Here is a 57,671-nt window from a genome sequence, read left to right as displayed (position 1 = left end):
GAGGAGTCCATTCTTTCCGGCGAAGGCCACAGCCGCGGCGATATCCGCCTGCCCGGTGCCCAGGCCGAACTGGTGGCGGCCCTGGCCGAGACGGGCAAGCCCCTGGCCATGGTATTGATGGCGGGCCGTCCACTGCAGTTGGATGACACCCTGGAACAGGCCGATGCAGTGATGATGGCCTGGCACCCGGGCACCATGGCCGGGCCGGCACTGGCCGATGTGCTCTATGGCGAAACCTCGCCCTCCGGCCGTCTGCCACTCACCTGGCCGGTGGGTGCAGGTCAGATTCCCATCTACTACAACCACCTGGCAACAGGGCGTCCGGCCACCGATGATAACTATACCCGCATCGAGAAGATTGAACGCGAGGTGTTCCAGCACCAGCCGGGTAACTCCTCCAACCTGCTGGACTACGGGCACAAGCCCCTGTTCCCGTTCGGCTACGGATTAACCTACAGTGAGTTTGAATATTCCGACCTGCAAGTGTCCAGCACCACTCTGGATGCCAATGGCCAGCTCAGTATTTCCGCCACCATCACCAACAGCGGCAGGACGACCGCCACCGAAACCGCTCAGCTGTACGTGCGCGATCTGGTGGGCAGCGTGTCGCGCCCGGTACGTGAACTGAAAGGGTTCGAGCGGGTCACCCTCGCCCCGGGGGAATCACGACGGGTCCAGTTCCATCTGACTGCCGAGGATCTGGCCTTTCACAACGCCCAGATGGAGCAAGTCATCGAGCCCGGCGAATTCCGCTTGTGGGTAGCGCCCGATGCCCAGTCGGGTCTGGAAAGTGGTTTCACCCTGCGCTGACGCTACCCCCCTAAACAGGCTACGTCTCACAGGTTGCTCCCTCCGTCCCACCGGTCGTCCCACCGATTGCCGGCGTGCTGCGTAAACTGGGACGGATGGGGATCTCCAGTGGCGTCCAACTTTAGGTATTTTCCTAAAGTAGGACGCTTTTACGCCACCCACACGTCACTATTAAGACTGCCCCATTGCGGGTGCATCGATTACAAGAACAACCACTTACTCACAGACTCGGGCGGATACCAGCTACCCGATCACCGAAAATAAAAAATGCAGGAAGTAACCTATGCAAGCGATTGAGAACTCCGTCGATGGTATTCAGGGCACCGCCCAGAGCCATCAAGACGCCCCTCCCCTCCCCTTTATCGTGCTGATCTGTGGTGTCGCCACAATCGGTGGTTTTCTGTTCGGTTTCGACAGTGGCGTAATCAACGGCACCGTCACCGGACTGCAGCAGGCATTCAACTCCAATACCGCGGGTACCGGTTTCAATGTGGCCTCCATGTTGCTGGGCTGTGCGGTGGGTGCCTTTTTTGCCGGGCGCCTGGCCGACCGCTGGGGGCGCAAAACCCTACTGCTGATTTCCGCCGTATTTTTTATTTTAAGCGCATGGGGTTCTGGTATCGCCACCAGTTCGCAGGAGTTCGTGATTTATCGAATCATTGGGGGGCTGGCCGTGGGTGCCGCCAGCGTTATGTCGCCGGCCTATATCAGTGAGATCGCCCCGGCGGCGATTCGTGGGCGCCTTATCACGATCAACCAGATCGCCATTATTTCCGGCCTGTTCGCGGCATTTATCAGCAATTATTGGCTGGCCAATACCGCCGGCTCAGCCGTGAACGAATGGTGGATGGGCTTTACCGCCTGGCGCTGGATGTTCTGGATCGAAATTGCCCCCGCGACCCTTTTCTTCCTGGCCCTGCTGCTGATTCCGGAAAGCCCGCGCTACTTGGTGCTATCGAAGCAGACGGCCCGTGCCCGCGAAGTCCTGAGCAAACTGTACGGCGAAGCCGCAGTGAGCGAAAAACTGGACAGCATTCACCAGTCCGTTGCTACTGATCACCGCCCGCGTATGTCAGACCTGCTGGAAAGTGCCGGTCAACGGGCCGGTAAGGTGCGCAAGATCGTGTGGGTGGGTATCGGCCTGGCGGTTTTCCAGCAATTGGTGGGGATCAACGTCGTCTTCTATTACGGCGCTGTACTTTGGCAGGCGGTCGGTTTCTCCGAGTCCGACGCGCTGCTGATCAACATCATCTCCGGGGGTGTGAGTATCGCGGCCTGCTTGATCACCATGACATTGATCGACAAGATCGGCCGCAAACCGCTGCTACTGATGGGCTCCATCGGCATGGCGGTCACTCTTGGGCTGGTGGCCTTTGCTTTCGCAAATTCTTCCCTGGTAGACGGCAAATTGCAGCTTTCCCAGAGCATGGGCCTGCTGGCACTGATCGCGGCCAATGCCTACGTGTTCTTCTTCAACGGTTCCTGGGGCCCGGCCATGTGGACCATGCTCGGTGAAATGTTCCCCAACCAGATCCGCGGTTCCGGCCTGGCGGTTTCCGGTCTGGCGCAGTGGGTGGCCAACTTTGCCATCACCATGACCTTCCCGATCATGCTGACCGGCATCGGCCTGGCAGGTGCCTACGGCATCTACACCCTGTTCGCCCTGCTTTCGGTGGCTTTCGTACTGTACATGGTGCACGAGACCAAGGGCTTGGAACTGGAACAGATGCGCGGCTAATCCGCATCCCAAAAAACCCGCTGCACGGGTATTCGGGCAGCGGGTCTCTGATTACGCAATCGACAGCTTTATCTCCCTCCATCCAACACTGGATGACACCTTGGCTGAATCGGCACGGAAGCCACCTTATCACTGCACGGATGCAGTTTTTTCCGGCAGGCTCTGCCCGCGGAGCGCGTTCTTGCGGTATTCCGTCGGTGTCATACCCACCAGTTTCTTGAAGAAAGCATTGAATGTGGCCTTAGTGTTGAAGCCACTGTCCAGCAGGATATCCATGACCGTGAGATCCGCGCAGTCCGGGTCACCCAGCTTGTTTTTAGCCTCTTCAATCCGATACTGATTAACGAACTCAAAGAAATTCCGCTCAAAATGGCGGTTGATGGTGCTGGATACGCTGCGTTTGGGCACGTCCAGCTTGCTGGCCAACTGCTCCAGGGTAAGCGAGGGTTCCAGGTAAGGCTTTTCTGACTCCATAAATCCGGCGATACGATCCGCCAACGCGGTGTCCACCACCGGCTTGACCTCTTCCGCTATCTCCCCCGCATCGTTGTCTGGAACAAGCGCCTCGCCCCCGTCCTGCTTGCGATCGATCCCCTCGAACATGGACGCATAGCTGAGGCTGAAGAAGATCATCGCGCTGATCAGGATAAATACCGTGTAATTGCTGGCCAGCCCCATGATCCGGAAATCCACCGGCACGTCGGTTTGTGCAGCCAGAGTCAGGGCAACATTGACCAGCACCGCCCAACCACGCAGCAGCACAAAGCCCCACACCAGAATCAGCAGCCATTTGAAATCGATGCGCTCCACATTGGAGTAGGTATCGCGCATCTGGCGCCGACAGTTGCGAATTTCGATTAGACAGAAGACCCCGAACAGCAGGCGCAATGACTCCCGGCCAAAGCCGATAATCAGGTTCACCAGGGTTTCCCCGTAGGGGGTATACCCCTCCAGCATGGCAATTTTGGTGGCGCTATCGAAGCGGAAATAGGTGAAATACTCGTACAGGGCGTAACCGAGAAATGGCAGCAGATACACCAGATCCGAACGGGCCGGACGGTAGTTCTTATAGATCAGCGAGCGGGTGTACCACAGCAGTACCGGCCCCTCCAGCCAGTAGGCGAAGCCGAACACATAAAACAGATTCGGCGAGGTATCGATCGCCCATTGGCGCACACCGGCCCCATAGCTGATCAGCGTATCCATCGGGATCATGGCCTGGGTGACCAGAAATGCGGCCAACAACAGGAAGCTGAATTTTTGCTCACTGCGTACCGCCGTTAGCAGCAATGCGAATAGCAGGCACTGGTAACTCGTCATCATCAGGACGATGTCGTGGACGTTAAACAGAAGGATATCCATCGGAGGGGCGCTTCTCTCGGTATTGTTATTGTCTGCTTTTTAAGGCAGAGGCGATTGTCCCATAAGCCCAGGAGGCAACCGCAGTATTTTGAGGGGAGACTACCAGAATGTTTAAATAACAGCCAGAATGGCGCCATAATCAACGTAAGACTTTATGCATACCCGGTATTTGGACGTTCAATTTTGTGCAAATGTCCTAAGTGAGACGACTCGCAGCGCGCTCAGCCGTCAGTATTCTCGGGAGACTGAGAAGTACTCAATCTGACGACCAAGAAATAATCACAAACATAAAAAAGGAGTGCCAGCGATGGTGCGATTCAAGCGAGATCAACTGGCTGTGGCTGTGACCGCAGTTCTGGCTGGGTTCATCAGCAACGGGGTTCTAGCCCAATCCGACGAAGAAGCTACAACGTCACAAGCCCTGGAGGAAGTGGTAGTCACCGTTGAACGCCGCGAGCAGACCTTGCAAAGCGTCGCCGGTGTCGCCCAGTCCTTCGATCAGGACAGCCTCGACCGACTCGGTGTAGGTACCAACTTCCAGAACCTGCAAAACGTGGTTCCCGGCCTCAATATTGCCGATCAGGAAGGCAACATGGAAATCTACATCCGCGGTGTAGGTTCCAGTAACAATACCGAGCTGGGCGATCCGGCCGCCGCCACTCACCTCAACGGCGTGTACATTCCGCGCCCCCGCGGTGTTGGCGCCATGTTCTACGATATTGCCCGGGTCGAAGTGAAGAAAGGCCCCCAGGGCACCCTGCGCGGACGCAACGCCACCGCCGGTACCCTCAACATTGTGGCCAACCGTCCGGACCTAGACGACACCAGTGCGGACCTTGAAGTCTCCGCTGGCAACTTCAACAACTTCGGCGCCCGCGGTTCCGTGAATCTGCCGGTCACCGATACCTTCGCCCTGCGCCTCGCCGGTTACACCGAGCAACACGACCCCTACTTCAGCAACGCCAGCGCCAACAGCGCACTGGATGCCGCCGGCAGTGAAGACGTCCAGTCCTTCCGTCTCTCGGCTCTGTGGGAAGTGGGCGAGGACACCACCCTGTACGTGGTGGCCGACCAGACTCAGGAAGGCGGCACCGGCTACCCCGGCGCCCAGATCAAGCAGGCGCTGCAGTCGGGCTACGATTTCGATGACCTGGACGACCCACGTGCGGTGCTCTATCGCGGCACCGAGGGGGACCTGGATTCCACCCACACCGGCATTATGGCCGTGCTGACCCACGCCTTTGACGGCTTCTCTGTCGAGCTGTCCAGCAGCTACCGGGACCTGGATTTCAAGCAGACCAACGCCTCTAACGACGGCGTTTACTACCCTGGTCACGATGACGTCAACCAGGAGAACTACAGCACCCAGTACTGGGACACCCAGTCCGAGTCTGTGGTCAACGAGCTGCGCTTCTTCTCCAACGGCGACGGCGCACTGTCCTGGACCGCGGGCATCTTCCAGTTCGACGAAGACCAGCAAGCGGGCCTGATGAGCCTCACCGATGTTGCCGGAATCGAAAACTGGTACAACGCCACTGAATGGGTCATGCCCGATGTGGATGGTTCCTCCCTCGCGGTGTACGCCGATGTCTCCTATGACTTCACGGAACAGCTGACCGGTTTTGCCGGTATTCGCCGCACCGAGGAAGAGAAATACCGCTACGGTACCGGTGGCAACTACGGCTTTGGTTTCTGGGCCGGAGAGAACCGCCCCGAATCCATCCGCTGGGGTAGCCCCGGTTTCGTCTATGACGGGCTCGCCCGCGACGAGTATGACCTGAGCAAGATCGATGCACTGAGCTATCTGCTGTCCGGCATCAAAAGCTTCGGCGTCGACGACAACTTCGATGAAATCGCCGTGTGCCTGCAGGACAGCGACAGCTGCGCCTTTGGTTCCGACATGGAAGGTGGCTACTATGGCCCGCAACAGCAGGAAGGCTCCTACGAGGAAGACTATGTCGACTTCCGAATCGGCGGTACCTACCAGCTGACCGAAGACAATATGCTGTTTGCCAGTGTTGCCTCCGGTCACAAGTCCGGCGGCTTCAACGACAGCCTGGTGGACCCCAATGGCGACCTGATCGCAGTCCCCTACGCACCGGAAAAACTGGTGATGTATGAAGTGGGCAGCAAGAACGAACTCACCCTGGGTAATGTGCCCACCCGACTGAATGCTTCCGCGTTCTTCTACGACTACACCGACCAGGTGTTCCAGATGATTGTGGCCACTGCAGACGATGAGGGCGCGAGCTCCCTGCAAAACCGCAATATCGCGGACTCCGAAATCACCGGTCTGGAACTGGAAAGCAAATTCCTGCTGCCGGCCGACCTGATGCTGGATATGACCGCCCTGTGGCTCAATGCGGAAATCAAGGAAGGCACCATGGCGGATACCCGCCAGGGCTGGGGTACCGACCTGCCGATCGTGGATATTTCCGGCAAGCGCTTGCCGCAGGCTTCGGAATTCACCATGACCATGGCTCTGTCTCAACAGCTGGATACCTCCGCCGGTACCTTCGACTGGTCTGTTTCCGCCATGTACCGCAGTGATTACTACCTGAGCATCTGGAACAACACCGACTACGATCTGGTAGACGGTGAAACCGTGATCGGTAGCGATCCAGATTACGCGGACCACGTAGATGGATACGTGAATGTAGATGCCGGTATTGGCTTCACCGATAACTCCGGTAAATACCGCGTTGAACTTTATGGGGCCAATTTGACCGACATAACCGTCTCTAATAAGGGAATCATTGATCACGGCAACAATATTAGATTCACCAACCTGCCGCGCACCTATGGCGCGCGCTTCAAGGTGAATTTCTAAGCGGTTGCTGTACTCCGGGCTCGCTTTTATTGCGCGGCGAGCCCGGTTCATGACTCCCTGCTCTCTCGACGTGTAAGAAACACACGTTTCACATGTAGTGATTGCGGGGGCCTTGATCACCCTTTCTCAAGGCCCCCGCCTTTTTTGAATTAGCGACGTTCCGCACCGGATCCGTTACGGAGTGCCCATGTCTTACCTGAAATCCCTGTCAGCAAGCATCATGCTGGCAACGGCCCTTACTGCCTGCAGCGAGCCTGAAAACAGCTCCGATAACGCCACCCATTCACCGCAGGCAACGGAAAATCAGCCGATACAAACCGAACAGTATTCCCTGGAAAACTGGCCCAAACTGGCGCCGGCTTTCCCCAAAGACGAACAACTCGAAGCCCGTATTGCCGACCTGCTGTCTCAGATGACACTGGAAGAAAAAGTCGGCCAGATGATGCAGGCAGAAATCAAATCCATCACGCCGGAAGAAGTCAAAAAATACCATATCGGCTCCATTCTCAACGGCGGTGGTACCTTCCCGAACAACGACAAATTCGCCACACCCGACGATTGGCGACAGCTGGCCGACGCCTACTTTGCCGCGTCCATGGACACCTCTGACGGCGGCGTTGCGATTCCGATCATCTGGGGCAGTGACGCGGTCCACGGCCATAACAATGTGATCGGTGCGACCCTGTTCCCGCACAACATTGGCTTGGGCGCCGCGCGGGATCCGGAACTAATCCGCCGCATTGGCGAAGCCACCGCCCGCGAAGTGGCGGTAACAGGCGTGGACTGGACCTTCGCCCCAACCATCGCCGTGGTGCGCGACGACCGCTGGGGCCGCACTTTTGAAAGCTACTCCGAAGATCCGGAAATTGTCGCCGCTTACGCCCGGGAGATGATCAAGGGCATCCAGGGCGATAAAACGTCTGAAGAGTTTCTCGATGGCCGCCACCTGGTTTCCGCGGCAAAACATTTTGTCGGTGACGGCGGTACAACCCGCGGCATCGACCGCGGTGACACACAAGTGAGTGAGAAAGAACTGGCCGAGATTCACGCGGCCGGCTACTTCACCGCCCTGGAATCCGGTGTGCAATCGGTGATGGCCTCTTTCAACAGCTGGAATGGCAAGCGCCTGCACGGACATAAATACCTGCTCACCGACGTACTCAAAGAGCGCCTCGGGTTTGACGGCTTTGTGGTGGGCGACTGGAACGGCCACCGCTTCGTGGATGGCTGCTCCATCGACAGTTGTGCCGCGGCGGTCAATGCCGGCCTGGATATGTTCATGATCACTTCCGAGTGGAAGGCCCTGTTGGAAAACACCCTCGCCCAGGTCAAGAGTGGGGAGATTCCCATGAGCCGCATCGACGATGCGGTCAGCCGTATCCTGCGGGTAAAAATCCGCGCGGGGCTGTTTGAGCGGGATCGTCCGCTGGCGGGTAAAAACGGTATTCTCGGCAGTCCGGAGCACCGTGCCATCGCCCGCGAGGCCGTGCGCAAGTCCCTGGTATTGCTCAAAAACAATGATCAACTGCTGCCGGTGGATGCGCGTCAGAAAATTCTGGTGGCCGGTGACGGTGCCGACAACATCTCCAAACAGAGCGGCGGCTGGACTATCTCCTGGCAGGGAACCGGCAACACCGCCGAAGACTTCCCCGGTGCCACCTCCATTTATACCGGTATCAAACAGGCGGTGGACGCCGCCGGTGGCCAGGTTGTCTTGAGAGAAGATGGCGCGCTGGCACCAGAAGACTTTGCCGGCGAGAAGCCCGACGTGGCCATCGTGGTATTTGGCGAAGATCCCTACGCCGAGTGGCACGGGGACCTGGCCAGCATCGAATTCCAGCTGGGCAGTAAACAGGATCAGGAATTGCTGCAGAAAATCAAAGCGCAAAATATTCCGGTCGTCAGTGTTTTCCTGTCCGGCCGTCCCCTGTGGGTCAACAAAGAGCTGAACCTGTCGGATGCCTTCGTGGCGGCCTGGCTGCCGGGCTCGGAAGGCGCCGGGGTTGCCGATGTGCTGCTGACCGATGCCGAGGGCAACAAGCGCTACGACTTCACCGGCCGCCTCTCATTCAGCTGGCCGGAGCTGGTACACCAGACCGTTATCAACCGTGACGACGAAGAATATGCGCCACTGTTCAGCTATGGCTACGGTCTCGACTACGCCAGCGATGTGCAACTGGCCAACAATCTCAACGAAGATGGTGAGTCCTACGTAGATGGTGCACTGGAAGACGCCTGGCTGATGGTCTCGCGCCCACAGGCACCGTGGAAACTGTTTATTGCCGACGGCGAACAGGATCCGGTCTGGGTCAGCGGCAACCTCGCCAGCAGCGCCGATGACAATATCACCGTGGCCTCCATCGATATGCTGTCTCAGGAAGATGCCCGTGCCCTCACCTGGAAAGGACTGCGCGCCGGTAGCGTGGTACTGGAAACCCAGAAGCCCCAGGACCTCAGCCGTTACCTGAATGAAGGTGCCGCACTCACCATGGACATCCGCATCGATGAAGCGCCGGTAGCGCCGGTATTCGCGCAAATTTCCTGCGCCGGTGAAGCATGCAATGGTGCTCTGCCCCTGCAAAGTACACTTCAGGCGCTGCCGCAAGGGGACTGGTCCCAGGTCACCATCGACCTGCAATGCTTTGCCAAGGCCGGGGCGGATTTCTCGAAAGTTTCCCAGGGCCTGTCTCTGCACAGTGAGGGCAAACTGGCCATGGCTGTGGCCAACATCAAGTTTGTCCCCGGCGCGGCAGAACAGGCACAGATTCGCTGCGGGAGCTGAGCGCCATGCTGCAAAAACGCATCGGAAATCTGCCATTCATCGTGGGACTCGCTGCCGCGCTGACAGCCGCAAGCGCCGGCGCGGAGCCCTCCGGTATCCAGCTCAGCAAGGACAAGCTCTCACTGGTACTGGATCCCGCCTACGGCGGCAGGATCACGGAACTTCGGTACGGAGAAAAAGATCTGTTGTCGCTGGCCAGGCCCAGCGGCAACAACTTCGGCTCCACCTTCTGGCTCAGCCCGCAATCCCTGTGGCAGTGGCCACCGGTGCCCGAGCACGATCACCAACCCTATTCCGTCATTACCCAGGGGGATGATTCCGCGAGCCTCGCCAGTGCTCCCGGTGCCGGAGCCAAGGTGTATAAAACCGTATCGGTGGAAAGCGACCAGCATATCGCCGTGCATTACCGGATCGATGCCGAACAGGATTTTCCGGAAGTCGCAGCCTGGGAGATTACCCGCGTTCCCAACCGCGGGCTGGCATTTGCCCCGGTCAACGCCGACACGGTCAAAACCGTGCGTGGAGAAGTGGCCTACACCCTGGACAAAGACACCCTCTGGCTTCCTCTCAACGAAGATGCGCCATTGGTCGAAGGTAAGGTCATCGCCAATGGCAGTGAGGGCTGGCTGGCCTACGTGGTAGATCAACTGCTCTATCTCAAAGTCTACCCTCCTGTGGCCGCCGCAGAGATGGCCACGGGAGAAGGGGATATCGAACTCTATCTGAGCGGTGAATCTCCCTATCTGGAACTGGAGGTGCAGAGTGCAGCACACCAGCTCCGACAGGAAGAAGCCTTGTCCTGGACAGTGAACTGGCTGGTGGTGCCGGTACCGGAAGCGCTCGCGGTACACACCGGTTCACCCGCGCTGCTGGACTTTGTTCGCAATCAGGTCAGAGAGTTCTCCCACAACTGAACGCACCCATGGCGGCCCCAGAAGGGCTGTATCGATTTACTCTCCTCGTCATCTCGACATCCTGAGTAGCTTCTGCCGCGGACATCCGCGGCTTTTTTCTACGCATAAAGTGTGTTGTTGAAACGGCCTCCGAACGCCGCGCTGAAATTCGCCCCGCCTCAAAAACAATCCCTCACAGACCAGACCCGCGAACCAGTCAGTCACAAATAGTCAAGTACTTTGTACCCCGCAAACTGTGCGAAATTGTGACGAAGTGCTAAATTTGGCGACCAATTGCCTTCGGCAACGGACCAAACAATAAGAGGTACCCCGCAATGGTTCAGTTAGTCGTCGATTCCGGCTGTGATTTACCGGACGAATTCCTGCGCAAATACGGTGTTCCCGTCTTGCCACACCGTGTCAGCGTGGGAAAAGACGCGTTTGGCGATCAGCGCAACCCTGCGCAAATGAGCCATTTCTATTCCCGCTCGCTGGTCGACCGCTCCCGAGTCGTCAATTCCGGTCCCACCGGCGAACCGGAAATCGAAGAGGTGATCAGTAAACTGATCCGCCAGGGCCACACGGACATCGTCATCCAGACCATCAACGCTGCCAACAGCCCCACATACGCCAACGCGGTCGCAGTCGCGAAAAGACTGAGCGGCGATGCTGTTGAGATTCATACCGTCGATTCACATACCCTGTTTTCCGGGCAGGGTTTGCTGGCCCTTTACACCCTGTCGCTTATCCAGAAAGGTCTCACTGGTGTCCAGGTAAAATCCCGCACCGAGGAATTCGGCCGCAAGATTGCCGGCTACGCCGCAATCCAGGATGTGTACTACCTCCGTGAACGCGGTCGGCAGAAAAACGAAAAAAGCGTAAGCTGGTTGAAGGCCTTTATGGCGCGCTCACTGGATCTGCACCCGATCATTTCAATGACCTACCAGGGCTCCGCCGTAGCCGATACGGTGAAAACTTTCGATGGCAGTACCCACCGTCTGTTTCAGATCGCCGAAGAAAAGATGGCCGCCAACGCACTGTTGATGCCCGCTGTGGTGGTCAGTATCGCGGGGCCACTGGAACAGTTGGATAATATACCGGGTTTCAAGTCCTTCCTCGAAACCGCAGCAAAACACAGAGTAAAGGTTTATCGCTCGGTGATGAGCCTGTCCGGGGGAATCAACCTGGGGCCTGGCACCGTAGCATTGGCCATTGCCGCCAAGTAAACCGCCGCCCAACGCTTTCTACTGATTTCCTGCCGCTGCGTGGCGTCTATTGCTCGGTAATCGCTGTCGATAACGCCACTCAGTCATCAATTTCCATTCCGTAGTGGTCCATCGCGACACACGAAAACAATTATTGCCCGCTACATCTAGACTGAGAAAAGCTGTTTTACAACTGACCGAGATTGGTGACTAAGATGTACCGCGGTTTCGCCCCATCGCTCGTATTCATTGCGGCCACACTTACATCGCTCGTCAGCAGCGATACCCGCGGCGACGCCGACCTCGCCAAAAAGCTCAGTAACCCGGTTTCCGACCTGATCAGCGTCCCGTTCCAGAACAACTGGGACAACCGCGTCGGCCCGGTGGATGGCGGACGGAAATACACCTTGAATATCCAGCCAGTGATTCCGGTTTCCATCAATGAGGAATGGAACCTGATCAGTCGCACCATCCTTCCAGTGATGAACCAGGAAGATATTTTCCCCGGGAGCGGCGATCAGACCGGCCTCGGCGATACCACCCAAAGCCTGTTTTTCTCGCCAAAGGAGCCCACTGCCGGGGGAGTTACCTGGGGGCTGGGCCCGGTCTTTCTATTGCCCACAGGTACTGAGCCGCTACTGGGTACCGAAAAATGGGGCGCGGGCCCAACCGGTGTCGTCCTCAAGCAGACCGGCCCCTGGACCATTGGAACACTCGCCAATCACATCTGGTCTTTTGCCGGGAACGACAACCGCACCGATGTGAACAACACCTTTGTGCAACCGTTTCTTGCATACAACACCCCTACCTCCTGGACTTTTACATTGCAGACCGAATCCACTTACAACTGGGAAACCGAGCAATGGAATGTACCCGTACATTTTCTGGTGGCCAAAGTATTCAAGGTAGGGAAGCAGACCTATCAGATACAGGCTGGGCCGCGCTACTACGCGGAAAGCCCAACAGGGGGCAGCCACGACTGGGGGTTTCGACTGAACTGGGTGATGCTCTTTCCCAAGTAAACTGAATGAATGTCACGAATCGTCTGACGAAGCGGATTCCCGTTATCGTTTCGTCGCTTCCAAGTCCAGAGGGAACTGGTTATGCAGCACAAATGTGCGTTGATCGCAGCACTCTGCAAGCGATCATTACCACTCATGATCGCATTGACCGCTGTGCCGCCGGCGCACGCAGGCGGGCTTCTTCTATGGGAAATAGGCACCCCTACTCTGGGTACCGCAAGTGCCGGCTGGGCAGCGATGCCAGAAGACGCCGCCACGGCATTCACCAATCCGGCCGGTACTGTTTGGCGCGACACCACAGAAGTGCGCGTGGCGGGCCAGGCGCTCTACGGTGATGTCGGCTTCACCAATGGCGGAGAAACCAATGTGCCCGGCAACGACGGCGGCAACCCGGTGAAATGGTTTCCCGGTGGTGGCGCCCACGCAGCAGGTGTCTTCTCCGACCGTTTAGGCTGGGGCCTGGCCATGACAGGAAACTTCGGGCTAGGGCTGGATTACAACGACGACTGGGCCGGCCGACGTTTTGTTCAGGAATCCGACCTGATTGGAATGAGCCTGATCCCCTCGCTCAGCTGGAAAATTAACGACTGCCTTTCCATTGGCGCAGGCGTTAACATCATGGGCGCGTTTTTTGAATATGTTTCTGCGCCGCGAGCCGGGATTCTTCCCGACGATGCCCACCTCAAATACGAAGATATCGACGTAGGGTATGGCGGAAACATTGGAATTATCTACCGTCCGGTAGAATCTACAACCTTTGGTATCACCTATACCTCGAAAGTGGATCTTACCTTCAAAGACAACCTCCGCTTGAGTGGATTCGGCCCCATCCTTGAACCGGCAGTAGAAAGACTCAATGGCGCTCGTACAACAATCGATATGACAGTACCGGCAACGGTAACCGCGAGCCTGCAGCAAAAACTTAGCCCGGCCACAACGCTGTACGCCAACCTGGGCTGGCAGGACTGGTCCGAGTTTGCCGGAATGGAACTGGCACTGGACAACCCGAATCAGTTGTCGGTATTTGTCGACCAGGGATACAAGGATACCGGTCATTTCGCCCTGGGAGTGAGACATACTGTTTCCCAAGGATTCCTGCAGGGGTGGAACCTGTCCACCGGTTTCGCTTATGACAACTCCATGCAGAACGACTCCAACCTCACCGCCAATCTGGTCACAGGCAAAGCCTATCGGTTTGGCCTGGGGGCCGGGAAAATGCTGTGCCCCGGCGTAACCATGGACATCGGTTACACCATGCTCTGGTCCGGTGATATCGATATTGATCAGACTGGCCGCCCGCCGTTCAGCCCCAGGCTCGAGGGAAGTTACAAAGATACCTCACTGCAGTTTCTTGGCGGGTCCGTGCAATTCGAATTCTGAATAGCGCGTGGAAACGGAAGGAAACATTCAGAGTAACAAGGAAGTAAACATGAAATTTCCGAGATTAAAACCGCCATTTACCCTGCTTATAAGCGTCTGCGTAACTGCACTTGCAGTTCCCTCCGCGATGGCACAAAACGCCGCAACGGAAACCACCCAAAAATCCAACGCGGCAGTACAGTCACAGCTTCCATTCAACAACAAACAGGATTTCAAAGACGTTAAAAAAGGATTTATCGCTCCACTACCAGACAACGGAGTCATCAAAGATGACAAAGGACAGACAGTTTGGGACCTAAGCGCCTACGCATTTGCTCAGGGGAAAGAGGCACCTGATACGGTGAACCCGAGCCTGTGGCGGCAGTTGCAATTGCTCTCAGAAGGTGGACTCTACGAAGTAACACCGAGAATTTATCAGGTTAGGAGTGCGGACCTCTCAAATATCACGTTTATCGAGGGTGACAATGGGATTATCGTTATGGATCCATTGATCTCCGCAGAGACGGCAAAAGCCTCCCTCGACCTGTATCGAGAGCATCGCGGCAACAAGCCTGTGGTTGCTGTGATTTACACCCATAGCCATGTTGACCACTATGGCGGTGTACGCGGCATTGTCGATGAGGCGGATGTAACATCCGGCAAGGTTAAAATCATTGCGCCTGCGGGTTTCCTCGAAGAGGCTGTCAGTGAAAATGTCTTTGCCGGCAATACCATGGGACGCCGAGCGTCTTACATGTACGGCAATCTCTTGCCGAAAGACCCAAAAGGGACACTGGGAACTGGCCTGGGGTTGGGTACTTCTCCGGGCACCGTTACCATCATTCCGCCGACGGATACCGTCACCAAAACAGGACAGCAGATCAAGGTAGACGGGCTTACTTTCGAGTTCCTGATGGCCCCGGGAACCGAAGCCCCGGCGGAAATGCATTTTTATATTCCCGAACTGAAAGCAGTGACAGCGGCGGAGAACGCCACACATACTCTACACAACCTGTACACTCTCCGGGGCGCCAAGGTTCGAAACGCAAAAGCATGGGCCAACTACCTGAATGAATCGTTACAACGCTGGGGAGACAAGGCCGAAGTACTATTCGCGCCACACCACTGGCCGACCTGGGGCAACGAGCATGTGGTTGATCACCTAAAGAAACAGCGTGATCTGTACAAATATCTGAATGACCAGACCCTGCGGATGGCAAACCAGGGCTTCAACATGGTCGAGACCGCAGAGATGATGGAGCTCCCCCCGGAGTTATCCCAATACTGGGCAAACCGCGGCTACTACGGTAGCGTCAGCCACGATACCCGTGCCGTATGGAACTACTACCTGGGGTTTTTCGACGGTAATCCGGCCCGTTTGTACCCGCTCCCTCCCACAGAAGCCGGTAAAAAATTCGTGGAATATATGGGCGGTGCAGACAGCGTTCTGCAAAAAGCCCAAAAGGATTATGATGCTGGCAACTACCGCTGGGTAGCGCAGGTACTGGATAATCTGGTTTCCGCACAGCCGGAGAATCAGAAGGCAAAAAATCTGCTCGCCGACGCGTTGGAGCAGATGGGATACCAGCAGGAGAATGGACCATGGAGAAACTTTTTCCTCAGTGGTGCAAAAGAACTCCGCGAAGGCGTTAAGAAATTGCCAGTACCGGTTACTGCGAGTCCGGATACCATTGCCAATATGCCCATAGAAATGTTTTTCGACTTTCTTGGTATTCGTTTAAATGGGCCAAAAGCCGCTGGTAAGAAAATGGCGTTCAATATTTCACTCCCCGATATCAAGGGCAACTACGCACTGATGCTGGAAAATGGAGTTTTGAACTACGGGCCTCCCGTCGACAAGCCCGATGCCACAGTGACCATCAACCGCAGCTCTCTGGATGATGTAATCATGGGCACTGCAAAAATTGACGATAAAGTCAAAGACGGCTCTGCCAAGCTCGGTGGAGATGGGGCCAAGTTCAAGGAATTCCTGGGTATGCTCGATACGTTTGAATTCTGGTGGAACATATCCACCCCCAATCCACGCCCCAAAAGCTGAGGGCTGGCGAATCACCGATTTTTCTGCGAATCGGGCCCGCAGGTGTGTTACCGGCGGGCCCTTTTTAACCACCTAGATTTGTGATTCTATCGGTAGTCGCGACAGCAGGCGGGCCAGCAACCGTTGCCACCACCGGGTCTCCGGCTCGTGCGTTACCGTCAGATTCTCGCTCTCTGCGGTCCAGCGAATATCCCCCCCCTCATCCAGAGATAATTGCCAAGCTGCATCCGGCCCGGTCCAGGTATCAAATAACTCGTTCAACTGTCGATTGATTTGCCGGTTTTCAATCAGCACGCCAATTTCCGTATTCTGGATAATCGAGCGGCTGTCGAGATTGATCGAGCCGACGAACGAGCGGTCATCATCCAATACGAAGGTTTTGGCATGCAGACTTGCGCGGGACTTGCCTTTGAACCAGTGCAACCGCTGCTTCTGTTCTGCTACCGGGCGTAATTCCCACAGGTTAACACCGGCGCGCAACAGGGGTTTGCGGTAGCGAGAATAGGCGCCGTGCACCACCGCTACATCATTGGTGGCAAGGGCATTGGTCAGAATATCCACCTGTACCTTGGCATTCTGCAGGGCGGAAAATAAATCCACACCGGGTATACCGGGAATCAGATACGCATTGGTGATACGCACTTTCTGCTGACACTGTCTGAGCGTTTTTTCCAGTTTCGAGCCGGGATACTCACTCACCGGGACGCTCGCCCGGTCAATGGCCTTTCGCGGAGGATCGGCAAACAGTGTTCCCTTCCCCCAGAGAAACTCAATGGCACCGGTTTTAAGTTTTTCAGCCAGATCGGATTTTTCCAGCGCGCGGCTGAATTCCGATTCCCGCTCACCCGCGAGATAGTCGCTTACGCGGTCCCTTAACCCATCCAGCGAACAGGTCTGATCATTGGCTAGTGCCAGCTCCGTTACCGGAATCGCGACTTCACTGTTCCAGTAGTCATCAAAAATATCTGAGGCCTCTTTCACCACAGCGCCTACTGCAACGATATCTACATCGAGAAATTCGGTTTCCGCTTTAGAAAAATAGCCATCGGCAATATTACGCCCACCGGTAATGGCAACCTGCCCATCACACACCAACAGCTTGTTGTGCATACGGTGGTTTATGCGCCCAAAATTCAAAAGCTGCTCAAGTCCACGGCGAAAACCACTGCGGCCTTCTACCGGGTTGAACACCCGGATCTGCATATTGGGGTGGCTCTCCAGCGCAAGAATCCAGGGATTGGTGACCCGTGTTCCAAGGTCGTCAACCAACAGTCGAACGCGCACGCCACGGTCAGCGGCCTGCAGCAATAAACCGGTAAGGATTCGCCCCGAGCTATCGTCACTGTATATGTAATATTTCAGATCCAGGGAAACACCGGCTTCTTTGACCAGTGCCGCGCGTGCGACAAATGCCGACAAACCATCGTGTACCAGGTGAAAGCCGGATTGATCCTTGTCGTGAGACGCGATTTCTTCACGCAGGCCACGAGCGAGCTCTGTGCCTCGTGCCGGGTCCAGGGCCGACGAATCCGGCCCGGCGTCATATTTGGTCGTTGAGGAGTCACTCATAGGCGATGACACGGCAGAGTCCGGGGTTCCCGACTAGTCTAGCCGGTTCAAAGCGCCCTCACACCGGGTTCGTAGCAGTGGCCTCCAGTTTCCGGTCCCCGGCACGCAGTGGTGGATAGAAATTGAGAAATTCATCTTCCAGCTCCCCCTTTAGTAATATCTTTCTGTCGCGCTCATAGTCATTGAGCAAACGCCACGGGTAACGGGTGCCCTGACGCGGCAATATTTCATCGGCACGTTCCACATATCCTGACTGCAGTGCAGCCATTACCGATTCTTCCGCCTTACAGCCCTCGCGGTCGATGGGGATGAATACACCCAGTTTACGTTCCTGCAGATGATTTAACAGGCGACAGATATAGCCTGCGGAGATATCGGACTTCAGTGTCCAGGCGGCGTTGGTGTAGCCGAATACCCAGGCCATATTCGGTACGCCTTCCATCAACACCCCTTTGTACGTCAGGCGATTGCGCATATCCACATGTTCGCCATCTACGGTCAACGCCATGCCGCCAAGCAACTGAAGTCTGAGGCCGGTAGCACTCACCACAATATCCGCATCCAGTACCTTGCCAGATTTCAGCTGGATACCACTCGTGGTGAAAGTGTCGACTGTGTCGGTCACAACCGTTGCCCGGCCAGCCTTGATCGCTTCAAACAGGTCGCCATCCGGTACCGCGCATAGCCGCTGGTCCCAGGGTTGATATTCGGGAGTGAAGTGGCGCATATCTGCGTGCCCATTGAGCGCTTTGCGCACCCCTCGCAATATCAGGCGCCGGACGGTTTCAGGCCAGCGTTTTGCCGCTTTGAACATCAGGCGGTGCAAGCGCAGATTCCGCCAGCGGGCGAAAGCAAAAACCGCTCTTTCGGGAAAAAACCTCTTCAACAGGCTCAGCAGTCGATCGCGGCCTGGCATGGACAAAATATAGGTGGGGGAGCGCTGTAGCATGATCACATGCGCGGCCTTTTTCGCCAGCGCAGGTACCAGGGTCACGGCGGTAGCGCCACTACCGATTACCAGTACTTTTTTGCCGGCGTACTCCAGATCTTCTGGCCAATGCTGGGGATGAATCACCTCTCCCTGATAACGATCCACTCCGCTAAACTCCGGCGCGTGGCCCTGCGCATAATCGTAGTAACCGGCGCAGGAAATCAGAACCCGACAATTGTAGGTCACCGGTTTCCCGTGGCAGATGCCGCTCAGGGTCCAGCATTGCTCGCTGCTGCACCAGCTGGCGGAAGTCAGATTGATCCCATAGTGGATATGATCGTTCACCTGAAAGGCCTGCGCGGTTTCCCCCAGGTACTGGCGAATAGATGAGCCATCCGCAAGTACCTGGTCACCGTTCCATGGGCGGAAGCTGAAGCCGAAGGTGAACATGTCGGAGTCCGAGCGGATTCCCGGGTAGCGAAACAGATCCCAGGTGCCGCCGAGGCGGTCGCGACGTTCAAGAATGGCGAACTTGCGATCAGGGCAATGCTGCTTGAGGTGACATGCAGTTCCAATACCGGACAGGCCGGCGCCCACAATGAGGGTATCGTAATACTGTGCTCGCATGGTCGGTCGCTTTTATTAAAATTCGTGCAGCCAGTGTACCGAGATTTAGCCGGGGGAGGACAAGGCTTTTCTCAGTAGTGAATTTACTGTATCAGGGACTGATATTGCTCAGATATTTCCGTATTTCCGGCCTCCCGGTGCAGAGATACCAAGGCGGACAATATTTCCCGGTCACCCGGATAGCGCTGCAGTGCCTGCTCCAGATAAGTGATGGCCCCCGCGCTATCACCATTGGAATTGAGCGCGATTCCGTAGACATACGCATAGCGCGGCGGCGCACCGTCGCTATCGGCGGCAGCCTGCAAAAGAGGCATCGCTTCTGGCAATTTCTGCTGACGTACCAGAGACAGCCCCAGGGCATGCTGCAAGGGCGCTTTCTCGTAGGCGTTTACCAGCGCCTCCCGCAAGACCACCTCACTATCATGCTCGCGATTGGATGAGCGGTAGAGGTCCGCCAGATTGATAACCGCTGGAACATAATGAGGTGCCAGCAACCGCGCCTGCTTCAACAGAGACTCCGCTTCTGCGGTTTTACCTTCCCTCAATCGCACACCTGCCAGGTTGACCAGGGCTTCCGGACGATCTCCATTGAACCGGGCGGTATCTTCATATTCCTGCAACCCTTTCTGAAAACGCTCTGCCACTTCCGCCGGGTAGGCATCCATGGGTGCTCCCACCATCGTATTGGCGGCCAGCGCGCGAATCACACGGTCGTCTTCGTACAATAACGGGATGGCCAGTGCCGGTCTCACCTGCTGCGGAATATTATCGAGGCTTTGCGCGAGGCCAAGATGCAGGAGTGCGTCGTCCCCCTGAGCGATGACTTGCAACATTTGCGCAGAGGCTCGGGATAGATAGCGTGGCAACAGTGACACTGCCGTAGCGCGCACGATATCAGGCTGTGATTCGTCCAGAGCCAGTGCCTGCAGCGGCTGATCGACACCGGGGTATCCCTGCCGGGCCGCAAACAGAATTTCACCAAAATGAGGCTCAGGTTCACCAAATTTTTTCCGCAGAGCTTCCGCTGCCCACTGATTGGATTTTTCAGTGTGACAGCCGATACAGGCATTGGGCGAACCAATCTTGTCCGACAGGTCCGGCCGTGGTACGCGAAAACTGTGATCACGGCGGGCATCCACCTGCATATAAGTTTTGGTGGGCATATGGCAGTTGACACACTGCGCTCCCGCACTGCCCTCAGAATGCAGATGATGATCTACAGTATCGAATTTTGAGGGCAAGTGGCACTGCGCGCAGAGACCATTACCTTGTATACGGGTTTCCAGGCTGTGAGGGTTATGGCAATTGCTACAGGTGACGCCGGCTCCGTGCATTTTGCTCTGCAGGAAGGACCCCCACACATAGACTTCGTCATTGATCTGGCCATCGGCGTGGTACAGGTTTTCATCCAGCAGCGCCGGGTGGAAATAATCCAGGAAGTTATCATGGGGGCGAACTCCCGGATACTGGGTACCGCGACGGGAGTGACACTGGGCGCAGGTGGAAATCTCCTGCTGGGTGTTCACTGCCTTGTTTTCGATGTGGGCGATTCCGGTCTCGGCATCCATTTTCCAGTGCGCCCGCAACCGTCCGCCATAGCTCACGGCAAAACCACTGTTTTTCCAGCCGGATTTCTCTTCTTCTGGCAATCCCGCCCACTGTACATGTTTTGCTCCCGGCCCGTGGCAGGCTTCACAGCCTACATTGATCTCAGACCACTGAGTGGAAAAGCTCTGGGATTTCGCATCATAATTCTTGTGCAGGTTGGTAGAGTGACAGTCTGCACACTGGAAGTTCCAGTTCTGGTTGATACCGGTCCAGTGAAGTGGGTCGCCCGCCTTGATTTCTTCATCCGGGTACAGGTGAAACCAGCGCTGGCCGCCTTGTTGTTTGGGGCGCGAATCCCAGGACAGGCTTAGCGCCTGCAACCGCCCCCCAGGAAACTCGATCAGGTATTGCTGCAGTGGATATACTCCAAAGGTGTACGCCACAGGGAAGTCCTGTAGTTCACCCTCCGCGTTATCGGTGCGCACATAGTACTGGCCATCCCGTTTAAAAAAACGGGACTCCGTGCCGAAATAATCGAAAGTTGCGTTATCGAAATTCCCCACAACGGTCTCACCGTTGGGGGTCTTCATGGCGAGATCGTGGTGGGATTTCTGCCAATCCTGATATTCCGCCTGGTGGCAGCCGGAACAGACCTCGACACCCACATAATCTGGGTGGCCGTCAGGGCCCGGGGACTTAGCGGCTAACCCGCGAGCCTTCTGAGTAGTGACGTCCGCACCAGTGCCGGAGCCGCGGCCCGGTTGCTGAAGAGATGCTACCGCAACACCGGGCTCTACACCGCTCTCCACGCCTTTCGTCTCGCCATTTTTGCTACACGCACTCACAGTGCTCACCAGCAGGACAGCAAACAGAAGGCAGGACAGGCGACGCATCGAAACTCCGGATTATGTTTGTGATTGGCACCGAGTATAGCTTTTCGCACACTTTTGCTCAGCCTCGAATCTGCTAGCGTTAGTAGAGTTGCAATAACGCGAGGCGCCCATGTCGGCACGGGAACAGATCAGCGCACTAGAGCAAGGTATGAGTCGCGCCATCGTCGGCCAGCAGGATGTGATCCGGCGACTGATTATCGGTTTGCTCGCCAATGGCAATTTGCTGGTGGAGGGACTGCCAGGGCTCGCCAAAACCCGCGCCATTAAAGCGCTGGCGAATAACCTGCAAGCAGACTTCAGTCGTATACAGTTTACGCCCGACCTGCTCCCTGCGGACGTGACCGGCACGGATATGCTCTATCGGGACGAGCGGCAGTCCGCGTTTCGCTTTCACCCCGGACCGGTATTCGCCAACATCGTCCTCGCCGATGAGATCAACCGCGCGCCCGCCAAAGTGCAATCGGCGCTGCTGGAGGCTATGGAGGAACGCCAGGTCACCGTGGCCGGCAATAGCCACAAGTTGCCGCCACTATTTATGGTCATGGCCACCCAGAATCCTATCGAGCAGGAAGGTACTTATCCACTGCCGGAAGCGCAAATGGATCGCTTTCTGATGCACGTACTGATCACCTACCCGCCGGTAGAAGACGAGGTGGAGGTGATCGAACTGGTGCGCGGAGAGGAAATTGCCGCAGCCCACGCAGCCACCCCAGACAAAGGTGCAGACGGTGGCGCCACAAAGCCGCAACAAGCCGCAACGCTCGTGCCGCAGCAGGCGGTGTTTGACGCACGCTGCGAAATAGCCGGTATCCATGTATCGGACGCCATGGCGCGCTACATGGCCGACCTGATCGATGCCAGCCGGTATCCGGCGAAGCTTTCCGACGAGCTGGCGCGCTGGATTGAGATTGGCGCCAGTCCACGGGGCTCTATTGCACTGGACAAGGCGGGACGCACCAACGCATGGCTGGAGGGGCGCGATTATGTGGATCCGCAGGATATCCACGGGGTAATTCACGACTGCCTGCGTCACCGCATCGGGCTCAGCTTTGAGGCCCAGGGGGAGGGCATCAGCGCAGACCAGGTCATTGATCTTCTGCTGAAAAATGTCGCCCTACCCTGATTCATCACGATACCGCCATGTTCAATTTTTTCACGCGCCAACGTAACCGCAGCCGCGCGGGTGTCGGTGGTATCAGCTCGCCGCCAACCGGCAACGACCGCCGCATCCATGTAGACCTGTCGCATCTGCAGTCACTGGAGGACGCCGCGGAATCACTGAATCTGCTACCGAGGCAACCGACCCGCAGCGTATTGGCCGGCCGCCACGCTTCACGCCTGCGCGGTCGCGGGCTCAACTTTGAGGAACTGCGTGAATACCGACCATCGGATGACGTGCGCGCAATCGACTGGAAGGTGACTGCGCGTACTGGCGAGCCCCACGTGCGCGTGTACACGGAAGAGCGCGACCGCCCCACACTCATTGTGGTGGATCAGCGCATGTCCATGTATTTCGGTACCCGCTTCGCCATGAAATCCGTCACCGCGGCGGAGACAGCGACACTCGCCGCGTTCGCGGTGCTCAGCCAGGGCGATCGTGTAGGCGGTATTGTCATCCGGGACGATGGGCTTTTCAGCCAGCGCCCCAAACGCTGTCGCACCGCGCTGACCCGATTCCTGAGCGAGCTCGCACGCGCCAACTGTGCGCTACATGCGGATGCGCCACCAGCCACCCCCACATCTCTGGACACGGTATTACAAGCAGTGGCAAATATTGCACGTCGCGATCACCTGATTCTGCTTATCAGTGATTTCGATGTGATCGGACCGGCCAGCGATCGACTGCTCGCCGGCCTCGCGCGCCGCAATGATGTGATACTGATGCCGGTGTCAGACCCGAGTGGCGAAGTTATGCCAAAGGGGTTTGTCAGCGCGATTTCTGACGGTGATCAACAGGCGACGCTTGATACCAACATTGGCGATATTCACACGGCCATGAACCGCCTAAACCGCGAGCGCCGTGCGGCCATCGAGCGCTGGCAACATCATTATGGAATCCCCCTGGCATCACTTTCTGCAGGTGCAGAAACCCTGCCACAACTCCACCGGCTGTTGGGACTGGCGTGCCCGCTAAACAGGAGAACCGCCGGTGCAGAATGAGCACACCAAACCCACGGAGGCAACATTAGCTGATCTGATCGCTCAGCTGGTACCGCCACCGGTACCCGAAGCCATTTCACTATGGCCTCAAACGGCGCTGGCTAAGACAATGTTCACAGTGCTACTTGTACTCGTATTTTTCCTGAGCTGGAAAGCCTACCGTCACTATCGGCGCAATGCCTACCGGCGCGCCGCGCTGAGCGCTCTGGAAAACGCAGCTAATGACCCGGGAGTGATTGCCAGTATTTTACGACGCACCGCACTCGCCGTTTATCCGCGAGAGCAGGTCGCCGGACTCACCGGGAACCATTGGCTGGAATTCCTTAATCGCCAGTATTCCGGCACGGAATTTAACGGTGATCTGGGTGAGGCTTTATTGCGGGGTGCTTACCGCAGCTGCCCGCGGAACCCCCGACTGACTCAAGCGGCCAAAAACTGGGTCCGCCGTCATCGCAGCCAAATAGTGCCACCCCGTAAATCCAGGCCCGAAGGCTCGGAGGTGCCCCCGTGAGTGGATTAGCAAGCGGCCTTATGTTTAGTGCGCCCTGGGCCCTCTTACTATTACCGCTGCCCCTGCTGGTATGGTGGCTGGCTCCACCTCACCGCGAGCGCATCGCCGCTATACGCGTCCCCTTCTTCCAGCGCATCAGTGAGCGTCTGGGATTGATACGAGGCTCGGGCTCCGTTGTACGCAAGCGCCGCTACTGGCAGTGGATTATCGGCACACTGGTGTGGCTACTGCTGGTTACCGCCCTGGCGCGCCCGGAACTCGAAGGGGATGCCGTGACGCTCCAGAAACCAGCCCGAGACCTGATTCTCGCAGTGGATATTTCCGGGTCTATGGATCAGCAAGACTTCCTCAGCCCTGCCGGCGAACGGACTCAGCGGCTCGCCGGCGTCAAAAGTGTACTGGCGCAATTTCTCGGTGGCCGCGAGGGCGAGCGAGTGGCGCTGATCGTATTCGGTTCAAAAGCGTTTGTGCAGGCCCCACTCACCACTGACCTGGATACCGTACAGGAACTGTTGCAACTGACCGAAGTTGGTATGGCAGGCCCTCACACCGCTCTCGGCGACGCCATTGGCCTGGCGATCCGCCAGTTTGAAACCAGTGACATCCAACAGCGCCTGCTGATTCTGCTGAGTGATGGCAGTGACACCGCCAGCCGTATGAGCCCCATTAACGCCGCGGCCATCGCCGCACAACAGCGGGTCAAAATCCTCACCGTGGGAGTCGGCGATCCCCATGGAGAATCGGACAACAGGCTTGATATAGACACCATGACCGCCATTGCAACGCGCACTGGTGGGGAATTCTTTTTTGCCAATGATCAACAAGCCCTTGCCCGGGTGTACCAGCAGATAGACGCACTGGCACCAAAGAAAGTTGATAGCGAAACCTTTCGCCCCCGCCAAAGCCTTGCCTACTTTCCGCTGGCACTGGCATTGACGCTCGCAATGCTCAGCGTTGCATTACACATGCTCGAACGCGCAGACTGGCGCCGGGAGGCGGCCTCATGAACGGTGTCTTCGACGATGTGACCACGTTTATCTCCGCCTTCCACTTCTTACGTCCCCTGTGGCTATTGCTGTTACCTGTGATACTCGTGGTCTGGTGGGTTTTGCGGCGACCCGGCGGGCTTGAACAGAAAGAGACTTCTGGTGAACCTCATATCGCGCCACATCTCGCCAATGCTCTCCGTGTCGGAAAAAATGACAAAACCGGCTGGCCGCGCTTACTGCCCATCGACACCCTCGCCCTACTTCTGACGTTTCTCTGCGTGGCAACCGCCGGCCCTGCCTGGAGCCGGCTACCGAATCCATTGATGGCGCGCACTGCCCCTCTGGTCCTCGCCCTGGAGGTGACTTCGAGTATGACGGAGAAAGACGTTGCTCCGAGCCGCCTGGAACGCGCCAAACAGAAAATTTACGACCTGCTGGATCGCCGTGACGGTGCCCCCACCGCACTGGTCGCCTACGCAGGTACCGCCCACCGTGTCGTACCGCTGACCGAAGACCCGTACCTGATGCGCCCTTACGTGGAGGGGCTGGAAACAGATGTCATGCCGGCAGAAGGTAACAGCGCCGCCGCGGCCCTCAAGCTTGCGCAAGATATTCTGAAAAAAGAACAGACCAGCGGCAGCATCCTGTTTCTTACCGATGGTATCGAAAAACACGATATCTCCGCCTTTGCTCAGCGCACTCAGGACAATGGTCTTGGGTTTTTAATGCTGCTACCGAGCCAGTCCCCGATCCCAGGTGCAGAGCAAGTCAGCCGCGCGAGAGTCACCCGGGTAACACCCGATGCACGGGATATCGATGGGTTTGTGCGCTATTTTTCCAATAATTTCCGACAGGCATTGATAAACGATAAAAACCTGCAGTGGGAGGACCGTGGCTGGTGGTTTGCATGGCCAGCGGCAATCCTGGCGCTGCTGTGGTTCCGCCGCGGCTGGATCCTGCCAGTGTCGCAGCAAAAATCCACAGCCCTATCGACTGGTGTGGTACTCACTTTCCTTTTCACCGGACTGATAACAACCTCTTCCACCTCGCCCGTTGTCACCGCACAGTCTCTTACCTCCGCCGTTGCTCGGGATACAATGCCCGCAGAAAATACTTTTCTCACCCGTGTTTTTACCCCCGATCAGCTGGGCCAATGGCTGTCGAACCGCAAAGAATACAGCCGCGCCGCCAATGTCTTTTCCGATACCTATCGACGCGGCTACGCCCAGTATCAGGCCGGGCAGTTTGAAGATGCGGCCAATACCCTGGCAGGCCTGAATAGCCCGGAAGCAATATTCACCCGAGCCATGGCACAGGTGAAAAGCGGCCAGTATCAGGACGCCATTACCGGCTTTGAACAGGTAGTGTCGATGAATTCGAATTTCCCCGGCGCCGATAAAAATCTACGGCTTACCCGAGACATTCTTGCCTACATGGAAAAATCCCGCGGCGAGGAAGAAGAAAAAGAAGAGCAGACGCAAAGTGATCAAGACAACTACGACAAACAACAACAGGAGATTCAAGCGCCCGATAGCTCTCGCGATCCACAGCCGGTCGACCCGGAGCAGTGGATGTCGACCCTGGACACCAGCACCAGTACATTTATGAAACAGCGGTTTGCCGCTGAGGCCGCAGCACAAAAACGCGAGGGCAACACGCAATGAATCTGTTGAACCCTCGATTGCGCTGTATTCTGTGTGCGGTGATATTGCTGTGGGCAGCCAGCGCTTCTTCGGCGCAGTCCGCAAAAACTAACGCAACGCCGGCGAATATCGATACCCCCATTGTCAGAAGCACGCTCTCCCAATCCAGTGTTGTTCCCGGTCAGGCGGTCACCCTGCAGATCACCGTGCTGGTACCCACCTGGCTGACCAAACCCGTAGAGTTCCCCACCATCGACCGGCCGAATCTGTCAGTAAGTGCGCCCGATAAATCCTCTGTCTCTACCAGTGAGACGATCAACGGGACAACCTGGTCTGGGGTGGTGCGCGAATATCTGCTCGTCCCCCTTACCCCTGGTGTATTCAGGCTTCCGGCAACCAGCCTGGATATTCGCTACCGCAACCCCGATGGGGGCCCCGATATTACCCGCCAAGCTACCCTGGCGCCGGAGCCGATTACACTAACCGCTAGTGCGCCAGAAGGTGCCGAAGCGCTGGATCCCTATATTGCAGCAGATAATCTGAACCTCGAGCAGCGCATCGAAGGAACCCCCGAAAACCTGAAGCCGGGCGATAGTTTCAGCCGCACTGTTACAGCGTCTATACAGGGCTCAACGGTCATGTTCGTGCCGGCACTACTGACCACCGATGCCCCATCTGGACTGGCTGCTTACGCGGATACCCCAAGGACCAATGCGCAAAGTGATGGGCGCGTGGACGGCGAAAATGGAGGCAGCCGGGTTGAGAAAATCACCTATGTGGCCGAAACCCCACTAAAAGGCACCTTGCCCGCCATCACCCTCAGTTGGTATGACCTGAAGGACGGCGATATTAAGACAACCACTCTGAAACCGGTCAAAGTACACGTGAAGGGGGTCGCTGCCATCAGCGGTCTTCCACCCGCGCACTGGCTCGGGCTGCTGGCTCTGGGCATTGCCCTGCTCTGGCTGGCCAGAGAATACCTTTGGCCAACGATTACTCAGGTACGTGCGCAGTATCATCAAAGACGGGAAGCGGCGGGGACCCTTGCGCTTCGGCAGCTGCAATCGGCAATCAAACACCATAACTACTCCGTAGCTCTCAATGCCTCCATGACACTGAAAAAGCAGGCAGACTACGCAACCTCCGATATCCCACAGACCCTCTTCGCGCTCGGACAAGCCCATTACGGCAATACCCCGGCCTCGGCAAGCGCCGCACCACTCTGGCAAAAACTGGAACTGGCAACAGATGCCTACGTCGCTGGGCGCCGGCGTCGCGCGCTTTCATCCCCGTTGCCTCCCCTGAACCCACCCTGAGTAACCAGCGCATGCCAGGTAAGTGGAAACTGCCCAGTCTTACTCCCAACAGCGCTGTTATGAAAAAAAATTATCCGGCGCCCGCAGAGAAAATGAAAAAGACGAACTAAGGTTTAAGGAGTACCAAATTCAGAGTGGTCCCTCACTGCAACTTCTGGGGAAGTTCTATGCGTATTCCGGACAAGCTTCTCAGCCTTGCGCTGGCCACATTTATCCTTTTCCTGTCACCAGTCCTGACGCTCGCAGATTCCCCCGTTGACCCGCTTCCCTCATGGAATGAAAGCCAGACCAAGTCTGCAATCATCGAGTTCGTCAGCAAGGTGACCCGTAAAGGTTCCCCGGACTTTGTTGAACAGGGCCAGCGTATTGCCACCTTCGACAACGATGGCACCCTATGGGCAGAGCAACCCATGTACTTCCAGTTGTTTTACGCACTGGACCAAGTAAGAAAGATGGCGCCGGAGCACCCAGAATGGAAAAACCAGGAACCCTTCGCGTCTATTCTCAATGGCGATACGAGTAAGGTGATCGCCAGCGGCAAAGAAGGGCTGATGAAAATCATTGCCGCCACCCACGCCAATATGACCACAGAGGAATTCGCCAGTGCTGTGGCGCAATGGCTGAAAACCGCCCGACATCCAAAATACGACAAACCCTATAACGAACTGGTTTACCAGCCGATGCTGGAACTGCTGGATTACCTGCGGGCCAATGGTTTTCAAACCTATATTGTGTCCGGCGGCGGCGTGGACTTTATCCGTGTTTTTGCCGAGGAGACATATGGAATTCCGCCGAACCAGGTGGTCGGTTCCAGCTTAAAAGCCCGCTACGAAGTACGCGATGGAAAACCGGTAGTCATCAAGCTCCCGGAGATAAACCTGATTGACGACAAGGAAGGGAAACCGGTCGGTATCCATCAGCACATTGGCCAGCGTCCTATTTTTGTTGCCGGAAATTCCGACGGCGACTATCAAATGCTGGAATGGGCCACCTCTGGTAGCGGCCCGCGCTTTGGTGTTCTGGTACACCACACAGATGCCAAACGCGAATGGGCCTACGACCGAAAATCCCATATCGGCCAGCTCCATCGAGGCCTGGATGACGCCGGCAAACACAGTTGGCATGTCATCGATATGAAGAATGACTGGAACAGGGTTTTCTCCTTCGACAAATCCTCAACCACTTCGAATCAGGCCACTGGCCTTTCACAATTACGTTAGCACTGCCCTGGAGGGACACATGAGGAATTTTCGTTTACGCCGCCTGTTGAGGCTGCCAATTTCCGTGGCGGCAGCAGCACTAATCTCCATATGCCATACCGCTGCTCAGGCTCAGGATAAGCCCAACATCTTGGTGATCTGGGGCGATGACATCGGTGTGTGGAATATCAGCGCCAACAGCAAAGGCATGATGGGATACATGACGCCCAATATTGACCGCATAGCCAATCAGGGGTTGTCGTTCACCGACTACTACGGGCAGCAATCCTGCACTGCCGGGCGCGCCGCCTTTATGGGAGGCAATGTTCCAGTGCGTACCGGAATGACCAAAGTGGGCTTACCCGGTGCCAAAGAGGGTTGGCAGAAGTCCGATGTGACTATTGCTGCGGTAATGAAAAGTCTCGGCTACGCTACTGGGCAATTCGGGAAGAATCACTTCGGTGATCGCGATGAACATTTACCGGTCAATCACGGCTTTGATGTGTTCTTCGGCAACCTCTACCACCTCAATGCCGAGGAAGAGCCGGAGAACCGGGACTACCCGAAAGATCCGGAATTCCGCAAGAAATATGGACCGCGTGGTGTCATCAAAGCGAGTGCCGACGGCAAGATCGAAGACACCGGTCCCCTGACCAAGAAACGCATGGAAACCGTAGATGAGGAGACACTCGCTGCGGCCATGGATTTTATCAAGCAGCAGGTAAATGCCGGCAAGCCTTTCTTTGTCTGGTGGAACGCAACCAGAATGCACTTCCGTACCCACGTTAAAGAAGAGCATAAGGGCTTATCCGGTCCGACCGGTAACAACTATCAGGATGGTATGGTTGAGCATGACCAGCATGTGGGGCAATTACTGAACCTGCTGGATCAGCTGAAAATCGCCGACAACACTATCGTGTTCTACTCGACTGACAATGGCCCCCACTTCAACACCTGGCCAGATGCCGGCACCACGATCTTTCGCAGTGAGAAAAACTCAAACTGGGAAGGGGCATACCGGGTTCCCGCATTTGTACGCTGGCCGGGGAAATTCCCCGCGGGTAAAACACTCAACGGTATTGTTTCCCACGAGGACTGGTTGCCCACTCTCGCTGCAGTAGGTGGTGCTCCAGACATCAAGAACAAGCTGCTCAAAGGTGTCAGCCTGAATGGCCGCAGCTACAAAAACCATATCGACGGTTACAATATGCTGGACTACTTTACCGGCAAAACGGAAGAGTCCCCCCGCCGTGAGTTCATTTATGTAAATGACGATGGTCAGATTGTGGCAATGCGCTACGATGCGTGGAAAGCGGTATTTCTCGAAAACCGCGGACAGGCGTTCGAAGTATGGCGCGAGCCGTTTACCGAGTTGCGTGTCCCTCTGTTATTCAATCTGCGCCGCGATCCATTCGAGCGCGCCCAACACAACTCCAACACCTATAATGACTGGTTCCTGGACAGAGCCTTTGTACTGGTGCCCATGCAGGGCATGGCAGCGCGCTTCCTCAAATCCATGGAGGAATACCCCCCCAGTCAGACACCGGGTTCATTCAATCTCAAGAAGATCGAGGAACAGTTGAAGGCCGGTGCAGGCGGCAGTAACTGACTTTCTCGGCGCCATGAAAAAAGGCCCATACCTTACGGCATGGGCCCTTTTTCCTGCCGTATCAGCGACTAATTCGGCGAATACCAGATGGGTGAACTGAAAGCGCGCTCCTGTAGAACCATCGGTACTTCTTTATCCATTTCAACCCCGTTTCGCACCTTGTCGAACAGCGTCCAACGGGGCGTCGGTATCTCAAGTACCCGGGCGTAGTACACCGCCTTGTGCCTGGGATTGAATTCCTTATCCTCGAAAAAGCCGATCAGCTGGGCATCACCAATACTATTGGTGTATTCCGCCGTTTCCAGATTGACGGTATTTCCGACCTTCTGAATATGCCCGGTACCGTCATCCTTACGATTTCCCGACCATCTCACGTTGTAAACTTTCTCGTGTGCGCGACCATTTCCATCCACCCACCCTTTGACAATCTGCAGCCGATCGAGATTGGCGCCATCCGGGTCTTTTAACGCCGCCAGTAGAAAGCGGATTGATTTCGTGGAGCCGTTGCCAGTTAACTTGCCCCCCATGGGCACCCCCTTCTGATAGCCTCGCTTAACCAGGTCTGCTTCGGCATCCTGCGATACAAAATCAAAGCCACCAAAGAACCGCAGTGTCATACGCGGACCGGTGGTGGCAAATGTTTCCTTCCGCATCATGGCGTCCCAGATAGCTTCGCGGGTATTCTCCGTTGCCCAGACACCGGTCAGTCCGGATGCTGCCTGCTCCCAGCCCATGTAACTGCCACTGGGCCCGGTCAGCAACGGAAAGTCCCAGCGCTCTTTATTGCTGGGCTCCAGGGTTTTGAATTTACCAAAGAAGTTGTCTTCTTCTGTGGTACTCAATCCCACATGGTTGTCGGTACCCCCGTTCACACCGTACTGGAAGGGGTTGGTACCCAATTCGGTTTCGATTCGCATGCCATCAATCAACGCCGGGCGCCAGTACTCGTAGCGAAAGGATCCTTTCGGTTTTGGCTTCAATATCAGGTTTCCACGGTCCCAAAGATCCCAGTCCGCAAACTCATCTTCTGGAGAGAGACTGGGGTGCGACTCACTCTGCCCCTTGATTTGAGTGATCTCGTAGAGTGGCTCAAACCGCGCGCGCATTTGTGCCCACTCACTGGTCATGGGCGAGCCGTCAAAGCGCTTGTGCTCAAACATGCGGCCGTTGGACATATTGCCGTTGTGGGGAATGGCGAGTACCCGACCGCCGGTCTTGTCCTCATAGGCGGCCATCCACGCCCACAGCTTTTCCGGGTCCTGTGTTTCAAAGGTGGTCAATGGCAGTAGGCGACGGGTCTTGCTGGCGTCATCGCGGAAGATCACATTGCGGTGCAGGTTATCACCACCGTCCGCATTGACCGTCCATTCATAGGCGATAAAGGTAGTGAATTCGCCGGGACGGTAATATTTTTCTGCCGCATCGACGGTTTTTTCCCAGGCGGATTTCATCCATTTAGGGTCCATCACCGTTTTCGGCAGCCGGCCCTCGGACTGCATCACAATCAATTCGCTTTTGGCATCTGCTGCGGCCTTTTCATCGCCGGAATTGAGCGCATCGTGCCAACGCTTCAGAGTTTCATCCGCTATCATTTCCGGGTTTCCGGCAATCAGCTCGTTGATTACGCCCATCCCGTCAGAATGGTCAGTGATCATATACCAGTCGTACGGGCGGGCGAGCCTCGCCTTGAGCCCCGAATTGGATTTGACCTCCTCCCCGGTGGCGAAGCGATAGGCATCTTCCGGAGAAAGAATCGCCCCATCCATGCCTGCATCCGCAGACCAGCCGGTGTGCACATGGGTATCGCCAAAATATGCCTGCACGGGATAACCAGATGGGGAAGACTGCAACGCTGACGCTGATTTCCCAGACATTTCCGGATTTGGTAAGGGCGCTTTTCCAGTTGTATCCACATGCTGGTCATCCGCTCTACCAAGTTCTTCCTCGATCAGTGCGCCGTCTTTTTCGTCTGGGGCGGCGCCTGCACTTCTTCCATCAGGATCACCGCCACAGGCAATCAGAAAAAAACTCAATGCAAGTGCAACACCTGTCATTCCGCGCTTAAGCATGATGAATTCCCTGTTAGATAGTAAGGACGCCGGAGTTGTCTGGAAATGGACCAGTGATTCTGGTTTCGCGTGAGTATAGAACCGGGGGTAGCGCCGAACATTGCGGTGGCGCAAGAGAGACTTTGTTCCCGGAGCGTCGACACCCTATTCGGGCTTCTATAATCTTCCCGTTCGTCAGTGTGAATAATCTGCCACACACAGCACCGCGCAATCCGCACACCATTACCGTTTTATGGGGGAAACATGGCCCAGGGCTCGAGAAAGGCTGTTCTATACGCCATCTGTGTAAACGCCATCATCACAGTGCTCAAGGGAGTGGCGGCTCTCGCGACTCATTCCGCCGCAATGATGAACGAAGCGGTACACAGCCTGATGGATACCCTAAACCAGATTTTTCTGCTGATCGGGTTAAAGCGCGGTGGACGGCCCGCGGACAGCCACTATGCGTTTGGCCACGGGCAAAAGAAGTATCTGTGGAACCTGTGGAGCGCCATCGGCCTGTTCTCCATCGGCTGTGGTCTTGGCCTCGCCCATGCATGGCACGCCTGGCACAACCTCGACCAGGTTGATCGACCAGAGGCGATTTCGGTTCTCGGTTTTGACATCGCGCCGATCTGGGTTTCCGGTGTGGTGCTGTTTATCGCCCTGGTGCTCGAAGGCTACGTGCTGATGGTCGCCGCTAAAGAGTTCTTTTCACGCATGCGCGCCGAGGGCAGGAAAAACCCGTTTCGGTACCTGGCCGATGCGGATGACCCCACTCTCATCGCCGTACTGCTTGAGGACAGCATCGCGGTAACTGGCGTTATCCTCGCCGCTACGGGTATCGGACTAACCCAGACTACGGGTAATCCCATGTGGGATATCGGCTTCTCGGTTTCCATTGCGGTCATGCTGGGACTGACGGCCATCTTTCTCGGCATGATCAACATGCGCTACCTGACGAATATCCGCGACAAGGACGCCGAGCGCGCATTTCACGAGATCATCAAACATCACCGGGAGGTTGAACGGTATCACGACCTGAGATCAGTGATTGTGGATGACACCCACACGGTCGTCGTTGCGGAAATCGAGGTGCGCGAAGAGGTTTTGATGCGGGGCATGAACGACCGCATTGACCGGCATGAGCAGCAACTGCTGGAAAGAGTAGCGGAGCATCGCAGAAATGACGCCGTTCTCGAGTACGCCGAGACACGCGCCATCGTGCAGGCGACCCTTGAAGCAACGGAAGAGTTAATCGATGAGCTCGAGGCCGAACTAAAGCAACGTTGCCCCCGGGTGTTTCACCTAACCATCGAGATCGATGGTATCGCAGCACCGTCGAAACTGGATGTGCCGGAGCAACTGAGAGGGAAATCCCTCTGATCGCCCCTGTCGCGCCAATTCGCTCCGGCGACACGCGACTCGAGAGAACGGCAGTGCCTGCACAATCTGCGGGCACTGCCGTCCGGATCACTTGGGTGGTAGGGTCCCGGCAAACTCGACACCCCGGGTCACCCATCCGTCCAGGTCTGCGGCGATTGCATCTTCTTCCACATAAACCATGCCTTTCAGCGGGCGGCCGGTGAAATCCATGGGCCGTGTGTAGCGTTCGCCAAGTGCCGCCTGATAGTTGTCCGGCCCTACTCGCACCATCAATTCCTCACCCACCACGCCACAGGCCATATTGCCATTCAGCATAAAGGCCAGCCCGCCAAACATCTGCTTCTCACTCAGGCCATCTTCTTCCTGCAGTACTTCACGGACTTTTTCTACCAGTTCTTCACTGTACGACATGGCTAACTCCTTCGTTTTATATCAATTCCCTATGCCAATCACTTCACCGGGAGCGCATCTTCAGGGCAGAGGCGATTACCGGTCGCAGGTCTTCAAACGCAATATCGTCGCTGTCGCGAAAATTCAGACAACCCGTGCCGCATTTCACCGAGGGGTGCCTATCCAGGTACGGCTGTATATGCTCCCGCGCACAGGTGTAAAGCGACAGGTAGCTCTGCTGGCTCGCCAGTGCCACCCAACCGTCGCCAAGCGCACAGGTAGGCATTCTGTATTTCATCGAGAGGCTGGTATCGGGAAAGTTGGCAACAATCAGATTGTGAAGTTTTTGCAGGCGTTCACTACGCCAGGTCGAAAGCTGGCTGACGTACTCGGCAAGCAGCTGGGGGATGGTATCTGAAGCAGTCTGCGATGGTGTGTCCATGCGTAAAATGTTTTTGCGCTTATTGATTACAGTGTAGCAAAGAAACCTAATACCTGCCTACACAGTCACCAACACTCGATCACGCAATATCGTACTTGTAATAATTCCAAATCAAGCAAACCTGATGCGACAGACGACACCAGCGCAGTCTTCGCAACCCGACTTTCAAAGTTAAAGCGAAAACAGCCTATAGTTAATATTTAAGGTATATCTACAACGCTCGTCTCATAGCTCCCAAAGAAGGTACTCAAAATGTCTAAAACGCTAAAAAATACTCTTTTACTAGCAGCGCTCTTGTCGCTATTTTCATCAGCCGCTAATTCCTCAAGTGAACATAAATCAAAGGGGGATGGCTTACCAGACCCCGGGGTTAAGCTCATCAAAGGACAAACAGCAATCGTCATTACTGACCCTCAAATTGACTTTTTGTCCCCCAAAGGGGTTGCATGGAGTCTTGTTGGAAAAAGCGTCACCAAGAATGGGACAGTTAATAATCTAGAAAAGTTGATGCAAGCAGCTCAGGAAAATGACATAGTTTTAGTCATCTCACCGCACTACTATGCGCCACAAGACTTGGCGTTTAAGCATGGCGGGGCTTTAGAACATGCAATGCACGGAATTAAAATGTTTGAGGGGAACAAACGTCTGGATCAAAGCGGCATCAAAGAGAATTCTGGTGCCGACTTTATGCCACAATATAAAAAATATATAAACAACGGAAAGACTGCGGTAGCAAACCCCCATAAGATATACGGCCCTGAGAGCAATGATACAGTCCTTCAGCTTCGCAAGCGGGGGATCAACAAAGTAATTTTGGCCGGAATGTCTGCCAACTTATGCACGGAATCCCATTTAAGAGAGCTCATGGAGCAAGGCTTCGAAGTTCTTGTCGTAAAAGATGCAACTGCGGCTGCACAACTTCCCGATCTAGATGGATATGCGGCGGCAATGACAAATATACGTATGATTGCTAACTCTGTAAAAACTACCGATGAAGTGTTGGCTCAAATTAAAGAAGAAATTAAATAAAAACTACAAACTGAGGCGGTCAACGACCGCCTATTTTAAAATACTCCCGATGAAAAGGTCTCCCAAGCGCTCCAATTCAGATTAATATCTTCAGCTGACTACCAGTCAAGTGGTACATGGCGCAACGATTTTGATCATTCTCCTTCTCCATCTGCGCGAGAACCGCACTTTCATCGCGAACCTCCCCCATCTCCCGACGCACATCGTTCGCGACCACCAGGCCGACAAAGTCGGCGTTCTTGCTTTAGCGATCCACTTCATTGCGCGCAATCGAGTCCGCACAAAAATTTTCCAGAGTGGTTATAACCATCGGCCAGCGTTGGCGCGAAAGGCCACCCTGTAAGGAGCTAATTTCAGTCTGGACGAATTTGGCGATATGCAAGCGCCAAGATCGGAGTACACCACGTAGATACGAAGGCCCGGTGACGGGCCTCCACAGAAGAAATTCGGAACACCATAAAAAAAGCCCCGGGGCTACCGGGGCTTTCGAGATTAACTTAATCCACAAACACGCGCGCATTGCGGAACAGGCGCATCCACCCCGAATCCTCTTCCCAATCGTCCGGGCGCCAGCTGTTGCTGACCGCGCGGGCAACACGCTCCGGGTGCGGCATCATGATGGTCACGCGGCCGTCCTCGGAACACAGAGAGGTAATACCATTAACCGAACCATTGGGGTTGGCCGGATAAGTTTCGGTAATCTGCTGGTTATTGTTCAGGTAACGCATCGCAATGGTGCCGGACTGCTCGCAAGCCTCCAGCGCCTTCTGATCCGCAAACTCCACACGCCCTTCACCGTGGGCAACCGCCACCGGCATATAGGAACCCGCCATCCCCTTGAACAGCACAGACGGGGAATCTTCCACGCCCACCAGCGCAAAGCGCGCCTCATACTGCTCGGACAGGTTGCGTACAAAACGCGGCCAGTGGCCAGCCCCCGGAATCAGCTCCTTGATCACCGAGAACATCTGACAACCGTTACACACGCCCAGGCCAAAAGTGTCCTTGCGGTTAAAGAAGCCTTCAAACTGATCGCGGGCGCGGTCATTGAACAGAATGGTCTTTGCCCAGCCCTCACCGGCGCCGAGCACGTCACCGTAAGAGAAGCCACCGCAGCCCACCAGGCCCTTGAACTGATCCAGTTCAACACGACCGGCAAGGATATCGCTCATATGCACGTCGATGGCGTTAAAGCCCGCGCGGTGGAAAGAGTACGCCATTTCCACCTGGCTGTTCACGCCCTGCTCCCGCAGGATGGCGATCTTCGGGCGTACACCTTTCTTAATATACGGCGCGGCAATGTCTTCGTTGACGTCATAGGACAGTTTGACCGACAGGCCCGGGTCGTCCTTGGCACTCTTGGCGATTGCGTCAAACTCCTGCTTGGCGCAATCCGCGTTGTCGCGCAGGGATTGGATGCGATAGCTGGTCTCGCTCCAGATCTGTTGCAGCTCCGCTCGGCTGCGATTGAAGATATCATTGTCTTCAAACGTAATCCGCAGGCGTTCGGTTTCGTTCAATTCACCAATGCGATGCGCAGGTACACCCACCGAGGCAAACCGCATTGCCAGCATATCCGCATCGGCGCTCGGCACCTGAAGTACCGCACCCAGCTCCTCATTGAACAGAGCGGCAATGGGATCGTCACCCAGGTCATAAATTTCCACATCGATACCCACGCGACCGGCAAAGCTCATTTCTGCAAGTGTCGCGAACAGGCCACCGTCTGAACGGTCGTGGTACGCAATGACCTTTTCCTCTTCAAGCAGCTCCTGCATCACATCGAAGAAGCCTTTCAGGCGCCTGGCATCGTCCAGATCCGCCGGCTTGTCCCCTACCTGGCCGTAGACCTGTGCCAGACAGGATCCCCCCAGGCGGTTTTTGCCCGCCCCCAGGTCCACAAGCAGCAGCTCGCTTTCGCCCTTTTTCATTTTACGCAGCTGCGGGGTTACCACCTTGCGCACGTCGGTAACCGGGCTAAAGGCCGAAATCACCAGAGACAGCGGCGCAGTCACCGCTTTCTCCTCACCACCATCATTCCAGGCAGTGCGCATGGACATGGAGTCCTTGCCCACCGGGATGGTGATATTCAGTTCCGGGCACAGTTCCATACCTACCGCTTCCACGGTGCGGTACAGTTTCTCTTCCTCACCGGGGTGGCCAGCGGCACACATCCAGTTGGCGGAGAGTTTGATATCGGAAAGTTGTTTGATCGGCGCGCAGGCAATGTTGGTAATAGCCTCACCCACCGCCAGGCGACCCGAGGCCGGCGCGTCCAGCAGCGCCACCGGGGTGCGCTCGCCCATGGACATGGCTTCACCGGCAGTGCTGTCGTAAGCCACGGTAGTGACCGCGCAATCTGCCACCGGCACCTGCCAGGGGCCGACCATCTGATCGCGACTGACCTGACCGGTTACGGTACGGTCGCCGATGGTGATCAGAAAATTCTTGCTGGCGACGGTGGGCAGGCGCAGAACCCGCTCAGCGGCTTCGTCCAGTTTGATACTGCTGGTGTCGAAGGCGGTGGTTTTCACTTCCACCTTCTCAGCGGTACGGTGCATCTTCGGCGGTTTGCCGAACAGCACGGACATGGGCAGGTCGACCGGCTTGGCGTCGAACTGCGTGTCATTCAGGGTCAAGTGCTTCTCGCTGGTGGCTTCACCCACCACCGCGAAAGGCGCACGCTCGCGCTCACAAATTTTCTCAAAGCGCGCCAGGTCTTCCGGCATCACCGCCAGTACATAGCGCTCCTGAGATTCGTTACACCAGATTTCCAGCGGGCTCATGCCCGGCTCGTCGGAGGGCACATTGCGCAACTCAAAGCTACCGCCGGTTCCGCCGTCTTTCACCAGTTCCGGGAAGGCGTTGGACAGGCCGCCAGCACCCACATCGTGGATAAACGCGATGGGGTTCTTATCCCCCAGCTGCCAGCACTGGTCGATGACTTCCTGACAGCGGCGCTCGATTTCGGGGTTTTGACGCTGCACTGAAGCAAAATCCAGATCTTCAGAGCTGGAGCCACTAGCCATACTGGAGGCTGCGCCGCCACCGAGGCCAATCAACATGGCCGGGCCACCCAGTGCAATCAGCTTGGCACCGGGCTTGAACTCCGGCTTTTCCACATGTTCCTCGCGGATGTTGCCATAACCCCCGGCCAGCATAATCGGCTTGTGGTAGCCACGGCGCTCGCCGTTGAAGTCTTCTTCAAAGGTCCGGAAATAACCGCAAATATTCGGGCGACCGAACTCGTTATTAAACGCAGCCCCACCGATCGGGCCCTCGATCATGATGTCCAGCGCGGTCACGATGCGCTCGGGCTTGCCGTAATCCACCTCCCACGGCTGCAGGTGACCGGGGATCTGCAGGTTGGACACGGTAAATCCGGTGAGGCCCACTTTTGGCTTGGAGCCGCGGCCCACGGCGCCTTCGTCGCGGATCTCACCGCCGGCGCCGGTGCCTGCACCAGAGAAAGGCGCGATCGCAGTCGGGTGGTTGTGGGTCTCCACCTTCATTAAGAGGTGAATGGCTTCCTGGCTAAAACCATATTCCTTGGTTTCCGGGTCTGGGTAAAAACGACCGGCTTTGTGGCCAACCACCACCGCGGCGTTATCTGCGTAGGCGGACAGCACATCTTCCCCGCCCTTGCGGTAGGTGTTCTTGATCATGCCGAACAGGGAGTGCGGCATCTCTTCGCCATCAATGGTCCAGCTGGCATTGAAGATCTTGTGGCGGCAGTGTTCCGAGTTCGCCTGGGCGAACATCATCAGCTCTACATCGGTGGGATTGCGTTCCAGTTCTTCAAAACTGGTCAGCAGGTAGTCAATCTCGTCTTCCGCCAGGGCCAGGCCCAGGGTGACATTCGCTTCCACCAGCGCATCACGGCCGCCACTCAGCACATCCACACTACCCATCGGGCGCGGCTCTTCCACCTGGAACAACTGCTCTGCGTCACCTAATTCGGTGTACACGGTTTCAACCATGCGGTCATGCAGTTCCGCGGCCAGCACCTTGCGTTCAGCGTCGGTTAATTTCACACCGGTAAGATAGTAAGCAACACCTCGTTCCAGGCGGTGGACCGCAGTCAAACCCGCATTGTGGGCGATGTCGGTTGCCTTGGAGGACCAGGGCGAGATAGTGCCCGGACGCGGGACGACCAGCAGCAACTCGCCTTCCGGCTGGTGCTTTTCTTCGGTCGGGCCGTATTGCAGCAAACGCTCCAGCAGCGCCTGGTCCTTGTCGCCGAGCGTTTCGCTGTCGGCGAAGTGAACGAACTCGGCGTATACATCCTCTACCGCCGGCAGTAAGGCACGGAGTTGAGAGAGCAGTTTTTGATGGCGGAATTTCGACAGTGCGGGAGCACCACGCAGAACTAGCATCGCGGGAGTTGGCCTCTTGTCTGGATTTGAGCGCCTGCGGGCGGAAGCATCAGATCGGTTAGGACGTGCCACGCAGGTACACCGGGAATCGGAGCGCGCGCATTGTACCCGAAGCATCGCCGCTCCAACACTGTCAAGCGGGCATCCGGCGGTGAAACACTGCCGGCACCCACGTGAACAGAGTAAATGCGGTCGGATTGGCGCTGGCGGCAACCCGAGATTAGCGAGTGCCACACCGGACCTGACACCGTCCACTACACTGAAAAGTGGATCGAAACAACCCGATCAATCACAAACTCAGGGGACAATTCTGGTCACAATTGGTCAGACTCCTCATATATGAGGTAAAATTGCCGCGCTTTCGCCTGACCCTGTTCAAATAATAGGCAAAGCCCGGCAGCACGTGCGGTAATCAGGAAGGGTGGCAAGTTGATATGCCGCAAATGAATACCGCAGAGGATAGTCGCGAGGCGCAGCGGATCGCGCCCGCAGCAGAGCAAGGATACCGGCCCAGGACCAACCGGATGAAAGGGCTCCGCTCTGCGTATCAATAATGCTAACGAAAGGATTCGAGGGGACCGCCTATGATCATGAAAAGCCGACTGTTGCGATACAGCCGCCGCCTGTTGAAGGGGGTGGCCCTGGCCTGTTGTGCTTCTCTTTTGGTGGCAAGCAAAGCTCCCAGCCTGCTGGAGCAGGTCAAAACGTCGGGCAAGCTGGTTGTGCTGTCACAGAACGGACCCACCACCTATTACGAAGACGCCAATGGCCGCTACACCGGCTTCGAATACGGTATGTTGCGTGAGTTTGCCCGCGAACTCGGAGTGGAGCTGGAAATCCGGGACGTCCACGACCTCAGCCACCTGTTCAGTGAACTGGGCAACCCCGAGTCCGGCGCGCACCTGGCTGCGGCGGGCCTCACCGTCACCTCCGAGCGCCGCGAACAGGTGCGCTTTGCCCCTTCCTACTTCGAAATCCGCCAGCAGGTCATCTATCGTCTGGGCGAACAGCGCCCGCGCAGTGTCGCCGACCTCGAGGGCAAGAATATTGCCGTCATTGCCGGAAGCGCCCACGCGGAACAGCTGCGTAAGCTGTCCCAACGCTACGAAAACCTTTCCTGGGAAGAAATTTCCGATGTGGATGCGATGGAACTGGTGGAGATGGTCAACGAAGGCCAATACCACTACGCCGTTGTCGACTCCAATGCCTATGCGGTTCACCGGGGCCTCTACCCCAACACCCATATCGCGTTTAACCTGACCCAATTTCAACCGGTTTCCTGGGCCTTCCCCAAAGGGGAAGACGACACCCTGTACCGCGCTGCCCGCAACTTTATGTTGCGCGCCAACACCAGTGGTCTGGTGGCGGAGCTGCGTGAACTCTACTTCGGTCACGTCAGCAAAATGAATGTGGGTGGCGCCAAGACCTTTGCCCAGCTGACCCGCGACCGCCTGCCAAAATGGCGCGAAGAACTACAGAAAACCGCAGACAAATACGGGCTGGACTGGGAGCTGCTGGCAGCCCTGAGCTATCAGGAATCCCACTGGAATCCCCGCGCGAAGTCGCCCACCGGGGTGCGCGGACTGATGATGCTGACCCGCGCCACCGCCCGCGAAATGGGTGTGAATCGCCTGGACCCACTGGAAAGTATCGATGGCGGGGCGCGCTATTTCCTGCAAGTGCGCGACAAGATTCCCGCACGCATTCGTGAACCCGACCGCACCTGGATGGCCCTCGCCGCCTACAACGTAGGATACGGTCATCTTGAAGATGCACGAGTACTTACCCAGCAAATGGGCGGCAACCCCGACCGCTGGGCGGACGTAAGGGACCACCTGCCCTTGCTGGCAAAGCGCCAGTACTACAAGAATCTGAAACACGGCTACGCACGGGGCTGGGAGCCGGTGACCTATGTGCAGAATATCCGCCACTACCAGGCCCTGCTGACCTGGACCAGCCGCATCGAGGAACAGCGCCTGGCCGCAGCGGCCGCCAATGACAACGGCGAAGCGCTGGCAGAAGTACCCGCAGCAGAGGCCGCCGCATCCCAGTCGGCCCTTTAGTTCCAGCACGACACCCACTCCCCCACAGGGCGGCCATTGGCCGCCCTGCCTGTTCTCCCTCCCGCCAGCCACGTGGAAGAGGTCACAAATCCCCTCCACCACAGGTGCAAGTCACAAAATTCCTCCTATGCTTATTTCAGCGAACCGATCATTTCGGCGCCATCATCCGATAGATACGAGGAACTCTTATGATTCGTCACATGTTGCTGGTCAGCCTGATGACCACGATTGCCATCACCGGCTGCAGCCGTAAATCTGACTCCCACGACCCGGACACCACCCAGAAGCCTGAGGCCGAAGTGGTTGAGGAAACAACCGTCGTCGAAGAGGATACCAGCGCACCAGACTACAGCGCGCCCTCCTCCACTGGCGACACCGGCAGTGCCAACGACAATACCAGCGACAGCGGCGACGCTAGCGGCACCGCCGGTGACACCGACAGCTCGTCTGCGGAAAGCCCCAACAGTGAAGGCCAGCTGATCTGCAACGCCACGTGGTTCGAGTGGGTGAATTCAGAAGTGATGAAAACCCAGAGTGAGGCCATTACCGAACACTACCCATCCGGTTTACCCCTGGTCGGCTCCGACGACTGGTTTATTGCCATGGATAAACTGACCGGAGGTGACGGCGCTCACGGCCCCGATGGCGGCAGTGATGAGTGGTGCTTCATGATGCAGCAGCGACTCAACAAAACCGACTGACCACCTTCCCAGCCATAAGACATCTGTCAACACCGGGAGAAACCATGAAGAACGTGAAAAATTCCCTGCTCGCCGTTACTCTGAGCGGCTTCGCCGCAGTCGCGGCAGCACAGGCAAATGCCAACGATGAAATGCCTCCCCCCGGCGCCATGGCCCTGTCCAGCCTGCTCACAAAACTCGAACAGCAGGGTTACACTCCAGTGGTCGATGTTTCACTGGAGCGAGGCCGCTGGGAAGTGGAAGCGTACAAAGAAGGGCGAAAATGGGACCTCGAAGTAGATCCCAACAGTGGTGAAATTTTAGAGGTCAAAGAAGATAAAGACTGATCCGCAGCCCGAGGGAGAGCTCTCTTCAATGCCTCCCGCTGACACACCCGATGGCCGAGCACTGCTCCAACAACTGGTGCGGTTGCTCGGCCGCGATGGCGTGATCAGCGATGCTCAGCGCAGCGAGCACTACCGCACCGGTTTCCGCTCAGGGGAAGGCGGTGCGCTGGCAGTGGTGTTCCCCGCAAAGCTTGTGCAGCTGTGGCAGACTCTTCAGGTATGTGTCGATGCCGGCGCCATCATTATCATGCAGGCGGCCAATACCGGCCTGACTGAAGGCTCCACACCCAGCGGCAACGATTACGATCGACCGATCGTGATAATCAATACCCTGCAGATGAACGGTATTCACCTGCTAGGAGAGGGTAATCACCAGGGAGAGCAGGTTGTCGCCTTGGCCGGCGCCACGCTGCATAGCCTGGAAAAACTCCTCACACCATTACAGCGCTCGCCGCACTCGGAAATTGGCTCCTCCTGCCTTGGCGCTTCCATTGTCGGCGGCATCGCCAACAATTCCGGCGGCGCACTGTGCCAACGCGGCCCCGCTTACACGGAGCTTGCACTTTACGCACAGGTCAATGCGGAGGGACGTTTACAACTGATCAATCACCTGGGTATTGACCTGGGTGAGACGCCGCAGGAAATGCTCACCAACCTGGAAAACGGTACCTTTATTCAGGTCAGGGAGCTACCGCACCCCCACAACAGCAGCCGTACACGCATGGCTTCAGATCGGGAATATGTGGAGCGGATACGAGATGTTGAGGCAGACACGCCCGCGAGATTCAATGCCGACCCTCGCCGCCTGTTTGAAACCAGCGGCTGTGCGGGCAAGGTCGCTGTGTTTGCCGTGCGTCTCGATACTTTCCCCATACCCAGGCACACCCGGACATTCTACATCGGCAGCAATGACGCAGACGTTTTTGCACGTCTGCGCAGAGGGCTGCTGACCGAGCTACCCGAAATCCCGCTGCTGGGCGAGTACCTGCATCGCGACATGTTCGACCTGGCGGCGAGCTACGGCAAAGACAGTTTTTACACCATTGAAAAGCTCGGAACCCGCCGCATGCCCCGCTTCTTTGCACTAAAGGGGCGCATCGACGCGTGGCTCGCAAAGCGGTCGTGGGTGCCCCGATATTTCAGTGACCGCCTGTTGCAGAGTATCAGCAAACTGCTCCCCCAGCACTTGCCCAAACCCATGCTGGATTACCGGGAAAAGTATCAGCATCACCTGATCGTAAAAGTCGCGGATAGCAGTATCGAGCCAGCCGAACAGTGGTTGCAGACCTTCTTTGCGGGGACTGAAAACACCGGGGAATTTTTTGCCTGTAGTACCTCAGAGGCCAGCAAGGCCATGCTGCACCGATTCGTCTCTGCCGGCGCCGCCATGCGCTACCAGGCCGTCCACAGTAAACAGGTAGGGGAGCTGCTGCCTCTGGATATCGCGCTCAGGCGCAACGATATGGACTGGGAAGAAAAGCTGCCTGTCGAGATCGCAAGCCAGCTGGAGTATCGCCTCTACTACGGTCACTTCCTGTGCAACGTCTTTCACCAGGATTACATCCTTAAAAAAGGCGCCGATCCAGAAGCCGTCAAAAAAGCCCTGCTCCGGTTACTCGACCGCCGCGGGGCTCGCTACCCGGCAGAGCACAATGTTGGCCATCTTTATCAGGCGCCCGACGAACAAAAAACATTTTTCGAACAGCTCGACCCCACCAATACCTTCAACCCCGGTATCGGGAAAACCGACAAGCACCGCCGCTGCTGCAACTGCGGCTGACCTGCCCTAAAACGGTCATCAATTTGGTTTTCATGGCGTTCCACATTACCAATAACAGGATAACGGTAATTTGGGGAACACCATGCTGTACGCCGCAATCAAAGACAAAGCCTTAGCCAGGCTTTCGGTCGTGGCCACCCTGGCCATCATATTGACTCCAGGCCAGCTTAACGCTCAGCAACCGGGCCCATTCACCGCCCAGGACTTTCGGTATTCCGGGCCCGTATCGGGCATACCAATTCCACCACACCTCTACGGTCCGGACCTGGATGGAGGGACACCTTCCGAGATAGACCTGAGCGCGGGTGCAGTGCGGATGCGCCTGCAACGATTGGGGTTTCACACTTTTGACCAGGTTCAGTTTCGCAACGGGTACTGGAATGTGGTGGCCTATCACGGTAATAAAAAACGCCAGCTGACGGTAAACCCGACAACCGGCGCTATTCGTTCCGACAGGCCCTACTGCAACAATCGCTGTAACCGCTATCAAGCCAGTGAAGAATTCTAATCGTCCCCGGCAATGGCAAACAGCAGATCGCTGAACGCGCTGTTCGCGGAGAGTGAAGCGGATTCTTCCATGGTGTGATAGCCGGTCGTAGGAACCTGCAGGGTCGTCCCCTGCACAAACCCGGAAGACGCACTCACTATTCGCCCGAGTTCCGTACTTCCGAACGACTGTGGCTCTTGCCCCTCCGCGACTGCCTTTTTATTTTGTGCCTCGATATAACTGTCTTTGTAGCTGTAGCGGATCCCCCGGGATTCACATAACTGCGCCAGGCGTTCGGTGGTACCCGGGTGAAACTGGGCGTTCGCATCTCTACGACGCAAAACCACCTGTTGGGCGTCGGCACTGGCGCGATCCGGGTAAGGGCTGGTGTCCACCACGATCAGCTTGTCGGTTCCGCCATTGAAACGGCGGAACCATTCCAACAGGTAACGCCAGCTACTGCCAGATTCTTCCTGGGCGGTGAAAAATGCCGTGCCCTGAAAGCCGAGACTGTACAGGTGCACCAGGTGGGCCGCAGTCAGTACGTTGTCCAGCTGTGCGCTGAGAATGCCGTCGTTGATCTCCAGCCGATCAGTGAATGCAACCGGCGTTCCGGCAACGAGGTGCTCCAGGCCGGCAACTTCAAAAATAAGGTTATTGCGGTAGCCGCAGACGTAAGCGCGACGGATAACACCAGAGCCAAAATAGGAGCCGGACCAGGGCTCGTAAGCTGTTACGGTGACACCCTGGAAACGATCGACGATTTTGGTCATCAACTTTTCCGACACGGAATTACCCAACAGGTCGGAGCGGCGTCCGGAGACAAAAGCGGCGTACTGGAATTCGTTGGGGCCGGTACAGATAAGGCCATGACGATCTATATGGGCAGAAAATTTGGCACTATTGGGACGTTGCCCCTGAGCGACCAGAAGGCCCTCGTACCAAGTAACGTGCGCACCCCGCTCTTCCAGCTCGCGCTGCAGAACCCGGAAAAAAGAGTGCTCCGCCCCTACCACACTGGGGCTACGCACCAACAGTTTGAGCAGGTCGATAAATTGTTCGGTCTGTTGCATGGGCTGCAGGCTCCGCTCGCTGCCGTGGGATATTTGCGGAGTATATCCAGCAATTTCGCCAATGAGCGACCGTTTTTTATCGCTACTGCATTACCCGCTTCAGAAACCCGTAAACCCGCTCCGCAGTCGGCGTGAACCAGGGCTCAAATAGCCAGTATGGGTGCGGCGCATCCACGTGGGTCATTACTTCCGTAACAACACCAGCTTCACTCAAACGCGCTATATATTGATCCCGCCCGGCGTGAAAGCGCGGGTGGCTGCTGTTGACAAACAGCGTGGGGGGAGCGCCAGCACCCGCGTACTCAAGTGGAGAAGCCTGTTGCCAGAGATCCGGCACATTCTCGTAACGACCACCGAACCAGGCGCCCGCCGCCGAAGGTTTTTTGCGCGGATCGTCCTCATGTTGCAATGCCATGGGCGTAGTGAAACTGACAATGCCGTCCAGATTGACAATAGCCTGAACCGAGTCTTTACCCGCGGACTGTACAGTTTCAAATATGGGCAAGCCCGGGGTTACCCCCACGAGCGTGGCCATTTGCCCACCCGCAGAGGCACCGATGACGGCGAGGCGCTCAGGGTCAATGCCGTAACGACCCGCCTGCGCCCGCAACCAGCCAAGCGCAGACTTAACATCCTGTACACCCGCCGGGTAACGGGCTTCCGGCGACAGGCGATACTCTACCGTCGCGGTAACAAATCCCCGGTTGGCGAGATATCTTGCCATGGGTTCCTGCAGAGTGCGGTTACCAGAACGCCAGCCGCCGCCGTGAATGAACAGTACAGCCGGTCGTTCGGACGCGGGCTGCCCCCCCTCAGGAAGGAAGAGATCCAGATGCAGAGCGCGCGACCCGACGCGGCGATACACCAAATCCCGTAGGACTTCAGTACCCTGCCCAGGCGCCACCCGTGCAACTTGAATGTCTGGATGAGTCTTGCGGGTTTTGTTAAAGGCGGATTGAATGTTAAACGAGTCGTCGAGCGAAATTCTGACAGCCGGCTCGGCTTGCTCTAGCAACTCGCGCGATAACCGCGACAGCCAGGCATCTACATCTTCCGGTACCGCCAGGGAACGGAATACCGGCACCTGCGTGGGGTACCCCTCGACCGAATCCTGACTATCAATAATACGCCCCTGTCCCGCCATTACCTGCGCGATAATTCGTTGATCTACCGCATCCCGCTCGGCGGGCCGGGCACCGACGGTTGTCAATAGCTCGCGAGAGAGCATCTCGGCAGGTATCGTGCGCAAGCCCTCGGGCCAAAGTGGTTTCTCCTCCAGCCGCCGAATATCCCCCTGTACGATATTCATCGGCTCGCCATCGAGGTTCCACACCAGGTTATCCTCTAGATAAACATCCCCCTGATAGGACACCAGCGCGAGATCACTGTAAGTGTCGCGCCCGTACTGCAGGACATTGCCCACAACCGCGACCCGCGGATTCACCGGCGCCGCGTCAACATCCCGCCATTCGTCTTCGATATAACCCAGCTGAATTGCCGCAGAGCCCGGGTTGTAAATCAAATTGTTCACAACCACACCGGTGGTATGCGCCTTGAAATACGGATTGCGGCGATCATTGTTGGCAAACAGATTGCCGACCACCGCAACGTCACGCACAAAATCGTGTACGAGCAGCCCTTTAGAATGCTTGCCTTTTCGGTGGGTTGAGTAATCCAATCCCTCGGCGATGATTGAGTTGCTGATCGTAATTTGTCGGCTGGTGGCGTCAGGCCCATCCGTGCGCGCCCCAGAGGCCGACATATTCTCGTCAACGGCCCAACTGGTGGAGCAATGATCGATATGGATTCGATAGGCATTTTTGCCCGAAATACCAATGCCATCCGGAGCCCAGCCACTGCGGGCCGGTCGGCCGACATCGCCAGGGCGCACGCGGAGGTGTTGTACTCGCACATCGTGTGTGCGGATACTCAGGCCGCCCCGAATCAAGGTAATACCCGGGTTTGGCGCAGTCTGCCCGGCCAGGGTAAGAAACGGCTCGCTGACCACAATATTTTCCCGGTCGAGGTCGATGACACCACCCACTTCGAACACCACGATACGGGGGCCAGACTGACCCAATGCCCACCGCAGTGAGCCCTCCCCGCGATTCTGCAGGTTTGTCACCCGAATGATCTTACCGCCACTGCCCCCGGGGGTATCCACCCCGAAGCCGGCAACCCCTTCCAAGTCGATACCGGCCAACGCCTGTGAACAACCCATCAGAAACAGCACGATCAGCGCCCAGCGATCGAATTCCCGTCTAACCATTTTCATCATCACCTCGATTTATTTTCATTATCAGAAGGCTGACCAATCACCCAAAAGTCAGGCATTTTGGACTTACCAAAATACCCCAATCAGAACCTGAATTTCAAGGCACCCTCTCCCATCCTTGTTCCGGGGCCACCTTTGGCCTTACCGAAACATCAAAGCACCCGCCGGCAAGCTGCCGGATAAAGGGGTATACGGGGAGAGGGGATGCGGGGATACAGGTTGATAAGGGACCGGTAAAAGAGAACCGGAGAGGAGCGATAGAAAGTAAGACGGTGCGGCAAATACGACAGCAGCGAAGAAACCACGTGAGAAAGAAAAGCCGATCGACTCGTTACGCAGCTCACTGACGGGTTGGGAGAGGATCAATCGGACACGGGAGCTGGTAAATGGGGGCGGGCACGCGCTGATGCCGGCCCTGCCCCCACAGGCTCAGGGCAGTTTTTTCTCTCCCTGCTGAATATCTTCGGGCTTCTCCACATGGTGCTCGGCAGTTTGCGTGGACTCCTCGATGGGCGCACGGCGTAAGATCAGAAAACCCGACACCCCCGCAATTAGCGAGGCCAGCAACACCCCGGCCTTGGCCTGTATGAGCAATTCGTTTTGGCCGGCAAACGCGAGCTCCGCGATAAAGATCGACATGGTAAAGCCGATACCACCAAGTAGCGCCACGCCAATAATATGGTGAAAGGTGGACGATTTCGGCAGTTCGCCCCAACCCAGCTTCCAGCCTATCCAGGTTGCTCCGACGATACCGATCAACTTGCCAAATACCAGACCACAGATCACCCCCAGTGTCAGTGGATTGAACACCGCTGCTGCGCTGGTAAAGCTGTCAACAGGAATGCCGGCATTCGCCAACGCAAAGATTGGCACCACCACGAACGCAACCGGAGTATGCAGGCGGGTTTCCATCCGCTGCAGCGGCGACTGCACCAGGTGAATACCATTGTCCAGCGCGGTTACCCGCGCACGCAGTGCATCGTTCGCAATAATCTTATCGCCGGGGCGGAAGCAGCGATCAAAACTGCGAATAATATCCTTCACGAAAGTACTGAAAGCCACCGGGTCGTATTTCGGCTTGGCCGGGATCGCCATCGCGGTGATCACACCCGCCAGAGTTGCGTGCACCCCGGTTCTGTAGAGCGCGTACCACAACAGAATACCCACAAAAATGTACCCCGCGGAGCGGCGCACACCGGCAAACTTCAGCAGCCAGAGCATACCCACCAAAACGCAAGCCGCCATCAGAGCGGTAGTGTTGACACTTTCCGTATACCAGATGGCAATTACCAGAATTGCACCCAGGTCATCCACAATCGCCAACGCCACCAGGAACGTCACCACGGCCCGCGGCACCCGGTTACCAAGGATGGCGATACAACCCACCGCAAAGGCGATATCCGTGGCCATGGGGATACCCCAGCCACGCTCCGACGGCGTGCCGCCATTCATTAAATAGAAGATCAGTGCCGGAACCACCATCCCGCCAATCGCGGCCATCACCGGTAGTACCGCATGCTTCATCTCGGATAGCTCGCCGACCAGAAACTCCCGCTTTAATTCGAGTCCGACCAACAGAAAGAAGATGGCCATCAGGCCATCGTTGATCCAGTGGTGGAAGCTCATGGACAGGGACCAGTCACCAAAGTTGTAACTGACCGGTAAATGCAGCAGGTGTTTGTAGGCTTCCTGCCACGGGGAGTTAGCAATGATTAACGCTACCACCGCGCAGATCATCAAGAGCACACCACTACTGCTCTGGCGGTGAATAAACTCTTCAAAGGGCGTTACCAGTCGGCCGAAGGCACTCTCCAGTGGCGCTTCAAATACCTTGCCCTTGCGAATCCTGAATTTACTCAACACATTGTTTGCCATCTAACGCCGACTCCTAATATTCAGTTTCGCTATGTCACTTGCCTGGGCACAGACGTCGCGCGTCTTCCCAGTCTTGGGGGCAGAGGTTAGCATGGCAGTCATTTCCTCCTCCAGATTTTCAAAACTATAGTGCGATCCATGATCCGTCTCGACTTATTGTTGGTCCAGCAAGGTCTGGCCAGCTCCCGAACCCACGCGCGCAAACTGATTGATGCCGGCCGGGTACAAGTGGCCGATGCTGGAGGCCAGCGATGGCAAATCGTCAAAAAACCCAGCCAGACCTTGAGAGAGGACACTCAAGTCCTCGTCGAGCCACTACCGGAAGACCAGTACGTGTCCAGAGCTGGCCTGAAACTGGCTGGCATTCTCGATCATACCGGCCTGGATCCCAGCGGGTGGCACGCCCTGGATGTGGGCTGCTCCACTGGCGGCTTCAGCGATTGCCTGCTGCAACGAGGGGCAGCACTAGTGGTCGGCGTGGATGTCGGCCACGACCAACTGGCCCCCACCCTACGCCAGGACCCGCGCATGAAATTGTTTGAGGGGCTGAATGCCCGCCACCTGACCAGCGAGCAGGTATCCCCCTGGGGGAACAACGGATTTGACGCCATCGTCATGGACGTGTCATTTATCTCTCAAACCCTGATACTGCCTCAATTGCCCCCGATGCTAAAACCGGGTGGTGAGCTGCTAAGCCTCGTAAAACCGCAGTTTGAAGTAGGCCCGGAAGGTATTGGCAAAGGTGGCCTTGTAAAGGACTCCAGTCTCTATTGCGGTGTTCAGGAAAAAATATACGCCCTGTGTACGCAACTGGATTTACAGGTAAGGGATTACATTGAAAGCCCGATCAAGGGTGGAGATGGAAATCGGGAGTTTTTGCTCTGGGCAACCCGCTAATGACGCCCACCCTGCCACTGTGCTAGCGCAGAATGGCTTCCAGCTTGGCCTTGAAGCCAGGGCGGGCAACTTCCGTTGGCGACGTTCGGCGCAGCGGACGTAGCACGAGGTTGCCCTGGCAGTTCGGACACTCTTGATTCAACGCTGCCGTGCATTCGGGGCAAAATGTGCATTCGTATGAACAGATATAGGCTAGGTCAGAAAGGCCCAGGGGCGCGCTGCAACGTTCGCAGCTAGCTTTCATTTTCAGCATCGTATTCCTTCAGGCTCGCAATTCATAGCCCGCTGCCAGGGTTGTGACGGGGTGACGTCAAAGCCGTACCCGGCCCACGCCATCACGGTGAGCCGAGTTATCCCGGACATGGGCCAACTACTTCATAGGCAGGCTGCGCCGGCAAGTCTGTGGCACGGAATAGATTACTCCGCCTCCAGCTGCTTGTCCGTGCGGGCCGCCATAATAAAATCATTCTTGTGCAAACCACCGGCTTCGTGGCTCCACCAGGTCACAGTCACCTTGCCCCACTCAGTGAGCAGCGCGGGGTGGTGACCAACCTCTTCCGCAATCGCGCCCACACGGTTAGTAAACGCTAACGCCTGCTTGAAGTTCCGAAACTTGAAAACCCGCTCCAGTTGCATCACATCATTACGAACCATAGGGGTCCAATCCGGAATTTCGCGGATCAGGGTTGCCAATTCCTCATCGGATACCAGGGGGGCATCAGCCCGGCAGGCCTCACAGGCCTGCGCTGCCAGCTCGGTCATATCTGACTCCTCTGTGCACAGTACTTTATTGGTAAGGTCGAATCGTGGCACTCCGCCACAAATTCGCGATGTGCCACTTTAGCCGCCGCCCGGATATGGCACAAGGCGACCTGGATCACACAAAATAGTGTGTGGATAAAAAGTTACTCACAAGACGACTGTGCTAGGTTTTCAACAGATTCCATCAGAAATTCGAGAACATCATGAAACGACTGACCACAGCCATATTTCTGGCCACCTTCATTCACGGCTGTGGACAAAAAAGCGCGCCAGCTTCGACGACCGAGCCCAACGGCCAGAGCCCGCAAACAGAGCAACACAGAGCTGGAAAAAATGAGCTCAGCAAGGCCCCAGCCCCAAAGTCGAACATCGATGAAGAAACCTTTGAGCAACTCAGTAACCAGCTGATCGAGCGTATGTGGCACCTTTTTCCATCCTGGGCGATCAGCAACGGATACTATAAAGTCGCCTCTCAACTTGAAGTGCCAGACACTCACTATCGCCGGGAAGTCCTCAGTTTCGCGAGAAGCTCACTGAACCAGTTTTCCGGATTTGCCCCGGACAAACTCAGCCCCAATGCGCGTACCGACCTGGCGCTAATCGTCAACTTCCTGAATGAGACCATCTGGAAACTGACAGAGTTCAAGCCCCATGAGTGGAACCCCGCAGACTACAATGTTTCCCACGGGTTCGCACTGATCCTGAATACCGATTACGCACCACTGGACGATCGCCTTCGAACCTTCAGTGAACGCCTGTTGAAAGTACCGGCTTACTACGCCGCCGCCGAAAAAACCCTCAGCAATCCAGCCTCACCACAACTCATCCTCGCGATTCAGCAGAACGAAGGTGCGCAATCTGTATTTGGTGAGGAACTCGAGAGAAAACTGGCACAAAGTGGTCTCAGCGATCGTGAAAAAGAACAGTTTGCTACTCGCCTACAGGCCGCTCGCCAGGCTATCGATGAATATGTCGTCTATCTGCAAACGCTACACGCGCAGATGGAACAAGCCGACAGCTTCCGCGATTTTCGTATCGGAAAAGAGCGTTACGAGAAAAAGTTCAAATTCGATATACAGATCAGCATGAGTGGTGAAGAACTCTATAACCGTGCCATGAAAGAAAAAGACCGGCTTCACCTGAAAATGGACGAACTCGCCGACCAACTGTGGCCTAAATACTTCCCGGATGAAAAGCGTCCAGACGACATACTTGAGAAAATTCATAAGGTGCTGGAAAAGCTTTCCCTGAATCACGCAACCAAGGAAACATTCAAGTCAGAAGTAGAAAAACAGATTCCGGAACTTGTCGCCTTCGTCAACGAGAAGGATCTCGTTTCCCTGGACCCTAAAAAGCCTCTGGTCGTGCGTACTACACCTGCGTATATGCGTGGATTTTCAGTGGCATCAATCAATGCACCAGGCCCTTACGACAAGAATGCCAACACCTATTACAACGTGATGCCTGTGGAGGAACTCCCGGATGATCGGGCAGAGAGCTTCCTCAGAGAATACAACACCTACTTAATGCAAATACTGAACATCCACGAGGCGATACCCGGGCACTATACCCAGCTTGTGTATGCCAACCAGTCTCCCAGCCTCATTAAAAACATCCTCGGCAATGGCGCCATGATTGAAGGTTGGGCAGTATATACCGAACGTATGATGCTAGAAGCCGGCTACGGGGATTTTCAGCCCGAGCTGTGGATGATGTACTACAAATGGAACCTGCGCACAGTGGTCAACACTATCCTGGACTATTCAATTCAGGTCAAAGGCATGAATGAAGAACAGGCAATGGAATTGATGATGAAACAGGCATTCCAGCAAGAAACGGAAGCACTGGGAAAATGGCGACGCGCGACACTGAGCCAGGTACAACTTACCAGCTACTTTGCTGGCTATATGGACATCATGGAATTACGGGAAGAAATAAAGCAAAAACTGGGAGAAAAATTCAATTTGAAGCAATTTCACGAAAAATTTCTGAGCTACGGAAACGCACCTGTTCCAGTAATCCGGGAACTGATGCTGACGGATATCGAATCGTAAATTCTCCTTCGATCAATTCTCGAGCCAGCGGCGCGCTTCGGTAATAACGGTTTGCATGCGTTTTTGAAACCCCTTTTCGCGCCGCCCACACAGGTACAAGGTCTCACTTACCGGTGTGGGAAGCTGATGAACTCTGATCCGATCCCGCTTAAGAAACGCCTCCACTGCGTAGACTGGTAAAACCGTAAAACCGAGCCCTCTACTGACAGGCTCGAGAATAAGACCGACCTGGTTCGAAAAACCGCTAATCAGAAACTGATCGCAATGCTGGAACTGCGGAAAATTTGGCGCAAGTAACAGGTTGGCGTGATGGCGCCCATCAGGATGATCAATAAAACCGAGTCCCATCAAATTGTGCCAATCTGGCTGTGCAACACTTGCGGGAGTTACCAGTAACAAGCTCTCTTCGGCAATAGGCTGGCACAAGACCTCCGGCAGGGAAGACTCAGAAGTCATAAACCCGATATCAACCCTGGACTCGGCAATTGCCGCCTCTACTTCGGAATTAGGAGCAAATCGGTAATCGATAACGAGTTTCGGGTACTCAGACTGTAAAGCCAATAAATTCCCATACAACTTGAGCCCGACACTTCCCGGGGACATTACCCTAACCAGTCCCTCAAAGGGCCTATCTTCCTGAACCTTTTCCTCCAAACCCGAAAGAGCCAACAAAATGCCCTGCCCCTCCGCATACAGCTTTTCACCAGCATACGAGACGGAAAACTTCTTACCATCCCTTACCAGCAACTCAACACCGAGCTGTTCTTCCAGTTTACGCACGTGCTGACTGACCCCGGATTGCGTCATATGAAGCCGCTCGGCCGTTCGAGTGAAATGGCCAACCTCAACGAGAGTACAGAATGTATACAGCCAGGATATGTTAATCATTACAAATAAAGATCATATCAATTCAAAATGATAATTATAGATTATTAAAGTGCCACTGTAAGCTTGCACTACTTACCAACAGGAGGGCACAAGATGACCAACACCTACCCTAGAAACTTCTCACATATTGGGATCTCCGTACCGGACCTTGAGCAGGCAGTCAAATTCTATACCCAAGTGATGGGCTGGTATCTCATTATGGAGCCCACCCAGATCACAGAGGACGACAGCGCAATCGGAGAAATGTGCACCGACGTCTTCGGCGCAGGCTGGGGCAGTTTCCGAATCGCACATCTGTCAACCGGAGACCGGATTGGCGTCGAGCTTTTCCAGTTCCCGAACCAGAAAAACCCGGAAAACAACTTCGAGTACTGGAAGACCGGTATTTTCCACTTTTGTGTACAAGATCCAGATGTCGAAGCGCTTGCAGAAAAAATTGTCGCCGCGGGCGGCAAGCGACGCATGGAAAAGCCTAGATACTACTACCCAGGCAAAAAGCCCTACCGCATGATCTATATGGAAGACCCATTTGGAAATATTGTGGAAATTTACAGCCACAGCTACGAACTGATTTACAGTGAGGGCGCCTACTAAACCCGCGACTGGAATCCTGAGTTGAGCATAAGCCGCCAGGTTTGAGCGCGCAACTCAGGATTCTGCCGAGGAGAGACGTATTCGACTTACCGAGCAACCCAAAGTACTAATGGGAAGATTGAAGTAAGGAAACAAGAAGGGGCATCGCTATCTCACTTATTTAGCAGTCCTCAAAGTCACTATATAAGTCTGAGCCATTGATACTCTGCCAGCGCCCACGCTTTTTTCGCCAACTCTATGTTTACCCCATTCTTTCACTACCGGCTTCAATGCCACCCTGCATTCAGCACCAGAGAAACGGCTTTTCTTATTCTACACATTAATGCCGCGCTCAGCCGCGGACAACTTTGTGCACTTTATGCACGATAATGGGAGCGCAGCAACTGTGTATAAAGTGCACAAAGTTATCCGTCGGCTGCAGCTCCTTGTTAAATGCCTCCGGACCTTGAGCCCCCAGCCAATGGTTGATTTTCGGACAAGGCCGGCCTAACATAGGAATGCGCATATAAATGCGCATAACTTGGAGCGCCGCTATGACCACTCTTTTTGACGCAAATGCCCCAAAGAAGGCAACAAATCTCAGCATAAATAGTGACTTGTTGGTCAAATCCCGATCCATGCACATTAATTTATCCGCGACTTTAGAGCAAGCGCTGAGCCAGGAGCTCGCAAAGCGGAAAGCTCAGAAATGGAAAGATGAGCATAAAGCCGGAATTAAGGCCTACAACGAATTTGTTGAAGAACATGGTTGCTTCGGCGATGAGTTTAGGAATTTCTGATGCCGCAGTTCGACGTATACAAAAACCCCAGCAAGGCAACGCAGAAGACTTTTCCTTTTATCCTGGATATTCAGCACGAGCATATTTCTGATATAGGAACAAGAATCGTGCTCCCTCTCGGCCGGTTGCAATATTTTAAAAATGAAAATCTTGGGAGGCTTACCCCCGTAATTGAATATGAGGGTGACGAGCTAATCTTACTCACCCCACAGATTGCCTCCGTGCCAACGGATAGACTAAAAAACCCAATCGGTACACTCGAACATTTTCGAACAGAAATATTAGCCGCTCTGGATTTTGCTATTACCGGCATTTAACGAGCCTGTAGAAAAACAACTCCCGGCAGTCGTCGCCTCAAGGCTCTTTTCTCGTTTACATACTGACCGCCATT

The 57,671-nt window shown here is 55.9% G+C and carries 43 protein-coding genes (1 of these 43 cut by a window edge); 29 read left to right on the top strand and 14 right to left on the bottom strand.

Annotated features, from left to right (window positions below):
* Positions 1-810, top strand: the 3' portion of a protein-coding gene (bglX, locus tag AAFH99_RS08295; protein ID WP_406827467.1) for a beta-glucosidase BglX. Its footprint begins 1,518 nt before the window's first position; 810 of the gene's 2,328 nt are visible here — the last part of the coding sequence; its start codon lies off the left edge, out of view; its stop codon occupies positions 808-810.
* Between the two features lie 283 nt (positions 811-1,093).
* Positions 1,094-2,548 carry a sugar porter family MFS transporter gene (locus tag AAFH99_RS08290; protein WP_406827466.1) on the top strand — a complete coding sequence of 485 codons (1,455 nt, stop codon included), beginning with the start codon at positions 1,094-1,096 and terminating at the stop codon, positions 2,546-2,548.
* A gap of 129 nt (positions 2,549-2,677) precedes the next feature.
* Here the strand turns inward: AAFH99_RS08290 and AAFH99_RS08285 are convergent, their stop codons facing one another.
* Positions 2,678-3,910, bottom strand: a complete 1,233-nt coding sequence (locus tag AAFH99_RS08285) for an AraC family transcriptional regulator (RefSeq protein WP_051686987.1) — start codon at positions 3,908-3,910, stop codon at positions 2,678-2,680.
* 307 nt (positions 3,911-4,217) lie between these two features.
* Here AAFH99_RS08285 and AAFH99_RS08280 point away from each other — a divergent pair, with 307 nt between their 5' ends.
* The 7 genes from AAFH99_RS08280 (at position 4,218) to AAFH99_RS08250 (ending at position 16,060) form a co-directional block, all read left to right on the top strand.
* Positions 4,218-6,740 carry a TonB-dependent receptor gene (locus AAFH99_RS08280; protein ID WP_043317084.1) on the top strand — a complete coding sequence of 841 codons (2,523 nt, stop codon included), beginning with the start codon at positions 4,218-4,220 and terminating at the stop codon, positions 6,738-6,740.
* Between the two features lie 187 nt (positions 6,741-6,927).
* Positions 6,928-9,522, top strand: a complete 2,595-nt coding sequence (locus tag AAFH99_RS08275) for a glycoside hydrolase family 3 protein (protein WP_406829156.1) — start codon at positions 6,928-6,930, stop codon at positions 9,520-9,522.
* 5 nt (positions 9,523-9,527) lie between these two features.
* Entirely contained in the window at positions 9,528-10,436 is a 909-nt protein-coding gene (locus AAFH99_RS08270; RefSeq protein WP_406829155.1) for a DUF4380 domain-containing protein, read from the top strand.
* 314 nt (positions 10,437-10,750) lie between these two features.
* Positions 10,751-11,641: a DegV family protein gene (locus AAFH99_RS08265; RefSeq protein WP_406829154.1), complete on the top strand. Its 891-nt coding sequence runs from the start codon at positions 10,751-10,753 to the stop codon at positions 11,639-11,641.
* A 194-nt stretch (positions 11,642-11,835) separates the two neighbouring features.
* A complete protein-coding gene (locus AAFH99_RS08260; RefSeq protein ID WP_255875853.1) occupies positions 11,836-12,642 on the top strand; it encodes a transporter in 807 nt (268 codons plus the stop codon).
* An 81-nt stretch (positions 12,643-12,723) separates the two neighbouring features.
* Positions 12,724-14,022, top strand: coding sequence for an OmpP1/FadL family transporter (locus tag AAFH99_RS08255; protein ID WP_406829153.1), 1,299 nt, complete (start codon positions 12,724-12,726; stop codon positions 14,020-14,022).
* Positions 14,023-14,071: 49 nt separating this feature from the next.
* Positions 14,072-16,060, top strand: a complete 1,989-nt coding sequence (locus AAFH99_RS08250; protein ID WP_043317096.1) for an alkyl/aryl-sulfatase — start codon at positions 14,072-14,074, stop codon at positions 16,058-16,060.
* Positions 16,061-16,132: 72 nt separating this feature from the next.
* Here the strand turns inward: AAFH99_RS08250 and AAFH99_RS08245 are convergent, their stop codons facing one another.
* The 3 genes from AAFH99_RS08245 to AAFH99_RS08235 form a co-directional block, all read right to left on the bottom strand.
* Positions 16,133-17,629, bottom strand: coding sequence for a phospholipase D family protein (locus AAFH99_RS08245; RefSeq protein ID WP_043317098.1), 1,497 nt, complete (start codon positions 17,627-17,629; stop codon positions 16,133-16,135).
* Between the two features lie 58 nt (positions 17,630-17,687).
* Positions 17,688-19,187, bottom strand: coding sequence for a flavin-containing monooxygenase (locus AAFH99_RS08240; protein ID WP_406829152.1), 1,500 nt, complete (start codon positions 19,185-19,187; stop codon positions 17,688-17,690).
* A gap of 83 nt (positions 19,188-19,270) precedes the next feature.
* Positions 19,271-21,628, bottom strand: a complete 2,358-nt coding sequence (locus tag AAFH99_RS08235) for a multiheme c-type cytochrome (protein ID WP_406829151.1) — start codon at positions 21,626-21,628, stop codon at positions 19,271-19,273.
* A 109-nt stretch (positions 21,629-21,737) separates the two neighbouring features.
* On the opposite strand from AAFH99_RS08235, the gene AAFH99_RS08230 reads away from it, so the two are divergent.
* The 8 genes from AAFH99_RS08230 (at position 21,738) to AAFH99_RS08195 (ending at position 31,055) form a co-directional block, all read left to right on the top strand.
* Positions 21,738-22,751: a MoxR family ATPase gene (locus AAFH99_RS08230; RefSeq protein ID WP_043317105.1), complete on the top strand. Its 1,014-nt coding sequence runs from the start codon at positions 21,738-21,740 to the stop codon at positions 22,749-22,751.
* A gap of 17 nt (positions 22,752-22,768) precedes the next feature.
* Positions 22,769-23,788 carry a DUF58 domain-containing protein gene (locus AAFH99_RS08225; protein ID WP_406829150.1) on the top strand — a complete coding sequence of 340 codons (1,020 nt, stop codon included), beginning with the start codon at positions 22,769-22,771 and terminating at the stop codon, positions 23,786-23,788.
* Positions 23,778-24,299: a DUF4381 domain-containing protein gene (locus tag AAFH99_RS08220; protein ID WP_406829149.1), complete on the top strand. Its 522-nt coding sequence runs from the start codon at positions 23,778-23,780 to the stop codon at positions 24,297-24,299. The genes AAFH99_RS08225 and AAFH99_RS08220 overlap by 11 nt, the downstream gene beginning before the upstream one ends.
* The gene (locus AAFH99_RS08215; protein WP_406829148.1) at positions 24,296-25,306 is read left to right on the top strand and encodes a VWA domain-containing protein; all 1,011 of its coding nucleotides are present in this window, start codon (positions 24,296-24,298) and stop codon (positions 25,304-25,306) included. The genes AAFH99_RS08220 and AAFH99_RS08215 overlap by 4 nt, the downstream gene beginning before the upstream one ends.
* On the top strand, positions 25,303-26,952 hold the full coding sequence (locus AAFH99_RS08210; RefSeq protein WP_406829147.1) for a VWA domain-containing protein: 1,650 nt from the start codon (positions 25,303-25,305) through the stop codon (positions 26,950-26,952). The genes AAFH99_RS08215 and AAFH99_RS08210 overlap by 4 nt, the downstream gene beginning before the upstream one ends.
* Positions 26,949-28,247 (top strand): BatD family protein, encoded by a 1,299-nt coding sequence (locus AAFH99_RS08205; protein ID WP_406829146.1) that lies wholly within the window; start codon positions 26,949-26,951, stop codon positions 28,245-28,247. The genes AAFH99_RS08210 and AAFH99_RS08205 overlap by 4 nt, the downstream gene beginning before the upstream one ends.
* Before the next feature lie 167 nt (positions 28,248-28,414).
* Complete coding sequence (locus AAFH99_RS08200; protein WP_406829145.1) at positions 28,415-29,467, top strand: HAD family hydrolase; 1,053 nt, start codon at positions 28,415-28,417, stop codon at positions 29,465-29,467.
* Between the two features lie 19 nt (positions 29,468-29,486).
* A complete protein-coding gene (locus AAFH99_RS08195; RefSeq protein ID WP_406829144.1) occupies positions 29,487-31,055 on the top strand; it encodes an arylsulfatase in 1,569 nt (522 codons plus the stop codon).
* 68 nt (positions 31,056-31,123) lie between these two features.
* On the opposite strand, the gene AAFH99_RS08190 is transcribed toward AAFH99_RS08195, so the two are convergent.
* Positions 31,124-33,124 carry a DUF3604 domain-containing protein gene (locus AAFH99_RS08190; protein WP_406829143.1) on the bottom strand — a complete coding sequence of 667 codons (2,001 nt, stop codon included), beginning with the start codon at positions 33,122-33,124 and terminating at the stop codon, positions 31,124-31,126.
* A 243-nt stretch (positions 33,125-33,367) separates the two neighbouring features.
* Here AAFH99_RS08190 and AAFH99_RS08185 point away from each other — a divergent pair, with 243 nt between their 5' ends.
* Positions 33,368-34,489: a cation diffusion facilitator family transporter gene (locus AAFH99_RS08185; protein WP_081847956.1), complete on the top strand. Its 1,122-nt coding sequence runs from the start codon at positions 33,368-33,370 to the stop codon at positions 34,487-34,489.
* Between the two features lie 87 nt (positions 34,490-34,576).
* Here AAFH99_RS08185 and AAFH99_RS08180 read toward each other — a convergent pair whose 3' ends face one another.
* Both AAFH99_RS08180 and AAFH99_RS08175 read right to left on the bottom strand, forming a co-directional pair.
* The gene (locus AAFH99_RS08180) at positions 34,577-34,900 is read right to left on the bottom strand and encodes a TfoX/Sxy family protein (protein WP_043317113.1); all 324 of its coding nucleotides are present in this window, start codon (positions 34,898-34,900) and stop codon (positions 34,577-34,579) included.
* A 43-nt stretch (positions 34,901-34,943) separates the two neighbouring features.
* Positions 34,944-35,321, bottom strand: coding sequence for a DUF1801 domain-containing protein (locus AAFH99_RS08175; protein ID WP_406829142.1), 378 nt, complete (start codon positions 35,319-35,321; stop codon positions 34,944-34,946).
* Positions 35,322-35,573: 252 nt separating this feature from the next.
* Here AAFH99_RS08175 and AAFH99_RS08170 point away from each other — a divergent pair, with 252 nt between their 5' ends.
* Positions 35,574-36,350, top strand: coding sequence for a cysteine hydrolase (locus AAFH99_RS08170; protein ID WP_406829141.1), 777 nt, complete (start codon positions 35,574-35,576; stop codon positions 36,348-36,350).
* A 497-nt stretch (positions 36,351-36,847) separates the two neighbouring features.
* On the opposite strand, the gene purL is transcribed toward AAFH99_RS08170, so the two are convergent.
* Entirely contained in the window at positions 36,848-40,726 is a 3,879-nt protein-coding gene (purL, locus tag AAFH99_RS08165) for a phosphoribosylformylglycinamidine synthase (RefSeq protein ID WP_406829140.1), read from the bottom strand.
* A gap of 584 nt (positions 40,727-41,310) precedes the next feature.
* Here purL and mltF point away from each other — a divergent pair.
* The 5 genes from mltF (at position 41,311) to AAFH99_RS08140 (ending at position 46,104) form a co-directional block, all read left to right on the top strand.
* A complete protein-coding gene (gene mltF, locus AAFH99_RS08160) occupies positions 41,311-42,789 on the top strand; it encodes a membrane-bound lytic murein transglycosylase MltF (protein ID WP_051686994.1) in 1,479 nt (492 codons plus the stop codon).
* Positions 42,790-42,977: 188 nt separating this feature from the next.
* Positions 42,978-43,490, top strand: coding sequence for a hypothetical protein (locus AAFH99_RS08155; RefSeq protein ID WP_406829139.1), 513 nt, complete (start codon positions 42,978-42,980; stop codon positions 43,488-43,490).
* Between the two features lie 44 nt (positions 43,491-43,534).
* Entirely contained in the window at positions 43,535-43,816 is a 282-nt protein-coding gene (locus tag AAFH99_RS08150) for a PepSY domain-containing protein (protein WP_043317120.1), read from the top strand.
* Positions 43,817-43,844: 28 nt separating this feature from the next.
* Positions 43,845-45,596, top strand: a complete 1,752-nt coding sequence (gene dld, locus AAFH99_RS08145) for a D-lactate dehydrogenase (protein WP_043317122.1) — start codon at positions 43,845-43,847, stop codon at positions 45,594-45,596.
* A gap of 82 nt (positions 45,597-45,678) precedes the next feature.
* Entirely contained in the window at positions 45,679-46,104 is a 426-nt protein-coding gene (locus tag AAFH99_RS08140; protein WP_043317124.1) for a hypothetical protein, read from the top strand.
* Here AAFH99_RS08140 and AAFH99_RS08135 read toward each other — a convergent pair.
* The 3 genes from AAFH99_RS08135 to nhaA all read right to left on the bottom strand — a co-directional run bounded on the left by AAFH99_RS08135 (position 46,101) and on the right by nhaA (position 51,306).
* Positions 46,101-47,156 (bottom strand): peptidase M42, encoded by a 1,056-nt coding sequence (locus tag AAFH99_RS08135; protein WP_043317126.1) that lies wholly within the window; start codon positions 47,154-47,156, stop codon positions 46,101-46,103. The two genes, AAFH99_RS08140 and AAFH99_RS08135, sit on opposite strands and share 4 nt — an antisense overlap.
* Positions 47,157-47,238: 82 nt before the next feature.
* Positions 47,239-49,425 (bottom strand): alpha/beta hydrolase fold domain-containing protein, encoded by a 2,187-nt coding sequence (locus tag AAFH99_RS08130; RefSeq protein ID WP_406829138.1) that lies wholly within the window; start codon positions 49,423-49,425, stop codon positions 47,239-47,241.
* Positions 49,426-49,860: 435 nt separating this feature from the next.
* On the bottom strand, positions 49,861-51,306 hold the full coding sequence (nhaA, locus tag AAFH99_RS08125; RefSeq protein WP_051686995.1) for a Na+/H+ antiporter NhaA: 1,446 nt from the start codon (positions 51,304-51,306) through the stop codon (positions 49,861-49,863).
* Between the two features lie 138 nt (positions 51,307-51,444).
* On the opposite strand from nhaA, the gene AAFH99_RS08120 reads away from it, so the two are divergent.
* Entirely contained in the window at positions 51,445-52,203 is a 759-nt protein-coding gene (locus AAFH99_RS08120; RefSeq protein WP_043317128.1) for a TlyA family RNA methyltransferase, read from the top strand.
* Positions 52,204-52,225: 22 nt separating this feature from the next.
* On the opposite strand, the gene AAFH99_RS08115 is transcribed toward AAFH99_RS08120, so the two are convergent.
* Entirely contained in the window at positions 52,226-52,447 is a 222-nt protein-coding gene (locus tag AAFH99_RS08115) for a DUF1272 domain-containing protein (protein ID WP_231491727.1), read from the bottom strand.
* Positions 52,448-52,620: 173 nt separating this feature from the next.
* Positions 52,621-52,965: a 4a-hydroxytetrahydrobiopterin dehydratase gene (locus AAFH99_RS08110; RefSeq protein ID WP_043317130.1), complete on the bottom strand. Its 345-nt coding sequence runs from the start codon at positions 52,963-52,965 to the stop codon at positions 52,621-52,623.
* Between the two features lie 203 nt (positions 52,966-53,168).
* Between AAFH99_RS08110 and AAFH99_RS08105 the strand changes: the two genes are divergently transcribed.
* On the top strand, positions 53,169-55,019 hold the full coding sequence (locus AAFH99_RS08105) for a DUF885 domain-containing protein (protein WP_406829137.1): 1,851 nt from the start codon (positions 53,169-53,171) through the stop codon (positions 55,017-55,019).
* A 12-nt stretch (positions 55,020-55,031) separates the two neighbouring features.
* Here AAFH99_RS08105 and AAFH99_RS08100 read toward each other — a convergent pair whose 3' ends face one another.
* Positions 55,032-55,907 (bottom strand): LysR family transcriptional regulator, encoded by an 876-nt coding sequence (locus AAFH99_RS08100; protein WP_406829136.1) that lies wholly within the window; start codon positions 55,905-55,907, stop codon positions 55,032-55,034.
* A gap of 93 nt (positions 55,908-56,000) precedes the next feature.
* On the opposite strand from AAFH99_RS08100, the gene AAFH99_RS08095 reads away from it, so the two are divergent.
* The 3 genes from AAFH99_RS08095 (at position 56,001) to AAFH99_RS08085 (ending at position 57,597) form a co-directional block, all read left to right on the top strand.
* Complete coding sequence (locus AAFH99_RS08095; RefSeq protein WP_406829135.1) at positions 56,001-56,501, top strand: lactoylglutathione lyase family protein; 501 nt, start codon at positions 56,001-56,003, stop codon at positions 56,499-56,501.
* Between the two features lie 533 nt (positions 56,502-57,034).
* Positions 57,035-57,280 carry a type II toxin-antitoxin system CcdA family antitoxin gene (locus AAFH99_RS08090; protein ID WP_406829134.1) on the top strand — a complete coding sequence of 82 codons (246 nt, stop codon included), beginning with the start codon at positions 57,035-57,037 and terminating at the stop codon, positions 57,278-57,280.
* Positions 57,280-57,597 (top strand): CcdB family protein, encoded by a 318-nt coding sequence (locus tag AAFH99_RS08085; protein ID WP_406829133.1) that lies wholly within the window; start codon positions 57,280-57,282, stop codon positions 57,595-57,597. Before AAFH99_RS08090 ends, AAFH99_RS08085 begins: the two co-directional genes overlap by 1 nt.
* Positions 57,598-57,671: the final 74 nt, after the last annotated feature.

The organism is Microbulbifer sp. ARAS458-1, from assembly GCF_045348205.1.
GTDB lineage: Bacteria > Pseudomonadota > Gammaproteobacteria > Pseudomonadales > Cellvibrionaceae > Microbulbifer.
This window is presented reverse-complemented; position numbering and strand designations above follow the sequence as displayed.

Coding starts and splice junctions, on each gene's coding strand:
- AAFH99_RS08240 (WP_406829152.1), bottom strand. CDS start 19,187: ATGCGAGCACAGTATTACGATACCCTCATTGTGGGCGCCGGCCTGTCC.
- AAFH99_RS08195 (WP_406829144.1), top strand. CDS start 29,487: ATGAGGAATTTTCGTTTACGCCGCCTGTTGAGGCTGCCAATTTCCGTG.
- dld (WP_043317122.1), top strand. CDS start 43,845: ATGCCTCCCGCTGACACACCCGATGGCCGAGCACTGCTCCAACAACTG.
- AAFH99_RS08130 (WP_406829138.1), bottom strand. CDS start 49,425: ATGGTTAGACGGGAATTCGATCGCTGGGCGCTGATCGTGCTGTTTCTG.
- AAFH99_RS08155 (WP_406829139.1), top strand. CDS start 42,978: ATGATTCGTCACATGTTGCTGGTCAGCCTGATGACCACGATTGCCATC.
- mltF (WP_051686994.1), top strand. CDS start 41,311: ATGATCATGAAAAGCCGACTGTTGCGATACAGCCGCCGCCTGTTGAAG.
- AAFH99_RS08250 (WP_043317096.1), top strand. CDS start 14,072: ATGAAATTTCCGAGATTAAAACCGCCATTTACCCTGCTTATAAGCGTC.
- AAFH99_RS08235 (WP_406829151.1), bottom strand. CDS start 21,628: ATGCGTCGCCTGTCCTGCCTTCTGTTTGCTGTCCTGCTGGTGAGCACT.
- AAFH99_RS08150 (WP_043317120.1), top strand. CDS start 43,535: ATGAAGAACGTGAAAAATTCCCTGCTCGCCGTTACTCTGAGCGGCTTC.
- AAFH99_RS08090 (WP_406829134.1), top strand. CDS start 57,035: ATGACCACTCTTTTTGACGCAAATGCCCCAAAGAAGGCAACAAATCTC.
- AAFH99_RS08185 (WP_081847956.1), top strand. CDS start 33,368: ATGGCCCAGGGCTCGAGAAAGGCTGTTCTATACGCCATCTGTGTAAAC.
- AAFH99_RS08265 (WP_406829154.1), top strand. CDS start 10,751: ATGGTTCAGTTAGTCGTCGATTCCGGCTGTGATTTACCGGACGAATTC.
- AAFH99_RS08260 (WP_255875853.1), top strand. CDS start 11,836: ATGTACCGCGGTTTCGCCCCATCGCTCGTATTCATTGCGGCCACACTT.
- AAFH99_RS08290 (WP_406827466.1), top strand. CDS start 1,094: ATGCAAGCGATTGAGAACTCCGTCGATGGTATTCAGGGCACCGCCCAG.
- AAFH99_RS08275 (WP_406829156.1), top strand. CDS start 6,928: ATGTCTTACCTGAAATCCCTGTCAGCAAGCATCATGCTGGCAACGGCC.
- AAFH99_RS08140 (WP_043317124.1), top strand. CDS start 45,679: ATGCTGTACGCCGCAATCAAAGACAAAGCCTTAGCCAGGCTTTCGGTC.
- AAFH99_RS08180 (WP_043317113.1), bottom strand. CDS start 34,900: ATGTCGTACAGTGAAGAACTGGTAGAAAAAGTCCGTGAAGTACTGCAG.
- nhaA (WP_051686995.1), bottom strand. CDS start 51,306: ATGGCAAACAATGTGTTGAGTAAATTCAGGATTCGCAAGGGCAAGGTA.
- AAFH99_RS08095 (WP_406829135.1), top strand. CDS start 56,001: ATGACCAACACCTACCCTAGAAACTTCTCACATATTGGGATCTCCGTA.
- AAFH99_RS08135 (WP_043317126.1), bottom strand. CDS start 47,156: ATGCAACAGACCGAACAATTTATCGACCTGCTCAAACTGTTGGTGCGT.
- AAFH99_RS08280 (WP_043317084.1), top strand. CDS start 4,218: ATGGTGCGATTCAAGCGAGATCAACTGGCTGTGGCTGTGACCGCAGTT.
- AAFH99_RS08175 (WP_406829142.1), bottom strand. CDS start 35,321: ATGGACACACCATCGCAGACTGCTTCAGATACCATCCCCCAGCTGCTT.
- AAFH99_RS08255 (WP_406829153.1), top strand. CDS start 12,724: ATGCAGCACAAATGTGCGTTGATCGCAGCACTCTGCAAGCGATCATTA.
- AAFH99_RS08285 (WP_051686987.1), bottom strand. CDS start 3,910: ATGGATATCCTTCTGTTTAACGTCCACGACATCGTCCTGATGATGACG.
- AAFH99_RS08190 (WP_406829143.1), bottom strand. CDS start 33,124: ATGCTTAAGCGCGGAATGACAGGTGTTGCACTTGCATTGAGTTTTTTT.
- AAFH99_RS08085 (WP_406829133.1), top strand. CDS start 57,280: ATGCCGCAGTTCGACGTATACAAAAACCCCAGCAAGGCAACGCAGAAG.
- AAFH99_RS08210 (WP_406829147.1), top strand. CDS start 25,303: ATGAACGGTGTCTTCGACGATGTGACCACGTTTATCTCCGCCTTCCAC.
- AAFH99_RS08105 (WP_406829137.1), top strand. CDS start 53,169: ATGAAACGACTGACCACAGCCATATTTCTGGCCACCTTCATTCACGGC.
- AAFH99_RS08170 (WP_406829141.1), top strand. CDS start 35,574: ATGTCTAAAACGCTAAAAAATACTCTTTTACTAGCAGCGCTCTTGTCG.
- purL (WP_406829140.1), bottom strand. CDS start 40,726: ATGCTAGTTCTGCGTGGTGCTCCCGCACTGTCGAAATTCCGCCATCAA.
- AAFH99_RS08200 (WP_406829145.1), top strand. CDS start 28,415: ATGCGTATTCCGGACAAGCTTCTCAGCCTTGCGCTGGCCACATTTATC.
- AAFH99_RS08245 (WP_043317098.1), bottom strand. CDS start 17,629: ATGAGTGACTCCTCAACGACCAAATATGACGCCGGGCCGGATTCGTCG.
- AAFH99_RS08270 (WP_406829155.1), top strand. CDS start 9,528: ATGCTGCAAAAACGCATCGGAAATCTGCCATTCATCGTGGGACTCGCT.
- AAFH99_RS08205 (WP_406829146.1), top strand. CDS start 26,949: ATGAATCTGTTGAACCCTCGATTGCGCTGTATTCTGTGTGCGGTGATA.
- AAFH99_RS08100 (WP_406829136.1), bottom strand. CDS start 55,907: ATGATTAACATATCCTGGCTGTATACATTCTGTACTCTCGTTGAGGTT.
- AAFH99_RS08230 (WP_043317105.1), top strand. CDS start 21,738: ATGTCGGCACGGGAACAGATCAGCGCACTAGAGCAAGGTATGAGTCGC.
- AAFH99_RS08110 (WP_043317130.1), bottom strand. CDS start 52,965: ATGACCGAGCTGGCAGCGCAGGCCTGTGAGGCCTGCCGGGCTGATGCC.
- AAFH99_RS08115 (WP_231491727.1), bottom strand. CDS start 52,447: ATGAAAGCTAGCTGCGAACGTTGCAGCGCGCCCCTGGGCCTTTCTGAC.
- AAFH99_RS08225 (WP_406829150.1), top strand. CDS start 22,769: ATGTTCAATTTTTTCACGCGCCAACGTAACCGCAGCCGCGCGGGTGTC.
- AAFH99_RS08120 (WP_043317128.1), top strand. CDS start 51,445: ATGATCCGTCTCGACTTATTGTTGGTCCAGCAAGGTCTGGCCAGCTCC.